The organism is Hoylesella buccalis ATCC 35310, assembly GCF_000177075.1.
Classification (GTDB): Bacteria; Bacteroidota; Bacteroidia; order Bacteroidales; family Bacteroidaceae; genus Prevotella; species Prevotella buccalis.
In genome coordinates, this window is the sequence record NZ_ADEG01000012.1 from 1 (window position 1) to 57,671 (window position 57,671).

The window sequence follows — 57,671 nt, forward strand, 5'->3', positions numbered from 1 at the left end:
ACACATTCACATTCTTATCGACAAGCAAACAAACCAATGAAGAAAAAACAAATCATCATGGTGACAATAATGGGTATCGTTCTGGCCGCAGCCGTGGCTTTGGGCTGGCAAGCCACGAAAGGAGCCTCGTCAGACATGGGCAACGAGGGTGAAACGTCTTTGGCACAGCAGCCGGTGGGACCAGCATTCAACGCCGACTCGGCTTACGCTTACATCCAAGCGCAATGCGACTTTGGCCCGCGTACCATGAACAGCGAGGCGCACGAGCAATGTGCCAATTGGATTATCCGTAAATTCCAACAGTTTGGATGCGATGTGACCACACAAAAAACGGATGTGAAAGGCTATGACGGCACCACGCTGCATGCCACCAACATCATGGCCAAATACAAACCAGAGGCCACCAAACGCATCTTGCTCTGCGCCCACTGGGACAGTCGTCCGTGGGCCGACAACGACCCAGACAGCACCAATTGGCGCAAACCTGTGATGGCTGCCAACGATGGTGCCAGTGGAATTGCCGTGATGTTGGAGCTGGCTCGGCTGCTTCAAAACGACACCACCCTGACCTATGGCATCGACTTCGTATGCTTTGATGCCGAAGATTGGGGCACGCCACAATGGGAAAAACAGTCAGGTGGCGAAGACTCTTGGGCCTTGGGCGCACAATATTGGGCGAAAAACGCATCGCACGACAATCGCCCTGAATATGGCATATTGTTGGACATGGTAGGCGGACAAGGGGCTAAATTCTACCAAGAGTTGGCCTCTAAGCAATATGCACCCAACATTGTGGAGAAAGTTTGGGCGGCAGCCGAAGCGGCAGGCTACGGCAGTTACTTCCCCAGACAGGACGGAGGCTACATCACCGACGACCACATTCCCGTGAACGAGCACGCCAAAATACCAACCATCGACATTATTCCCTTCTACCCCGACTGCCCACAAAGCAGCTTCGGCCCCACCTGGCACACCATTCACGACACGATGGAGCATATCGACAAAAACACACTCAAGGCCGTTGGACAGACCGTAGTGCAGGTGCTGTTCAGCGAAGAATAGCGGTTGACAAACTCAATGACATACTTGCGCTTGATTCAAAGAATTGACATCACTCGCCAACAGCATTGACTTTGCCTACCAAAAGCATTGAGTTTGATAAGGAAAAGCATTGACTTTGGGGATCAAACTCAATGACTTTGGAAACGAAGTGGTAAAGTATTGGATTTCAGCTATTTACTCACAAGCGTCAGAGTTGTCCGGCTTCTACCTGTAACACCACGCGTTCGGTGAGCCGGTCAACACCCTCGGCATCATATTTTTTCATCAAACTGGCACCGAAGGCCCAAGCGAAAGCCTGCCAAAAGCCAGCTCGTATAGGCCCCATGAAGGCCTGTATGAGCTGATAGGAGGACGAATCGCACTCGCGATACACCAGTTTGATGAGCAACTTTCCTTGCTGGTAGTTCAGCTTTTTCATACGAGGCGTGTACTCATCGCGTATGCCTTTCTCCACCAATTTCATGTGTTCGTCACGCGCTTGCTTGTTGGGCAGCGTCTGTAAGTAGTCGCCAGTCTCGATGATAATGCGGTTCACCTCTTTGGCTATGGGCAACACCAGTTTCACGTTGCGCACCAATCGGTTGTAAACCGCGCGCTGACGGGCACTCTTGAAGACCGGTTCTGGGTAAACGTAGACGTTACCAAACTCCATGTAAGGGATGGAATCTTTGCCATGCAGCACCTTACCCACCTTCACCATCGGTTCGAAAGTGGGACTGTCCATGTCAACCTGTCGCTCTTCCGGCGGGGTTGGCTGGGTGCGATTGTTGTTCTGCGCATACGCTTGCAAATCCGCAAACAGCATGAAGGGCAGAACAATATAGACCAATTTTCTCATCATCTTTTGGACAAAAGTAGCGATAATTTCGCAGGGTGGAAAGAAACTCTTGCAATTATTTTGTTGTATCGATAATATTTATCACCTTTGCATACTGACTAATCTAAACAAAATAAAATGGAATCAGAAGGTTTACGGGTTAAAGAACTCGAACATGTAGTCATTCGGTTTTCCGGTGATTCGGGAGACGGAATGCAGCTTGCAGGGAACATCTTCTCTACTATTTCAGCCACGGTAGGTAATGACATATCTACCTTTCCTGATTATCCGGCAGACATTCGTGCTCCGCAAGGTTCACTGACAGGCGTCAGTGGTTATCAAGTACACATTGGTGAATCGCGCGTTTACACACCTGGTGACCAGTGTGACGTGCTGGTTGCCATGAATGCAGCAGCCTTGAAAACGCAGTTAAAATTTGCCAAGCCTACGGCGACCATCATCGTCGACACTGACAATTGCAAGGCAGCCGATTTGCAGAAGGCCGAAATTACCAGCGAGGATTACTTGGGTGAGCTGGGTATTGATCCCGACCGTGTGGTGGAATGCCCTATAACGACACTGGTCAAGGAGTGTCTGAAGGACTCGGGCATGGACAACAAGTCTATCTTGAAGTGTCGCAACATGTTTGCATTGGGCATGGTTTGCTGGCTGTTCAATCGTGACTTGTCGTTGGTAGACAAGTTCTTGGAAAAGAAGTTCAGTAAGAAACCCGAGATATATCAAGCCAATAAGAAAGTTGTTGAGGCGGGTTACAATTATGGAGAGAACACCCACTCCAGCGTACCATCGACTTATCGCATCGAAACACGTCATAAAGTACCTGGTAGATACATGGATATCACGGGCAACAAGGCAACGGCCTACGGACTGATGGCTGCTGCTGAGAAGGCTGGCGTGACGCTGTTCCTTGGCTCATACCCCATCACACCGGCTTCAGACATCTTGCATGAACTGGCCAAACACAAATCAATGGGTGTGATTACCATGCAGTGTGAAGACGAAATATCGGGTTGCGCCACAGCCATTGGTGCTGCTTTCGCAGGCGCACTGGGCGTAACATCCACTTCAGGACCTGGCGTTTGCTTAAAGTCTGAGGGCATGAATTTGGCCGTGATGGACGAATTACCCTTGGTAATGATTGATGTTCAGCGTGGCGGTCCATCGACTGGACTTCCCACAAAGACTGAGCAGGGCGATCTCTTGCAGGTGCTTTACGGCCGTAACGGCGAGTCACCCATGCCCGTGATTGCACCAACCAGTCCTGTAAACTGCTTCGACGCAGCCTACATGGCTTGCAAAATCGCCATGGAACACATGACGCCTGTCGTGGTCTTGAGCGATGCTTACATTGCTAATGGGTCGGGAGCATGGCCCATACCGGAAGTAAAAGATCTGCCAAGCATCACACCGCACCGTGTTACGGAAGAGATGAAAGATAAATACACGCCATATATGCGCGATGAAAAGACGATGGCTCGCTATTGGGCTGTACCGGGTCAAGAGGGTTATGCCCACATCATAGGCGGACTGGAGAAAGACTCGGCCACTGGACAAATATCCAATGATCCCGAAAACCACCATCAGATGGTGCGCAATAGAGCTGAGAAAGTGGCTCGTATTCCTGTTCCCGACCTGCATGTTTCGGGCGATGTGGATGGTGCCGAGTTGCTGATTGTGGGCTTCGGTGGTACCTATGGACACCTGTATACGGCGATGGAAGAACTCTTGGAGCAAGGTAAGAAAGTGGCTTTGGCTCACTTTGAGTTCATCAATCCGCTGCCGGCCAACGCCATTGAGGTGCTGAAACGCTATCCTAAAGTGGTGGTAGCCGAACAAAACATGGGACAGTTTGCCACCTATCTCCGCTCGAAAGTCGACGGATTTGTTCCATATCAGTATAACGAAGTAAAGGGACAGCCATTCGTAGTGGCTAAGTTGGTAGATGCATTTACAAAAATATTGGAGGATAGAAAATGACACAAGTCACAGCAAATCAATATAAAAAAGGCCTGGCACGCTGGTGTCCGGGTTGTGGAGATCATTTCTTCTTGGCCAATTTGCACAAGGCGATGGCCGAAATGGGCGTTCCGCCACATGAAATAGCAGTGATTTCGGGTATCGGATGCTCGAGTCGACTGCCTTATTACATGAGTACGTATGCCATGCAGACCATCCATGGACGAGCTGCTGCCATCGCTTCTGGAGCCAAAATCGTGAATCCAAACCTCACGGTGTGGCAGATTAGTGGCGATGGAGATGGACTGGCTATCGGCGGTAACCATTTCATTCACGCCATCAGGCGCAATGTTAACCTGAACATGGTTTTGCTCAACAACCGCATTTATGGCTTGACAAAGGGACAATATTCACCTACCTCACCCCGAGGATTCGTGTCTAAATCGTCGCCCTACGGTACGGTGGAAGATCCATTCCAGCCAGCAGAGCTTTGCTTTGGTGCCCGCGGAAGGTTCTTTGCGCGTGCGGTTGCCAACGATACGCCGCATACTATTGAGATTCTTCAAGCTGCTTACAAGCACAAAGGTGCATCGCTATGCGAGATTTTGCAAAACTGCGTGATCTTCAATAACGGTGCTTACGAGCCAATATACACCAAAGACGGGCGGAAACAGCATGCCATCTATGTAGAGCATGGCAAACCATTGTTGTTTGGAGAGAATAATGAATATGGCCTCGTGCAAGATGGTTTCGGTCTGAAAGTGGTGAAGTTGGGCGAGAATGGCGTGACGGAGAAAGACATTTTGGTACACGATGCGCATGCACAAGACGACACTTTACACCTCAAACTGGCCATGATGGACAACGAACATGGTTTTCCTGTGGCTCTGGGTGTCATCCGTGACGTGGAAGCACCAACGTATGATGAGATGGTGAACAAGCAGATTGAGGAAGTAACAGCAAAGAAACACTATCATAACTTTGCCGAATTATTGGAGACAAATGATATCTGGGAAGTGAAATAACCTTTCTGCTTTCCATATAACGGAATATCAAACTAAGCCCGAAGCCAATTGTATGCTACAAAGGATGCGATTGACTTTGGGCTTTATTGTTCACTCAAACCGGGCATTGCCACCTATTATGATATGTTATTATATGCACATCATGGCAGGCAGTTTAATGTTTTGGCAAATCAAAGACATGATTGATTGGTGCCATGTCGAGAAGGAAGCCTGGTGAAACTCCACCAACGAACCAACAGTAAGCGCCTCTGCCCACCCGAAATACGCTGTCTTCATGGCAAGTGCCATGCGTACGATGCGGTTATCACTTACCCATGAGGCATCACTCATCACAAACTAACAATCTGTTCATCTTAGTATTTTCCCGAAATAATGAAGAAAATTCATATCACTATCCTGGCACTGGCTTGTGCTGCTGGCAGCATACAGGCCCAAGTAACCTATCCCTTTCAAGATGCTCGCCTATCGTTTGAACAGCGAGCCGACGACCTTTGTAAACGCCTCACGCTGGAGGAAAAAGCGGGATTGATGCAAAACAACTCGAAACCTGTGCCGCGTTTGGGCATCAAGCAATTCCAATGGTGGGGCGAAGCACTGCACGGTTCGGCTCGAACAGGGTTGGCAACAGTCTTTCCTCAGACCATTGGTATGGCGGCATCGTTCGACGATGAACTGCTTTTACAAGTGTTCAACATCGCCAGTACCGAAGCACGTGCCAAATACAATGTAGCTGCCAAGAAGGGATATTTTGACACTTCTTGGAGCGTTTCGTTGTGGACACCCAATGTAAATATCTTCCGTGACCCTCGATGGGGACGAGGTCAGGAAACTTATGGAGAAGATCCTTACCTGACATCGCGCATGGGCTGTGCCGTGGTTGAAGGCTTGCAAGGTGGCAAGGGGCCACACAAATATTACAAGGCTTTTGCCTGTGCCAAGCATTTTGCCGTGCATAGTGGCCCTGAATGGAACCGCCACTCAATCAGCATTGACGATGTTTCGCCTCGTGACTTTCATGAAACTTACCTTCCTGCCTTTAAACATTTGGTGCAAGTGGGCGGTGTGAAAGAAGTGATGTGTGCCTACAACAGCATTGATGGCGAGCCCTGTTGCAGCGACCAGCGGCTTCTGGAACAACTCTTGAGAGACGAATGGGGATTCAAAGGTATTGTGGTAAGCGACTGTGGTGCTATCGATGACATTTGGCGTAAGGGCTTTCATGAAGTAGAACCCGATGCTGCACATGCTTCAGCGCGTGCAGTCAAAGGTGGTACCGACATGAGCTGCGGTCAAACTTACGGTTCGTTGCCAGAGGCGGTGAGGCTGGGAAAGGTGACGGAAGAGCGCATCGACAAAAGCTTGAAGCGCCTGATTGTAGGACGAATGCAGCTGGGTGAGTTTGATCCCGATTCAATTACACGCTGGAATGCCATCTCAATGAAGGACGTCAGTACACCGGCAAGCCGAGAGGTGGCATTGAAAATGGCACGCGAAACCATGACGCTATTACACAATCCCATGCATGCATTGCCCTTGTCCAAGCAGCTGAAGCAAGTGGTAGTCATGGGTCCAAACGCCAATGATTCGGTCATGATGTGGGGAAACTACAATGGGACGCCGCACCACACCGTAACGATACTCGACGGAATACGTCGCAAGATAGGTGCACAGCGTGTGAAATTTATTGAAGGTTGTGGCCTGGTTGAACCGCATCGAAGAGGTAATCAGGCGCTGACCACGCAGCAGTTGGTCGAAGAAGTGGGAGACAACAAGACGGTAATCTTCGTCGGAGGTATCTCTCCTCAGTTGGAAGGCGAGCAGCTGGAGGTCGAGGCAAAAGGCTTCAAAGGCGGCGATAGGGTGACCATTGAATTGCCCCAAGTGCAGCGAGAGATGATTGCAGCCCTGCATGCCGCAGGCAAACAGGTCATCATGGTCAACTGTAGTGGCAGCGCCATTGGGCTGGTTCCGGAGGTAACACATACCGATGCTATCTTACAAGCATGGTATCCGGGTGAACGTGGCGGTGAGGCTGTGGCCGATGTGCTGTTCGGTGATTACAATCCGGCAGGAAAATTGCCCGTTACGTTCTATCGGGATGACTCTCAACTACCCGACTATCTGGATTACAACATGCGTAACAGAACCTATCGATACTTCAAAGGAAAACCTCTTTTCCCGTTCGGACATGGTCTGAGTTATACGTCCTTCAAAATAGGAAAGGCGAAGATGAGGAACGGAAAACTCACGGTAAGCGTGAAAAACACGGGCAAACGTGATGGCGAGGAGGTGGTGCAATTGTACATTAGTTGCCTTGATGACCCCAATGGCCCCATTAAATCGTTGAGGGGTTTCAAACGCATGGCACTGCAAGCCGGTGAGCAACGCACGGTAACCTTGAATCTTCCACGCAAATCTTTCGAGCGTTTTGACGAACAAACCAACACCATCCGTGTGGTTCCAGGCAAATACAGAGTGTATTATGGCACCAGTTCTGACGAGGCAGACTTACAATCTTTCATTTATCATTTGCAGTAAGAGGAAATAAATTTATTTTTATTTGCTTTTTCAAGGATTTCACATTATTTTTGTGAATCCACACTTGTTGACTACCTGATGCGGTTGATGCTAGGAAAACACCACCACATCTATTCTTAACAATACATGAAAAAGACCTTCATATGCATGTTTCTTCTGCTGTTTGGCGGCTTCACCCTGGCGCAGGACAAGCTGTCCTGGGAGACCTATTATGAGCAGTTGACCGACATTGACGGCATAGAATCGGGTTCCTGGGAGACCGCTTATGAGGTGTTGAGCGAGCTGGCTGAGCACCCTTTGAACCTGAATGAGGCCAAAAGGGAGGACCTGGAACAGCTTCCTTTCTTGACACCACAGCAGATAGAAGAGCTGGTGGAGTATCTGGATCGCTATGCGCCGATACGCAGTTGGGGCGAGTTGGCGATGATTGAGTCGCTCGACGCAACGCGTAGGAAACTGCTATCCTTCTTCGTCACCCTTGGAACGGAGCGGCCGAAGGCATTCCCTTCCGCGGGCGATGTCATGAAGTATGGTCGTCATGAACTTTTATTCACGGGAAAAGTGCCGTTTTACAAACGTCAAGGTGACGAGAAAGGCTACCTGGGTTATCCCTACAAACATTGGTGGCGATACAACTTTAAGTACGGACAGTACGTCAATGCGGGTCTCGTGGGGTCGCAAGATGCGGGCGAACCGTGGTTTGCGGGTCGCAACAAGTGGGGTTACGACTATTATTCCTACTATCTCCAGCTGAAAAACTGGGGACGGCTGAAATCGATGGTGATTGGTCGTTATCGACTGAAGTTCGGTCTGGGTGTCAGCATGAACCGTGACTTTGGATTCGGAAAGTTAGCAACATTGTCTGCTTTGGGCAACAACACCAACACTATTCGGGCGCAGTCGTCACGCTCGGAAGCCAACTACATGCAGGGAGTTGCAGCCACAGTGAACGTCGTGCGCGGCTTGGATTTGACAGGATTCGCATCATATCGCAAGATAGACGGCACGTTGAGAAACGACGACAGCACGGCCATTGCTACGATTGTGAAAACGGGTTACCATCGCACGGAGCACGAAATGGCTCGCAAACACAACACAGCCGAGCTGGTGGTCGGTGGCCATGCGCAATATTTCAAAAATGGTTTTCATGTGGGAATGACAGCCTTTCACACGACACTCGACCGCCCATTGCGCCCGAAAACGGAACAGTTGTATCGCCTATACAACGCTTCGGGCAAGTCGTTTTGGAATGCCAGCGTGGATTATGGTTACGTCAGCCGTAAATTATCCATACAAGGTGAGACCGCCACAGGCGATTGTAGAACCTTGGCCACGGTACACTACTTGAGCTATCAGTGCACGTCAACGTGGTCGGTGATGGCCGTTCAGCGTTTCTACTCCTACAAATATCACTCGCTGTTCAGTCAAAGTTTCAGCGAAGGAGGGAAAGCACAGAATGAAAGCGGCATCTATCTGGGAACCAACTGGCACGCCTCTCGCCATCTATCGTTGATGGCTTACGTTGACTATGCCTACTTTCCATGGGCCAGATATCAAGTGAGCAAGGCCAGTTCAGCATGGGACTGTCTGCTGATGGGCAACTACCAGCGACGCAAGTGGCAGCTGCAAGGGCGCTACCGACTGCGGCTTAGGGAGAAAGATAATGCGGAGAAATCAGCCTTGTTGCCCGAACGCATCCACCTAGGGCGACTATCCGTGACGTTTGACGACGAACATTGGCTGTTCAAGACGCAAGGCTACCTGTCCTATCATGACTTGTCAACCAAGAGTTTTGGCTACATGATTGCCGAAACCATGGGCTATCGGCAGGGACGTTTGCGTGCGTTTGCCAATATAGGGTATTTCAATACCGACGATTTTAGCAGTCGCATTTACTGTTACGAGCGTGGTTTGCTTTACACGTTCGCCTTCCCCGTGTTCTCTGGAGAGGGCATGCGTTATGCCATCAACGTGCGTTGGGATGCCAACAGCAAACTTATGTTCATGGCAAAGCTGGGAACCACGCACTACTTTGACCGTGACAAGATTGGCAGTTCGTACCAACAAATCAACCAAAGTTCACAAACCGACCTTGAGATGCAATTGAGATGGCGATTCTGACGTGAAATTATTTTTGTACTTTTGCCACAACAAACCAAAAGCAACATAGGGTTGATATTATTAAGATTCAGTAGGTATTGCTTATCAGCATAGGCGCAACAAACATAACTTATTATTGCTGAAAAGTAACACATATAATGGTTTTATATGTTATTACTAAAAAAAATATACCTTTGCAAATAGATACATCATATTCTCATCATGCAGGCAGCAAATCAATTCATACAACCACAAGACACAAGAAGAAGTAAAAGAATATGGAATGGGATTGTAAATTTCATACAACAACATTTTCGCTTCATCATGTTAATGTTGTTTATCAATATTCCATACCTATTTAAGATGTCATCGTTTGGTCGTGGAGTACATCATTTTTTATATATGTGCTTTTCCATTGTTTGCTTAACTCTCATAATATCACTTATTCCATATAAAAGAGTTATGCGTATAACCAAAAGCATCATTGAACTATTATCGGTTTTGTTGCTATTTCTCTCTTTGTATTTCCTATATTTTTATCGCAGCCTACCAGATAGTGCGATTTTCGAAATCCTTTTAGCTACCAATCATAATGAGGCGATTGAATATCTGCAAGCCAACGTATTAAACTTACGGGTGTATGGAAGCATTTGTGCAGTCATTTTTGTTTTATCGGCATATAGCCTGTTAATACTAAAATTAGAATATAAGCGTTCAGCTATTTTATTCGCATCAGCATGGCTTACTTTTGCATCATTTTTTACAGTAGTCAACCTTGTGAAAGATGTTATAAAACAGAAAACAACTACACAAGATAGGTTATTACGTCAATGCTGTTCTGTCGTTTCTACCGTTTATCTTACACATGACGCTATAAACGACATGCAACAGTTAAAGCAAATGAGACAGAAGGGGAATACGCGCCCTAAGCTGTTAAAGAACAATAGTACTATACCGTATGTTGTCTATATATTAGGTGAATCTACTACAAGGAATCATATGGGAATATATGGATATCATCTCCAGACAACACCTTATTTAAGTAACCTTGAAAAAACTGGCGATTTAGTCAAATTTACCGATGTTATCAGTCCAAATGGACACACAATGGAGGTATTAGAAAAATTATTCACATTTTACAGACAAGGCGCAAAAGGGAAGTGGTATGAATATACCGACCTATTCAGTATTTTAAATCAAGCAGGCTATTATACCACTTGGTTATCAAATCAAGAATCTTCAGGCATATACGGTAATAACGGAAGGTTCTATGCAGAGCGATGCAAGTCAAATTCTTTTGTGTGCGTTAGAGATTCAAAAAGTAACTTTACAGAGCCTTATGATGAGCATTTGCTACCTTTATTAGACCAAACCTTAAGACAAACAAAACCCAAAAGATTTATTGTACTACACCTTATGGGTACACACGGGGAATACAAAAACCGCTATCCTAAAACATTTAAGGCTTTTAGTACAAACGTAGAACAAGGTGAAAATAACAAAATAAAAGAGACAAAAGCAACTTACGATACCGCTGTGCGCTACAATGACAGTATCGTCAACGCCATTATCAACCGTTTTAAAGACAAAGACGCATTGATTATCTACACCTCTGACCACGGTGAAGACGTGATGGAAATCAACAAAAGGATTGCTGGACACGGTGACATTGACATCAATAATCAGAAAGTAGAAATCCCCATGTTGGTGTATATGTCTAAGACTTTCCAGAAAAACTATCCAGATATCACAAATAGAATTCGCCTGTCTGCCCACCGTCCATTCATGACAGACGACATGATACACAGCATTCTTGATCTTATGGAGATACAAACCAAAGAATATCGTCCATCACTAAGCATTTTTAACAAACAATTTAACTATAAGAGAAAACGTATTTGCGCTGAAAAACCTTACCCGATAAAATAGATTAATGATTCGCAGTAATTTGGAAAAGAATATTTCTATTGCCATCAACGCCTATGATGCCGAGAAACATTTGCCGCAAGAAGATGACTCAGTGAAGCACTTTGACGAGATTATTGTGTGCGACATGGAGACATCTACCATGTCATACACCGTGCAGCTTTGACCGTGACAAAATTGGCAGTTCGTACCAACAAATCAACCAAAGTTCGCAAACCGACCTGGAGATGCAGTTGAGATGGCGATTCTGAAAAAAACAGATGAGAATACACTTCATTACAAATGATTGTATTATCTTTGCCGCACAAATAGATTATCCTACTGAATCGCATTTAATCTACATTACGTCAGCTCACCTGAAACATCGCAGGTAAAATGGATTTTGCAGCAAGAACAGACCGCAAGAGCCACAAGATGAGTAGCTGAAAGAGTAAAAAACAAGAATGCAACATGCTTAAAGTATCAATTTTGGTGCCTGTCTATGGCGTTGGTCCGTATATCGAACAGTGTACCGAAAGCCTTTTCTTACAAACTTATCCCACCGTAGAATTTATCTTTGTAAACGACTGTACGCAGGACGACAGCATTGAAAAGCTGAAAGCCTGCATGGCCCGATTCCCGCAACAGGCAGCAAAAGTAAAAATCATTCATCATCACAAGAATCATGGTTTGGGCGCTTCTCGGCAGACAGCTTTAGAAGCTGCCACGGGTGATGCGGTGACAATCGTGGACAGTGACGACTTTTTGGAACCCAATGCCATCGCTCTACTGGTGGAAAAGATGGTCACCTCGGGTGCTGACATCGTGGAAGGAGCTTACTATAGAATGGGGTGTAAACACGAAAAGATAGTATTACCAGCACATACTTCAAAGAAAAGGCGCATCAAAACCCTGCTTTGGCACAAAGGAAATGGGTTTATTTGGGGAAAACTTTATCGCAGAGATTTGTTCACCCAACATGACATTAACTTTACAGAGGGGGTAGATTACGGCGAAGATTATTCGGTTTTACCCCGTCTTCTGCTGGTAGGAAGACGCACGTGGATAGATGATGTGGTGTACACTTACCGAACCAACCGTCTTGATTCATACTCCACGACACAATCTTTGAAGTCGATGATTTCATTGGCAAAGGCCATTAAAATCGTTGAGGCATTCTTCTTGCGGAAAGATTCACAAGGAATATACCGTCAAGCCCTTCATCTTGGCACGCTGAGCATGTATGCACATTCCATCAAATTTCACATTGATCGGGAAGATTTATCGCAGATAGACCAAATTATCAATTATCAACCCAACGGCATGCTCAGCAGTTTTCTCTATTGGTTGTTTCATGTTACCTATCCATCTAAAGTGACCAGAAGGTTCTTTTGCGCCGTTCGCCGCTACTATTTGTACGTTCATTGTTGGTAAATACCAACGCTCTCAGCCTTGGGATTGGACGGGGTTGGTGAAGTCAAAATATTTCTTCAGCACCAACAGTGATATCAATCGTTCGCGTCGTTGATTCCTAAACTGGTCGACATACGCATGAGCATGCGCGATAATTGCTTCTGCTTGCTCCGGATGCGCTATGTAATAAGTCAGACGTTCCTCCAGGTCAGAGAAATCAGGCTTAATCTCTATGTAGTGATAGTTGGGCTTCAAGCATCCCTCCATGAACCAAGTTTCGCAGGTGGGACGTGGCATCACGGCGACCGAGTTGGATGACATCACCCATTTAAGGTTGCTGGCGACATCATTTCCCTCTAATGCCATGATGAATTTATAGTCAAGATGTTCCTCTATGGTGAGCTTTTCGGTTCGCCATTGAGGGTATTGTGGGTCAATGACCCCGATGTTACAGAGCGGATGGCCATAGTAACGTTTCACGAAATCGTATCGGTTTTGCTTCAAATCAGCACCGCCATCCTGCCCAATCAGACCACGAAAAATAACCAAGTTCTGCTTCTCTCTAAACGGTTTGCGGTCGTTTACAAAGAGAAAATGGCGCACCTTGTCGAGTTTCATCAACACCGAATTGGCATTATTTTCCGTCAACGGACGACTTTTGGTAATGGATGGCACTGCCGGAACGTGAACGATATCGCCGGGAAGCAACACCCATCGCAGCGACAAGGGGAAATATCGGGCGTAACGATACGCATCAAGATAATACACTTTTTGACCAGTCATGGGTTGATCTTGAACGCACACCGACTCTTGAAGGAACGCCTTGCGATCAATAGGTGTAGCTGGCGAGAGCCGATTATAATAGTTCACACGCTGCATGACATACGCCTGATCATCCCGACTCCGCAATGCTTTCATTTCCCTTTGGCAGATCTTTCTCAGCCAAGCGTGTGGCAGATGGATGGCTATGTATGAAGTGAGGTAATACCATAGCTTCGAATTCTTGCCACTATGCAAGGTATAATAGAGTTTACGAGGGAACAATGAGCGTATTTTCATGTTGTTTGATAGTTTCGACGGTTAACCGTTGAGCGCCGGAATAAATTGTTTCCAGAAGGACACGCGCACGGGTTTATTGAATCCATGACAAGCCATGGGCAACCGATTGCCGTTAAGTTGATAGCACAACTCGGGCTTAAGATCGAACGAGAAGGTCAAAGCTTCCTTGACAGAAGGTACTTTCAAGGGTGGAACTAACGCCCAAAACAAATCCTCATTGTGCAAAGCGTCGGGCTGACTGTTGTAATATTCTATCTCATCGGCATACTGCACGCAAGCCTCCTGAAACGTCTTTACCTTGCGAAGACACAATCCGCCGTTACCAATGCGTCCAAACATCTGACTGTGTATAATCTTATTCTTCGGTTTCAGCAACAACTTTAACTTCAAATACTGTTTCAACGGGAACCGCGTATACCGTGGACGAGTAGGCCAAGGCGCTGCCACAAGGTCAAAATCTCTATCACACCACGATACCAACTCATTCTTAAACAGCCAAGCATCGACATGACAAATGAAGATATAAGTATAATCTTGAAAGAGCTTGTAAAACGATTCGGACATCATCATGCGGTTATAACCCTGAATGCCATTAGCCGTGCCCAACCAATCGCCACTCACCTCAATCACACCCACATTGGGATACTGCGCATTGAGCTGCGACATATCCACGTTATTAGGTTGCAGAAAGACCACCGAAAAGCCCTCAAGCAAGGACAAATTATGATCAAGTGCCGCTTTCTCATACGCTTTCAGCATCGGATGATAAACGGGTATGACCACGAGTAACTTATTTTTTTCCATTTTATTGCGCTCCATATAACAAGTTGCAGCTTCAAACAGGACAGGATTTTCCTTCGTTATAAAAGGTTAAACTCAGCGCTTTCCCAACCGTTCATTGATACCATCGTAATACGCCCGATGCAACATCATCAGGTCTTTGGGCCGCCATGCCTTGCTGAAAGGCATCGACAACAGAGCTGGGATGACATATCCCATGCCACTGATCCAACTTCTTAGGTATCGCACGCCCCAGTTCTTGCCATAATGATGGTTTAGGTAAGCCGAATTACGCACCTGGTAATAACGTTTCCACTTCTTCTTCTGGTTGCGCACCGCCCATGAGTCTTCCGAGAAGAACGCATGCTTGTCCATCACGGCCGACGGCACATAGAGCAGACGAAAGCCAGCCAAATGCGCTCTGAGGCAATATTCCGTATCATCATAGAAGATGAACAACTCCCGGTTGGGCAACCCAATCTTCTCGACAACAGACCGACTAATGAACGGTCCTTCAAAGTCACAGCCCACGATCTCGGTAGGCGTTGTCTCCTCACCACTAAGCTTTTCTGCGTGCAAACTGCCCAGTGGATTGGTTAGGTTGTATCGCCGAAACTCGTGCGTGAACGTTTTTCCGTTCATCACTCGCCGTGGAGCCAGGATGCCCAGTGGTTTCTTGCGGTCCAATTGGGTTTCTTCATGCGCCACAAGGCTTAGCAGTTCATCCAGACACCCATCCTTTGGAAACACGTCATCATCCATACACCATATCCAATCGGCACCTTCATCATAAGCAACCTGGATGCCTGTATGGAATCCTCCACTGCCCCCAACATTTTCTTGATGAATCACATGCAAATCATGTTGCCCATCCAGCCACTCTTTTGTGCCGTCATTGCTGCCATTATTCACCACAACAATCTGGTCAAGGTTCTGCTGACGGCGCAACGCTCCGATGCTTTTTTTCAGCAGTTCCAGCCGGTTGTAAGTCACAACGATTGCAAATATCTTCATGATTTTCAGTGCTTAGTCGTTCTTTTTTCTCAATACTTTTCCGTCAACCACTTCCCAGTCGCGTTCAAACTCCTCGCGGGTACGCTTCCATCGGTTATGACTCCAGAGGTAACATGCGGGTTGTTGGCGTATTGTTTCTTCCAACATACGGAAGTACATGTCCGTCAGTTCCCATTTTTTACATTGCTTTGGGTTAAACGCCATGAGCTTCATTTCGCACTCGTAATAACCTCTTTTCACACGTTTCATGTCACCATAGAAACAAACTTGTCCCGTGTGCTTGATGATGCGTTCGGCCCCAGTAAGCACGGGCGTATCATGATGCAGGAAATCCAACCAGTGGTGAATGTTCCACCACAGCGGTACTTGGTCGGCAATGTAACCCACAGCAATCGCCTGGTTGTTGCGTTTAAACTCCAATATCTTGCGAAGCGAGTTGTGCATGGGTATACATAAGGCTTTATGGCGTTCTCGCACCCTCTTAAACAACCGGTCAAAGCGCTTATTCTCCAATGGATGATACAGCTGACAACACTGCACCTGACATGGCAACCAATTGGGCAAGGAGGTAATCCACTCCCAATTGCCATAATGACCGAGATAGATAGCGCACGACTGACCACTGCTCAGCGCTTTATTAAACTGCTCCAATCCTGTGAACTTCATGCGTCTTTGCATTTCAGAAGCACTGATGGTCATCAGTTTGATTGTCTCCACAAGGTAGTCGCAGAACCAATGATAGAAGTCTTTCTCTATCTTCACCAGTTCCTCGTGGCTCTTTTCAGGGAAGCTGCTGGACAGGTTTTTCCAAATCACACGATGCCTGTATCTCAAGATGTAAGCCATGATGAGATACAATAGGTCAGACAATATGTAGAGCAAACGCATGGGCAGCAATGACAACAGATACCAGATGCCGTAAACCAAAACATATCCTACCTCATTCAGTACTTTCTTCATTCGAAAAGCGTTCTATTCATAGAATGCCACAAAGTTATAAAAAATCTTCGTATTGTCATCCCTGCACCGATGGCATTTTACCACACCGCAAGACTTTAAGCACGTTAACCGGCAACGATTCGCCGTCAAATGAACCATAACCCCCTTGCCATTACTCCTGAAATAATCTGAAAATCAAAGATACATTTGCACAAAACATTGACAAATCGTATCTTTGCATACAACGATTGGGAACAAAATTGCGTTCCCTTAACAACAACATTTAGATGAAAACAAGAAAACTCCTCTTAACTCTTAGTTTATTCATTGCAGCGACTTATGCGAACGCTCAGCAGGTATTCGACGTGAATTTATGGAATGGCCGAGCCCCACATCCCACCGGTGTTACTACCGACACGGCGAAGGTGCGCGTGTTTCTGCCCGCTGTCAAACGCGCCACAGGACGGGCTGTGGTTATCTGTCCGGGCGGCGGATATGCTCATTTGGCTTGGGAAAACGAAGGAACCAACTGGGCATCGTTCTTCAATGACATGGGCATTGCTGCCATCGTACTGAAATATCGCATGCCCCATGGCGTGAAAGAAGCTCCGCTGAGCGATGCCGAACAGGCGATGCGGCTGGTTCGAAAGAACGCACAGGCATGGCACATCAACCGTAATGACATCGGTATCATGGGGTTCTCAGCCGGTGGGCACCTTGCCTCAACCGTGGCAACCAAAAGCAAAGGCGACGCAAAGGCCAATTTCCAAATACTATTTTATCCCGTGATTACCATGATGCCGGGCTATACACACAAGGGTTCGCACGACAACTTGCTGGGCAAGAATCCAAGTAAGAGCACAGAACGCGAGTATAGTACCGACCTGCAGGTGAGCCGTGTGTCGCCCAGAGCCTTCATCCTCTTGTCTGATGACGATACCGTGGTGCTGCCTGCCAATGGCGTTAACTATTACTTGGAGTTGTATCGGCACGACGTACCGGCATCGTTACACGTCTATCCTTCGGGCGATCATGGTTTTGGATACAACAGTTCGTTCCGCTATCACGTGGAGATGCGGCTCGAATTGCAAGCATGGTTGCGCAGTTTCTAACACAGAAACCGTCCCGCTACGCACCGGTTTGGCGGTTTACACCAGCAACATCTTCACGAAAAGAGGGTGATGGAATTCATTAATCCGTCACCCTCTTTTCGTCTTTTAGAGCCAAGACCGTATCTCAGCATCTAAATCTTTGATTTGCACATCTCGCTTCTGCAAAGTGTTGTTCTTGTCAATGATGAAATAAGTGGGAATATTCTGCACGTTATAGTTCACGAGAATGGCATTCTGCTCATCAGCGTTGGCATGGACATTAATCCAAGGCAACGCCTCTGTCTTTGTCTTCCAAAAGTGCTCATCGGGGTCCAACGACACTTGATAAATCTCAAATCCACGGTCGTGATACTTGTTGTACAGTTCGCGAAGGGCCATGATTCGCTCTGTTGACTGCTTGGAAGCGAAGATATGAAAGTCGAGCATCACCACCTTTCCCTTCAGGTCGGTCAGCTTGCGAAGCACCCCACGGTGATCCGTCAGCGCGATATCAATGAGTCCGGACGTTGCCACCTCACTGGCTGCCAACATCTTACGCTGGTTGTTCTGGATGATTCTCACATCCTTCATACCCTCGATGGCAATGTTGTGCAAGTTAGCTCCGCGCTCAGCCTTTGGGTAGTAAGTGTCCCAACTGGTAGCCACAGCGGCGTAAACCTTCACGTCTTCAGCACTCGCACGTGGATTGAAAATCAGCAAACTTCCGTTCCCAACGTTGATGGTCTGGAAAAGAGCGAAATAAGAAGATGCCTTCATCGGCTCCTTGTAGATGTAGTTCATCTTCACTTTGTCCTTATAGGCCTCAACCACCTTCTGCAAACTGTCGTTGATGGTCTGCGAATTTAAGTTCAAATTCTGAGCAATATCCTGAATTTGCTGTTGCAATGCCATCTGCATCAGCGTGAGTTCCTTAATTTTCGAGCAGTTCTCCGACCCCGTCACCTCGTATTGTGAAGCCATATTAGGGTATTGAGCCTTGACGTTGACCGTCTCGGTAGAGTCGATCGACACGTTGATGATTTGCCCTGCCATGCGCAGGCGGTAGAACTCCGGCGCATCGGTTGCTTTCTCACTGAATGCGAACGAGCCGTCTTCACCCAACCGAACAGAGTCGAGCACCTCCGGTCCGTTCAGTCCCATGTTCTCGAAATACAAGGTGGAATCCTTGGCATTCGCAATAGTACCGTTAACATTGAATTTCTTCTGCGTACACGAAACAGCACACAAAGCACCGCAGGTGATGGCTGTCATGAAAAGAATATGATGGAAAGTCTTTTTCATATTTTTCAAAATAATGGTCTTTCAATGCTGCAAAGATATAGCAAATAATTGAGATTGTCAGCCTACCCAGACGGTTTTTTGCTAGAGCATGCGTTGGCTGGCCATCAATCATGACCACCCATGTGAGTGAATTTTCTTGACAAGAGGCCCAATCATGCTTGCCGTATTTACAAACCATCACCTGCCTGCATGCAAATACGCCAAGGATGAACGTTATTTCTCAACTTGCTGTTACACAGTATATTGCGCATTCATCTCGCCATTTTAACTCCACCTTTTACGCCTTCACTCGGCAAAAGCATTGCTTTTGCATGTCAATAAGCATGCTTTTGCGGTACAACACCATGCTTATTAGGCACCAAAGTGATGCTTATTTTCGATGAATCTCATTGCTTTTATAGCGAAAAAGGCTTGTCATCCTACCAAAATGAGCCGTGTTTTCATCCTATAAGCCTATTGATTCTTTCTAGAATCAAAGTTTTAATGGGTCGTTTTTGGGGCCTTTTTTGGTAAAAATAACCAACATTATACAGTGCCGAACATAATGGTTCAAAACCCTAAGGGTGCTAATTTCGCTCGCTTAAATTTCACAAAATCATCTTAAAAACTTAAAAAACAAAGTAAAATTGCCTATATATAAAAGGTATAAAGAAACTTTTGTTTACTTTTGCCGCAAATTATAAGATTCACAAAGAAACAATGCAGAAAAATTTAGTTATCGTAGAGAGCCCCGCAAAGGCGAAGACTATCGAGAAATTTCTAGGCGAAGACTATAAGGTCATGTCATCATACGGACACATCAGAGACCTGAAGAAAAAAGAGTTGAGCATTGATCCAGATACACTTGAACCCAATTACGAGATTCCGGAAGAGAAGAAAAAGCTTGTCAACGAATTGAAGAAGCAGGCCAAAGAGGCCAAGAAGGTGTGGCTGGCTTCCGATGAGGACCGCGAGGGAGAGGCCATATCATGGCATCTGTGTGAGGTGCTTGGTTTGGACGAAGAGAAGACCAACCGCATTGTCTTTCATGAGATTACCAAGCCAGCCATTCTCGAAGCCATCAAGAATCCACGTCATTTGAACATGGATTTGGTCAACGCACAACAGGCACGCCGTGTGCTCGACCGCCTGGTGGGTTTCCGCTTGTCGCCCGTGTTGTGGCGAAAGGTGAAACCAGCCCTGTCTGCCGGACGTGTACAGAGCGTGGCCGTACGCCTCATCGTAGAGCGCGAACGCGAGATACAAGTCTTCGAAAGCGAGCCTTACTATCGCATCAACGCCATCTTCGTCATCACCAACGAAGACGGATCGGCATCGGAAGTGAAGGCCGAACTGGACAAACGGTTCAACAAACACGAAGAGGCCCTGGCCTTTCTGGAGCAATGTAAGGATGCCAAGTTCACCGTGGACAGCATCACGCGCAAGCCCCTGAAACGCACGCCAGCACCACCTTTCACCACTTCAACCCTGCAACAGGAAGCAGCCCGCAAGTTGGGATTTACGGTTGGACAGACCATGATGGTGGCTCAGCACCTGTATGAGAACGGACAAATCACCTACATGCGTACCGACAGCGTGAACCTCTCACAACTGGCAGTGAACACCTGTAAGGATGAAATCGTGAAGGCATACGGTGCAGAATACAGCAAACCACGCAAGTACCACACGCACTCGAAAGGCGCACAAGAGGCTCACGAGGCCATTCGCCCAACGTACATGAGCAAGCATGAGATAGAGGGCACGTCGCAAGAACGCCGGTTGTACGACCTGATTTGGAAACGCACGCTAGCCAGTCAGATGGCTGACGCACAGTTGGAGAAGACAACCGTGACCATTGACGTAAGCGGTGTGAAAGAACAGTTTACAGCCAATGTCGAAATCATCACGTTTGAAGGTTTCATCAAGGCTTATCACGAGTCGAACGACGAGGATGAGAATAACCAAGATGACTACACCCACTCGCTGCCAGCCCTGAAGGAAGGCGACCTATTGGAACGTCGTGAAATCACCTCAACCGAACGCTATTCGCAAAGTCCGATACGCTACACGGAAGCCAGTCTGGTGAAGAAACTGGAAGAATTGGGCATCGGTCGACCCTCTACCTACGCGCCCACCATCAGCACCATACAGCAAAGAGAATATGTGCAGAAGGGCGATAAGAAGGGTACTGATAGGGCATACACCATCGATTCGCTGAAGGGCGGCAAGATAACGTCCAAGACTAAGAAAGAAGTGGTGGGCAACGAAAAAGGAAAACTGTTGCCTACGGACATCGGAATGGTGGTGAACGACTTCCTGATGGAGAACTTCCCCAGTATCATGGACTACAACTTCACCGCAAATGTGGAAGAGAAATTCGACAGCATTGCTGAGGGAAACACCGAGTGGAACAAGATGATGAAGAGCTTTGACAAGAGCTTCAAGCCCACTGTAGAAAAGGTGATGAACGCACGAAGCGAGCACAAGGCTGGCGAACGTGAGCTGGGTATCGACCCCAAGAGTGGCAAACCGGTGTTCGTGAAGATTGGCAGATACGGACCAGTGGTACAAATCGGTACGGCCGATGATGACGAGAAGCCCCGATTCTCACAACTCCCAGCGGACAAAAGCATGGAGGAGATGACCTTGGAAGATGCGCTCGAATTGTTCAAACTTCCTCGCACCGTGGGTCAGTTTGAAGGCACTGACGTGGTGATTGGGGCTGGACGCTTCGGACCCTACGTGCTTCATCAGAAAAAATATGTGTCACTGCCCAAAGAAGAAAACCCGCTAAAGGTGACTTTGGAAACTGCCATCCAACTGATAGAACAGAAACGGAAGCAGGAGAAAGAGAGGCACATCAAGTCGTTTGAACAAGACGCAAAATTGGAAGTGCTGAATGGTCGTTACGGCCCTTACATCGCTTATGACGGCAAGAATTATCGCTTGCCCAAGGCCATGCATAGCAAGGCAGCCGACTTAACCTATGAGGAGTGCATGGACATCGTGCATGCGGCACCTGCAAAGAAGACGGCCAGGAGCAAGAAATAATTAACTCACCCCAAGCATGGACCGCATCATCATTATGGGATACATGGGCTCGGGCAAGACAACGCTTGGAAAAGCTTTGTCTAAAGACCTTGACATGCCGTTTTATGATCTTGACTGGTACATCGAAAGCAGGATGAGAAAAACCATCAAACAGCTCTTTGAGGAGCGAGGCGAAGAGGGGTTCAGGCAGATAGAGTACCGCATGCTGCACGAAGTGGCTGAGTTTGAACACGTCATCCTGAGTTGCGGAGGTGGCACGCCGTGCTTCTTTGACAACATCGACTACATGAACCGGCAGGGCGAAACCGTTTTTCTGAAAGCCTCGCCCGAGGTGCTTTACGGCCATTTGAAGATGGGCAGGACGGTCAGACCCCTGTTGCTGGGCAAGACACCAGAGGAAGTGAAAACCTTCATCGGCACGCAACTGAAAGAGCGCGAGCCCTTTTATACGCAGGCAAAGCATACGCTGGACGTCAGTTTGATGGACTCTTACGGCAAGATACAGGCAACCGTAGACCAATTAAAAGTATTATTAAATCTATAAAAAACAGTTTCGTAAAACAACAATGAAGAAGTGGACGATTGAAGATTCAAAAGAGTTGTACAACATCAATGGATGGGGTGTTTCTTATTTTGGCATCAACGAAAAGGGCAATGCCTATGTGATGCCGTGCAAGGACAATACCGAAATAGACCTGCGAGACGTGATGGACGAGCTGGCTTTGCGCGACGTGAGTTCGCCTGTACTATTGCGTTTCCCCGACATTCTTGACAACCGCATCGAGAAAACGGCCAGCTGCTTTGCGCAAGCTGCAAAAGAATACGATTACAAAGCCGAGAACTTCATCATCTACCCTATCAAGGTGAACCAAATGCAGCCCGTGGTGGAAGAGATTATCTCTCACGGACAGAAGTTCAACCTGGGTTTGGAGGCGGGCAGCAAGCCAGAACTTCATGCCGTGATTGCCGTGCAATGCCAGAGCGATTCGCTCATCATTTGCAACGGATACAAAGACCAGAGTTACATAGAGTTGGCACTTTTGGCGCAAAAGATGGGCAAACGCATCTTCATTGTCATTGAGAAACTGAACGAACTGGACATCATCGCCAAGGCTGCGAAGAAGATTGGCGTACGGCCGAACATTGGTATTCGAATCAAGTTGGCATCATCCGGTTCGGGTAAATGGGCAGACAGCGGCGGAGATGCCTCGAAGTTTGGACTGAATTCCTCTGAACTTCTGCTGGCCTTGAAGATGCTGGAGGAGAAAGGACTCAAAGACTGTCTGCATCTCATCCACTTCCACATCGGTTCTCAAATCACCAAAATTCGCCGCATCCAGACGGCTCTTCGCGAGGCCGCGCAATACTACATCAACCTACATAAGATGGGGTACAACGTTGATTTCGTGGACTGTGGGGGCGGACTGGGCGTAGATTATGACGGAACGCGCTCGTCGAGCAGCGAAAGTTCGGTGAATTACTCCATCCAAGAGTATGTCAACGACTGTATTTACACCTTCATTGATGCGGCCAACAAGAATGGCGTGCCACACCCAAACCTCATCACAGAGAGCGGTCGGTCATTGACAGCGCACCACTCGGTGTTGGTCATTGACGTGTTGGAAACAGCCAGTCTACCGTCCATGCCTGATGAATTTGAGCCAACCGAAGAAGAACACCAGCTGGTAAAAGACCTGTATGAGATATGGGATAACCTCAATCCACGCTCGATGTTGGAAGATTGGCACGATGCAGAGCAAATACGCGAAGAGTCACTCGACTTGTTCGCACTGGGCATTGTCGACCTACAAACGCGCGCAGAGATAGAAAGCATGTACTGGAGTGTGTGTCGGGAAATCAACATGTTGTCCAAGTCAATGAAGCATGTCCCTGATGAGTTGAGGAATCTTGACAAGCTATTGGCCGATAAATACTTCTGTAATTTCTCTCTATTCCAGTCGCTTCCCGATAGTTGGGCTATCGATCAGCTCTTCCCTATCTTACCGATTCAGCGGCTGGACGAACGTCCCACACGCAATGCCACACTGCAAGACATCACCTGCGACAGCGATGGAAAGATAGCAAACTTCGTGACCAACCGCAATATTTCACACGTGTTGCCTCTGCACCCATTGAAGAAAGGCGAGCCTTACTACCTCGGCGTGTTCCTTGTTGGGGCCTACCAGGAAATCTTAGGCGACCTGCACAATCTCTTTGGCGACACCAATGCCGTGCACATCTCCGTGAAAAACGGCAAATACAGCATCGACCAAGTGATTGATGGAGAGACGGTAGACGAGGTACTCGACTATGTTCAATACAGTCCGAAGAAACTGGTTAGACAACTGGAAACGTGGGTAACGAAGAGTGTTAAGCTGGGAAAAATATCCTTGGAAGAAGGTAAAGAGTTTTTAAACAACTACCGTTCGGGTCTTTACGGATATACTTACCTGGAATAATCCGTGGTGGCGACACACTTTTTTATACCTGCTGCACACGATTCCACCAACGTCTACCTCTTGTAAAGAAGGCTTCACCAATAACAAAAAAGACAAGATTCATCCTACTGATTAACCTAAAAAAATAGTTAAATCTGCAGGTGCATGTAACTTATCCCTATCTCAATCGTCATTTAATTAGAGGCAAAGATGAAGAATATCAGTTTTCGTAACGATGTCTTACCACTCAAAGATGCGCTCTACAGGTTAGCTTTGCGCATCACCCTCAGTCATGAGGAGGCCCAAGACATCGTACAAGACACACTGATAAAGGTTTGGGACAAGCGTGAAAGCTGGAATGAAATAGAATCGATAGAAGCCTTCAGCATCACTATCTGCCGCAACTTAGCGCTCGACAGAATCAAGAAGCACGACAATCTCAATGATTCGCTCGAAGAAAGACAGACAGAAAGCCCAGACACCTCCTCGACACCATTCGAGGATACCCTACAACAAGACAGGATAGAGCTTGTGAGAAACCTCGTGAATGCGCTTCCAGAAAAACAAAGAAGCTGCATGCAACTCAGAGATTTCGAGGGAAAGCCTTACAAAGAAATTGCCAAAATACTGGGCATCAGTGAAGAACAAGTGAAAGTAAACATCTTCAGAGCCCGGCAAACGGTAAAAGAAAGATTTCAAAAATACGACAATTATGGATTATAAATATATCGAACAACTATTGGAACGCTATTGGGCATGCGAGACAACGCTTCAAGAAGAAGAGATTCTCCGCACGTTCTTCAGTCAGGAAGACGTTCCAGCGGACTTGCAAAAGTACCGCGCATTGTTCGTATACGCTCAACAAGAAGCAACCCAAAAGGTACTGGGAGACGACTTTGATGAGAAGATTCTGTCCATGATCGATGAGCCAACACCGGTCAAAGCGCGCACCATCAAGATGAGACAACGGCTGATGCCGCTCTTCAAGGCAGCCGCCGTGGTAGCCATCATCCTGACATTGAGCAACGCATTGCAGGTTCCGTTCATGCAGAACAACGACAACATAGGTGCATCCTATGATGGAACAGAACAACTACAACAAGGTACTTCAGTGGCCATTGGCGACTCTGCGACAATAGACAGCATGCAACAAAGCAACATAACACCCGCAGATGTGCAGCCGGCTACCATCATCAAATAAGATAATTTCTATGCTTTCTCAATTATAAAACATGTTTAGTAAAACAAAAACGAAGCTGTGAAGCTTCACTTTTCTCTCAAATTTTTCATAACATACTAACGTACTTAAGAAACGCCACCAAAGGGGTGGCGTTTCGCTATTTTAGTCATTTCATTTTCATGTCTACCCACCAACAACCCAACAGCTATTCTACAGGTTCGGCTTTCTTCAATCTTCGGGACAATTGGAACAAGGCTGGAAGCATGATGCACAGAGAGAAAAGCAAACTCATCCACACGGCTTGCTGACTACCTCCAAAGATGTCAACAAGATTGCCATTAGCTGAGCTGGGAATGAGATTATACACCATGAATATTGTAGAGTTGTTTACCCAATGCAAAACAATGCCAGGTACTATACTATTGGTGCGCACATACATCCATCCCAACAACAAACCCATGAGAAAAGCGTGCGGCAATTGAGCCATATTGAAATGTGCAAGACCAAAAATCAACGCCGAAAGGATGATGGACAGCCAAGCTGTACGGCCACGGAAGAGTTGAAGTAAGGTGCGAAGAACGGCGCCTCTGAAAACAGTTTCTTCGGCAATTGGCACCAAAATGCCAACGGAAAGATATCCCCAACGATTGCCCATCAGGGCATTGAGCATTCGTTCTAAGCCAGAAGGCACCTCCACTTCCATCTGCTCAAGCAGCCATGCCGAGGGGATGATGGTGCCCAATGATAGTAAAACCACCCAAAACAACGCCGCCCAAGGCTTACTGCGCACATACGAACGTGCCACAGGTGTCCATTTAAGCGACATGAATAAGACGATTGTCAGCACACTGGAAACGGCAGAAGTGGCGATGACCGTCGTCGAACTGAACACGCGGTGCGACTGAAGATAGTGCAATGCGGTCCCGAAGTCCATGCCATTGTGCAGCAAAGACAAGATGCTGACCAAATAAGTGGCCAACACTTGAAGCATGATAAACACCACTAAATACCATGCAATATCTAATATTCCTTTGATTGATTTGCGCATCATTTCTCTATTTTGTTAAAATAAGAATCTACTTCCCGTGCATCTTCCGCTATTTTAGCATGTAACAACGCCAAGCTGTCAAACCGCTTTTCATCGCGAAGGCGTTTGAAAAAGGCCACGGAGAGTTGCTTATCATAGATATTTTCATGAAATCCTTCGAGGATATGAGTTTCAATTGTCAGGCTTGTTCCATTGTAGGTGGGGCGCATACCGATGCTGGTCATCGCCCGATACCATGGCCCTGTCCCCTCTACCTGCGCTTTCACGGCATAAACACCCATGGCAGGAAGCAGCTGTGTGATTTCGCTTAAATTGAGATTGGCTGTAGGAAAACCAAGTTTCCGACCCTCTTTACATCCATCAACGACATGAGCCGTGAGCACATAGGGTCGCCCTAAACAGCGATTGGCCTGCTCCATTGAACCTTCATGGATGTATTTTCGAATGGCAGAAGAACTCACATGCACGGCATCTTTGATTAAAGAAAACTCCTCACTGCGTATCACCTCGATGCCTAATGCCCGTCCATAGCACACATAATCGTCAAATCCTTCTTCCCGATTGTGTCCAAACCGATTATCATAACCAATCACCAACTTGCGTACCTGTAACCGACGATGGAGCACATTGCCCATGAATTGTTGGGCTGTCATGTTCGCCATCTCTTGCGTAAAGGGCAATACCACGACCTGATCAACAGCTGTTGCAGAGAGTAGTTGCAGCTTTTGTTCGGTCGTGGTCAACAGTTCGGGGACATAATGACTGTGTAACACTTGGCGAGGATGCTTGTCAAACGTGATGACCATGGATGACAATCCTGCGTCACGAGCTGTCTTCACGACCTGGCGTATCAAGAATTGATGCCCCAAATGCACCCCATCGAAGAACCCAATGGTTGCCACACAGGGACTCGTTAGAACCGTTTTTTCATCCAATATCATGGTTTTCATATCCTTACCACGCATTTATCCAATCGTTACCTGTGGTTTCGTGCATCACCTGGATGCCCAGTTGTGCAGCCGATTCACAGTTTTCTTTTACGTCATCAATAAAGAGTGTCTCTGCTGCTTGCAGCTGTGAGCGCCTCAATACGGTCTCAAAAATCTTGCGGTCGGGCTTGGTAAGCTGCAACTTGTACGACAGATAAACGTCTTCGAAATAATCATTTACCCCCAAATTGTGATAGGGAAAGAAATCTGTCACGCATTTCTGCCAGTGCATGTCATTAGTGTTGCTCAACAGAAAAAGCCGATAATCTTTCTTCAAGTCAACCAAGCGTTGTTTCTTCTCATCAGGAATACCTACCAAAAGTTGGTTCCATGCCCAGACAATTTCCTTATTCTCGGCCTTGCATCTGCTCATGCTGCGAACCTCATCACAAAACTCTTCCGTCGTCATTTGGCCCGTTTCAATGCCAAAAAACAAATCAGCCGTGCGATGATCCCGAACATAAGAGGCAACGTCTCCAGCCCCTATCTGCTCAAAAGCACGCACGCAGCGCTGTTTATCAAGCCCTACAAGCACGCAACCCAGGTCAAATATGATGTTTTTGACGTTCTGTTTCATGATTTTCTTGCCCTTAATCGTTTCGTCCATCGCCACAGTTCACCCACCCAAAGCACAACAGAAGTAAAGCCAATGATGCCCAACCAATCGCTGAGCGACAACGGTACGGTGCGGAACATCTTACCTCCGAAGGTCACTATGAGCCACTGTCCCAAGATAACCAACAGCAACACGAGCAGCAGTCCCTTGTCTTTCCAAAGATAACGGAATGCCGAATGATTGGAACCAAGCGTCTTTGCATTGAACAGGTTCCACAGCTGAATCATCACAAAGGTTGTGAAGAAGATGGTCAACTCACGCATACTGATGCCTTGCGACACATTACGTTCGCAATAAATGAGCATGGCAAACAGGAAAATAAAGAAGGTCACGCCGCAGAAAAGAATGCCTTGGCGCATCTCTTTATTAAGGATGAACTCGTTTTCCTTACGCGGTTTGTCTTTCATCACCTCGCGTGAAGGAGGCAAAGAGGCCAATGCCATGGCCGCAAAGGTATCCATCAGGAGGTTCACCCACAATATCTGTGTCACCGTGAGCGGCATCTCCACACCGATGAAAGCCCCTCCAAGGACAAGAAGTAGCGCTGTGATGTTGACAATAAGTTGGAAAAAGAGGAAACGTTGGATATTCTTATACAACGAACGACCCCACATCACGGCATGCGCGATAGAGCCAAACGAGTCGTCGAGCAACGTCATATCGCTGGCTTCCTTAGCCACACTGGTTCCCGACCCTAATGACAAACCCACATGAGCATAATGCAATGCAGGCGCGTCATTGGTTCCATCGCCCGTCACAGCCACCACTTCTTTGCGCTTTTGCAGCATTTCCACAAGTCGTTGTTTATCCGATGGACGCGCTCGCGACATCACTTTGATGGTATGAGCACGCTCGTATGCCTCTTCATCCGACAGCGCATTCCACTCTGGACCAGTCAGTGCAGCCTCCTTGGGCGTATCATCATTCCAGACACCTATCTGCCTTGCTATCTCAATAGCGGTGGCTTGCGTATCTCCCGTCACTACCTTCACCTCGATACCCGCTTGCTGACACTGGTTAACAGCACTTGGAACATCCGCGCGAACAGGGTCACTAATCGCAGCAACGCACTGCAAAGAGAGATTTTGTAAGTGATTCTTTATTTGGATATTGGATAGCACATCCGCTTCAAGTTGCTTGCAAGCAAACGCCAAAGTGCGCATGGCCTTGTGCTGATAACCCAACAAAGTAGACTGATAGGATTGTTTTTCAGCCTCAGACAAGGTGCAGAAGTTCATCACAATCTCTGGTGCTCCCTTAACAAAGAGATACTTTCTGCCACCCATCTCTGCAACGGTTGCCATGTACTTGTTTTCTGTTGAGAATGGCAACTGTGCTATCGTGGTGGCTTGGTTACGGATGGTTTGATAGTCAACGCCATGCTTTTGCAACCATGTCAGCAGGGCTATCTCCGTTGGATTACCGATTCCAGCACCATCTTCTCCCAACTCTGCTGTTGTATTCAGGGCGATAGCTTGAGCCAGCACATCGTGTTCAGAAACCTCCGTAACGACTGAAGAGCCAGCCATCTCCATGACCGTCATCTTGTTTTCTGTCAACGTTCCCGTTTTATCGGTGCAGATAACTGTCACCGCCCCCATCGTTTCACACGCATGCAGCTTCCTAACCAGGTTGTTGCTCTTCAACATCCGGCGCATATTCAGCGCCAAACTCAAGGTTACGGCCATAGGAAGTCCTTCGGGTACGGCCATCACTATCAGCGTGACAGCCATCATGAAATACTGCAACACCACCTCGGCCATCTTGAAATAATCTGTGCCTTGCCATACGGCGTCGTTCACAAGGATGTCGTGTATGAGGAAGATGACGAAAGCAGCTACAGCCACTACCGACCCAACCACCGAGATGAGTTTAGCCAATTTGGCCAATTGGGTATCCAAAGGCGTTTGGGTATGCGTTATTTCGCTCGAGTTGCGGGCCACCTTACCAATCTCCGTAGCATCGCCAATGGCTGTGACAATGGCTGCACCACGGCCATTCATGACCATCGTACTGCGCAAGACCATGTCATGAGGGTAGGTTTTTTCATGTGCTTCTTCCTCCTCGTCATCATCCACATCAATACCCTTTGAGCAGATAGGTTCGCCCGTTAACGACGATTCGTCTATCAACAAATCAACGGCCTTGACGAGTTTTCCGTCGGCAGGTATCTCGTCACCCACCTCAATGATCATCAAATCGCCTACTACCACATCCTTTCGAGGAATCTCAACGACATACCCATTGCGTCGAACCTTCACCAACGACTCTTCATTTAGCGCATTAAGAATGTTGAATTTCTTGGCTGCATCCCGCTCAAAGTAAAAGCCGACGCTGGTTGCAAAGAAGATGGCAACAAAGATACCAATGGTTTCAATAAAGTTCTGCTCAACGAAAGCTAACACCAATGAGACAGCGGCAGCAATCAAAAGCACTTGAATGATGGGGTCGCGATACTTGTCCAAATACAATTTCCACAACGAGGTTGTAGGGGGTGGCGTCAGTATGTTTTTACCAAATTTTATCCTGTTAGCCGCCACTTGTTCGTCTGTCAAGCCTGTATGATGGTTCCTTGCGTTTTTAATGTCTTGCGTACTCATAATCTGTGCAAAGTTACTTGAATTCAAGAGCATAGCAAAATAAATGGAACGATTCCTCTTTACTCATTTTGCTAATAATTGTAAAAAGATGCTACAACTTCTTCTTTCTACCAATTATTCGGATTAAAATATGTAACTTTGAAACATCATTATTTATTCTTAACATTGTTTTAACTAGAAAAATGAAAAAACTAAACGTACTTTTACTCGCCTTATTTGTCTATACAGCCGCCATGGCACAATGGAAACCTGTTGGCGACAAAATTAAAACCGACTGGGCCAACAAGGTAAACCCCAGCAACGTGCTGCCCGAGTACCCCCGTCCTATTATGGAAAGAAGTCAGTGGCAAAACCTTAATGGATTGTGGAACTATGCCATTCGCAACCGTGGAGCAGCCGGAACGAATATCAACGACGGAAAAATTTTGGTGCCTTTCGCCATCGAGTCGAGCCTTTCAGGAGTACAGAAGACCGTGGGCAAGGACAAAGAATTGTGGTACGAGCGTACCTTCAGTGTGCCTGCTGCCTGGTCGGGCAAGAACATTCTGCTGCATTTTGGTGCGGTTGATTGGAAAGCCGACGTGTTCCTCAACGACATCAAGATAGGCTCTCACAAGGGTGGTTTTTCCGCTTTCAGCTTTGACATCACACCTTATTTGACAAATGGACAGCAAAAGTTGGTCGTGAGGGTATGGGATCCAACGACTGACGGACACCAACCCGTAGGAAAACAACGTACCAAACCAGAAGGAATCTGGTACACACCCGTTACCGGCATCTGGCAAACGGTATGGTTGGAGCCTGTTAACAAAAAGCACATTGCAGCCGTTTACAACACCCCCAACATTGATGAAAGCAAGTTGACGGTATGCACAAAGACAGACGGAACCCAGCAGGGCGACGTGATTAGTGTTGTGATGAAAGACGGCAACAAGATTGTTGCTAGGGGAAAAGCCATCGCCGGGCAGGAAGTGGAGCTGTTTGTACAGAACCAAAAGCTATGGACACCAGATTCTCCGTTCTTGTATGACCTGGAAATCTCCCTCCTCTCGGGTGGTAAAACCGTCGATGTTGTGAAGAGCTACAGTGCCATGCGCAAGATTTCATCGGTGCGTGATGGGGCTGGTGTGTGGCGTATGCAGCTCAACAACAAGAACCTTTTCCAATATGGCCCACTCGACCAAGGTTACTGGCCTGACGGTCTTTTCACGGCTCCCACAGAAGAAGCCATGATCTACGACATCAAAAAGACCAAGGACATGGGCTTCAACATGATTCGCAAGCACATGAAGGTGGAGCCAGCTCGTTGGTATACAGCCTGTGACAAGCTGGGTATTCTGGTATGGCAAGACATGCCTATGGGCGACATTCAGCACGGACCCGACTGGCAGAACCACGAGTACTATCAGGAAACAGGACGCTTAGCCAATCGTTCAGCCGAGTCGGAAGAAAACTTCAAGCGTGAGTGGAAAGCCATTATCGGCCAATTCTACTCCTATCCTTCCATCGTTGTGTGGACGCCTTTCAATGAGGCTTGGGGACAATTTAAAACTGAAGAGATTACTGCATTTACGAAAGCGCTCGATTCTACCCGTCTCATTAACTCGGCCAGTGGTGGCAACCACTTCAAGACGGGCGACATTCTGGACCTTCACAATTATCCTGGACCGATGATGTACCTCTACGACTTCAACCGCACGACAGTGCTCGGCGAGTTTGGTGGACTGGGATTGCCGCTGAAAGGACACCTCTGGCAGGCTGACCGCAATTGGGGTTACGTACAATTCAAAAACAGCAAAGAGGTTACAGACCGCTACGTTGAGTTGCTGGAAGAACTCAAACCCATGATTCGCCAGGGCTTCTCAGCAGCAGTATATACCCAAACAACCGACGTTGAAGGTGAGGTGAACGGACTGATGACCTACGACAGAAAGGTGATTAAGCTGGACGAAAATCGAGTGAGAAAGGCCAATCTAGAGCTGTACAAACTCTATAAATAACTAAGAATCCTATGAGAAAAAGTATTAAAATCTCATTAATTACTGTCACCATCGTTGTGCTACTGGCAATCGTTGGTGGCAGTATTTACATGATAGAATACTCGTTGAGACGCCCTTACCCCATCAACGTGTCCTACAAAGACCGTTTTGCGCACGTCATCAATGACAACCCAGAGATTAAACCCTGGATAGACAGCCTGACCCAAGGCAACCTCATCCATGACACCCTGGTAACGATGCAAGACGATGAGCAGCATCATGCCGTTTTCGTCTATGCGCCACAACCCACCCGCAAGACGGCTGTTGTGCTGCATGGTTACCACGACTCTCATACGGGCATGATGCAGATAGCCCACATCTATGCCCGCATGGGTTACAATGTGCTGCTACCCGACCACCATGCGCATGGCTGGAGCGAAGGCGAGATGGTACAAATGGGATGGAAAGAGCGCCACGACGTGCTGCGCTGGATGGCCATTGCCGACTCGCTTTTCAGCGATTCAACCGGCCATTCCGAGCAAGTGGTCCACGGTATCTCCATGGGAGCCGCACTCACCATGTGCGTTTCGGGTGAAGACACCCCCGACTATGTCAAGTGCTTTGTGGAAGATTGTGGTTACACCAGCGTGTGGGACGAGTTCAAAAACGAACTGAAAACGCAGTTTGGGCTACCTCCCTTCCCCCTACTCTACACGGCCAGCGCACTAAACAAGCTGCTGTACGGATGGTCGTTCGGGGAGGCTTCACCCTTGAAGCAGGTGGCCAAATGCCAAAAGCCCATGCTCTTTATCCATGGAGACCGCGATACTTACGTGCGAACCGATATGGTTTATCCGCTTTACAAGGCCAAATCTCAACCGAAACAGTTGTGGATAGCCAAGGGTTCTAAACACGCTGAGAGCTACAAGGACCATCGACAAGAATATACGGAAGTTGTGAAGAAATTTGTCAGCCGATACATTCCTTAACAACCCTCATTTACTCCTGCCGGTCCTCCAGCTGTAACATTCTGCACAGACGATTGGCCTGGAGTAACTTCTCACATGAGAAAACGCCGATGAAACCTTCATTTTTGAAGTCTAACAACGCGGTCATCGGCATCAAAACGGATATGTTCACTTTCGATGAAATGGTGCAAAGTACCGTCTTCAATGAGCTGTTTCGTCGTCCCGGTGTGTAGCTTTTGTTGATTATCCAGCAGCCATATCTCGTCTGTTATCTGTAAAGCCAGTTCGATATCATGGATGGATAAGAACACGGTCTTATCCAACTCATGTGCCAATTGGGACAACAGACGCAGCGTGTCCACCTTACTTTGGAAATCAAGAAAGGCCGTTGGTTCGTCTAAGATGATGATGGGCGTTTGCTGTGCCAGGGCTTTTGCTATCATTACCTTTTGCCGTTCACCATCACTTAGGCTCGAAATATTCCTTTCAGCCAACTGCTCGATGCCCACCAGTTGCATGGCTTTCGAGATAATTTTGTGGTCTTCGTCCGACAAAACGCCCCAAAATCCCGTGTAGGGCGTGCGCCCCAACCCCACCAATTCGGTTGCGGTAAGATTCCGAATGTCCATTCTTTCCGTCAGAACCACACTGATTTTTTCGGCCAATTCTAGGTGAGATAGCCGTTCCAAGGGTGTTCCTTGAATATATATTTTGCCCGCTATGGGTGGTATAAAGCCCGCCAGAGTGCGTAAAAGAGTAGATTTACCCACACCATTTCGCCCCAGCAAACAGGTCAACCGACCGCTGTTCAGGGTAGAATTGATATCCGATACGACCGCATGTTTGCCGTATCCGATGGACAAATTGTATAATTGAATGGTCTGCATGTCTGTTGCAAAGATAGCGAATTACGCAAAATATAACGTTCGTAGCTCGTCAATTCTTGCTAAAAAGCGTATCTTTGTCCGTACTTATGTCATCACAATCGGCTATTTCAGAACTCAAACGTCAGAAGTTGTTACTCCAATTGGAGTATGCAACAGAGAAGGATGCTTTCCGTAAGCAGACGGAGATGATGGGTATAGCCAGAAAGGTAAAGCGCGGTGATGCATGGTTTCCCGTCCGTGTGGGCAAGAGTTTTTACAACTCGCTCAATCAGTTGGCGGTCGAAGTGTTTCGTACTGCCGATGAAGAGATTAGTCACAATTTTGAATACGGACGCCCGGTTGCCTTCTTTCAGATGGTTCAGAAGGCAGGAAGACACGATGAAATGGGCAAAAACAATGCATCCACAGCTTCTAAATCACTTTCTTATTTCCCCGTAACGGGCATAGTGAGCTATGCCGATAACGACCGAATGGTGGTGACGTTGCCTGACAATGGCATGGTTACCTCCATCCAAACGGCCGAACAGGTGGGCGTACAACTATTCTTTGACGAGACTTCTTATCGGTTGATGTTCGATGCCTTAGACCGCGTGATGAATGCCAAAGACAACCGATTGGCCTATCTTCGCAACCTTTTTTATTCGACTTCGCAGACTGCCGAGTGCTTTTCTTTTGATGACATTCGGTTTCCTTGGCTCAATGACCTGCAAGCAGAAGCCGTGAACAAGGTGTTGAAAGCCAAGGATGTGATGGTGGTTCATGGTCCTCCGGGTACCGGCAAGACCACCACACTCGTGGAGGCAATCTACGAAACCCTCAAGCGTGAGAGTCAAGTTTTGGTCTGTGCGCAGAGCAATATGGCGGTCGATTGGATTAGTGAACGACTTGTTGACCGAGGTGTGAACGTGCTTCGCATCGGCAATCCCACGCGAGTGAACGATAAAATGCTCTCGTTTACCTACGAACGAAGGTTCGAATCACATCCCGATTATCCGCAATTATGGGCCATACGCAAAGCCCTTCGTCAACTCAAACAGCATCGTAAGACGGCTGGTTCTGGCTTCCATCAGAAGGTGGAACGCCTCCAAGAACGGGCAACCGAATTGGAGATACGCATCAAAGGACAGCTTTTTGGAGAAGCAAGGGTCATCGCTTCCACCTTAACAGGTACCGCCAACCGCCTTCTGATGGGTCAAAAGTATCAAACATTGTTCATTGATGAGGCCGCACAGGCATTAGAAGCTGCCTGCTGGATAGCCATTCGGAAGGTTCACCGCGTGGTGTTGGCTGGCGACCACTGTCAGTTGCCACCGACAATCAAAAGCATTGCTGCCTTAAAGGGTGGATTGGACAAGACGCTGATGCAACGCATTGTAGAGAATAAACCAGAAGTAGTGACGATGCTTGGCATGCAATATCGCATGAATGATCAGATTATGCGCTTCTCGAGCGACTGGTTTTATCACGGAAAAGTTCAGAGTGCGCCAGCTATTAAGTATCGGGGAATCTTGGATTATGATGTTCCCATCCAGTGGATAGATACCGCCGAACAGGCAGAAAACGCCCATTTCATCGAAGAATCTGCATCGGACGCACCGACATTTCAGGAACATTTTGTGGGTGAAAGCTTTGGCAGAATCAATGAAGATGAAGCTGAATTAACCCTCAGCGCCCTGGAACAGTATTTCAATAAGATTGGTAAACAGCGTTTATTGGACGAAGCTGTCGACGTAGGCATCATCTCTCCGTATCGCGCACAAGTGCAGTATTTGCGCCGACTCATTAAAAAACGTCCCTTTTTCAAGCCCTTTCGTCATCTCATAAGCGTGAACACGGTTGATGGTTTTCAAGGACAGGAACGAGATGTAATCCTCATTTCGCTGGTCAGGGCAAACGAAGATGGACAGATAGGCTTTCTTCGTGACCTGCGGCGGATGAACGTTGCCATGACCCGAGCCCGCATGAAACTCATCATCTTAGGACATGTTCCCACGCTGGTGCGCCATCCTTTCTATAAAAAACTGTATGACTATACGCAGAGTTTACAACAAGATGCTGTTTGGTAAACATGCTCTAAATCCCTAAACACCATATATTATGTTAGAACGCGACTACATTATGCGGCTTATCCGCGAGTTTCTGGCAGCCCTGGCCCGACTGTTAGAGAAAAAAGAAGTGACCGACAGGCACGAGGAACTCAAAAAACTGTACGACCAATATATTGGTCCTTACACCTTCTACCATCTGGCCCCGGTGGAAAAAGTCATTGAGACCCTTGGCCAAGAGGATGAGGAAAAGCGATTTTACAAGATGGAAATGCTGGCCGAACTCTATCTGGCAGAGGCTGACATGGTGTCGAAACCCGAAGGCGACCTGCTGCTTAAGAAGTCTTTTGCGCTGTTCGATTTCCTTGATCATTACAGCAAGATCTACTCTATAGATCGCCTCAAGAAGATGGATGCCATCCAACAGAGATTATCAAACAACAACAAAAACGAAACCAAAACAACCTAGAATGACAAGTAAAGTATTTTTTTTCAAGAAAAGTATCGTACTGGCCGTGGCTGCATTGGCACTCGCCACAAGCGGCATGGCACAGAAAAAGAAAATGAGCGGCAACCCCATCTTCCCGGGATGGTATGCCGATCCAGAGGCTGTAGTGTACAATGGTGAGTATTGGGTGTTCCCCACTTACTCGGCACCTTTCGACGAACAAACCTTTCTGGATGCGTTCTCATCGCCCGATTTGGTGAACTGGACGAAGCATCCACGGGTGCTTGACAACTCAAATGTGAAATGGGTGCGGCGCGCTATGTGGGCTCCGGCGGTGATACATGCCAACAATAAGTATTACCTCTTCTTCGGTGGAAACGACGTACACCAAGGAGAAGTGGGCGGTATTGGCGTTGCTGTGGCCGATAGGCCAGAAGGTCCGTACAAAGATGCGCTGGGCAAACCGCTCATCAACGAAATTGTTAATGGGGCACAACCTATTGATCAGTTTGTCTTTAAGGACGATGATGGACAGTATTACATGTACTATGGCGGCTGGGGACACTGCAATATGGTGAAATTGGCTCCCGACCTGTTGAGCCTTGTACCTTTTCCCGACGGAGTAACGTTTAAGGAAGTAACTCCTAAGAACTATGTGGAAGGCCCGTTCATGCTGAAAAAAGACGGAAAATACTACTTCATGTGGTCTGAAGGAGGATGGACCGGCCCAGATTATTGCGTGGCCTATGCCATCTCTGACTCGCCTTTCGGTCCCTTCGAGCGCGTAGGAAAGATTCTCGAACAGGATGACAAAATCGCACGGGGAGCAGGCCATCACTCCGTCATTAAGGGCAATGGCAAAGACGAGTGGTACATTGTGTACCACAGACGCCCATTGACAGAAACCGATGGAAACCATCGTGAGACCTGCATTGACCGCATGTATTTCGATAAAAACGGCTTCATCAAACCCGTTAAGATGACCGTAGAGGGCGTAAAGAAGGTGAAGAAACGTAAGTAAGAAAGTTGAACAGCAAAGCAAGTGCTTGCTAATAGTAATTTAATTGCATTGACTTTGGGCTTCAAAGTCAATGCAATTGGCATGCAAACTCATTGAGATAGGCGCCCAATCTCAATGAGTTTGTTTTTGCATCTATAATCCTTTGCTTTTCAATGAGTTGCCATATCGTTTTCAAACACATTGAACAGACTTTGACAACCATGAGGGGCAGATGCCCAAGGCTTCCCCTCGACCGAACGTATCTACCACGTTACCATCGTACACCTCACGTTGAAGCAGAATCAGTCCAGCTGGTAAAACGGGCGCTTTCGTACCCCCCGAGACCAACAAACGACTAGTCTCCACGCGTATTTCGTCCCACAAACCCGCATCGATGAAGCTCTGCAACGTCTTGGCTCCACCCTCTACCATCAACGACTGTACATGTTGTTGATGCAAATCTGCCATCAATTGAGGCAGCGTGATGCCGTCGCGCAGCACCAAGCGCAAGGGATCGGGGCCCGACCACTCACGCACCGTGAGGCGTGGATGCTCGCGTTCGTCCGTCACGCGACCAACAAGAATGGCGTCGTACTGCGCCCGCAACCGATGCACCAGCATCTGAGTGAATGGCGTGGATAATGCCAAAGGCTCTCCGTCGGCATCTAAAAAGCCATTGATGGTTTGGGCCCATTTCAGTAGGATATACGGTCGTTCAAGCATATTGTACACGTTGAACTGCCGATTCAGCGCACGGCACTCCTCGTCCAACACGCCAACCGTCACGTCAATGCCCGCGTCACGAAGTTTCTGCACACCGCGTCCGTGCACTTGGGCAAATGGGTCAATGCAGCCACATACCACACGTTTCACATGCTTTCTGATGATCAAATCGGCGCAGGGAGGGGTCTTGCCTGTGTGACAACAAGGCTCCAAACTAACGTAGAGCGTGCTTTGCGGCAGCAAAGGCTCGTCTGCGGGACGGACGGATGCGAAGGCATTGACCTCAGCGTGGGCCTGTCCACACCGCACATGATAACCTTCGCCCAATATTCTACCTTGATAAACAATCACTGCACCCACCATGGGATTGGGCTTAGCCAAAGCCCTACCCTGCTTGGCCAGCTGAAGGCAGCGCCGCATGTACATTTTATCAAGCTCTTCTTGGTTCATGTTCTTATTTTTTTAGTATATTTGTTGCCATGAAAAATTATCGGGAACTCTGGGAACAACTCACCCCCCTATACGATGAAACCGAAGCAAAAGCAGTGGTCAGAACGGTATTGGAGGTGCGTTTTGGATTGACTCTCACCGACATTCTGTGTGGCAAAGTTAACGATTTATCGGCAGAAGAAGGTCGTTCTTTGGAGAAAATCATGCAGCGGTTGCGGCAAGCAGAACCAGTACAATATGTATTAGGTGAAGCTGAGTTTGCCGGTCGCAGGTTCAAAGTGGTACCGGGTGTGCTGATTCCACGCCCCGAAACGGAGGAACTTTGCGCCTGGATTGTCAGCGAACAAAAACCGACTGACGGGAATCCCACCACGATTTTGGACATCGGAACAGGCTCGGGATGCCTCGCAGTGACGCTTAGTTTGGACATTCCAGGTGCGGCAGTGTCGGCTTGGGACATCTCTCAGGATGCGTTGCTCATAGCGAACGAAAACGCAAAGGCATGGAAGGTACCTGTTAGTTTTGCGCTTCAGGATGCCTTAGCGGCACCAAAAGACTCGATGAAATGGGACATTATTGCATCAAACCCACCCTACATCTGTCCTTCTGAAGCAGCAGAAATGGCGCAAAACGTGCTGAAATTCGAGCCGTCCACGGCTCTGTTTGTTCCACAAAGCGACCCGCTGCTGTTCTACAAAGCCATCGCCAACTATGCCATTGAAGCACTCATACCCGACGGAAAACTGTATGTTGAAATCAATCCACTATACAGAAACCAACTGGAAGAAATGCTCAAAAACGTAGGTTTCATCGATATTGAAATCCGAAAAGACGCTTTTGGCAAGGACAGAATGGCCAGAGCGACCCGCCCTTGTCAAACCGAAAAGTCATGAAAACATTGTTGATGATGAACGAAAAGAAAGAAATAACCGAAAAAGAGGCATGGAACAAGCTATCTGCCCTTTGTGCCAAAGCGGAACACTGCAGCGGAGAGATGGTTCGGAAGATGAGCCTTTGGGGCTTGGACAGTACGGTTCAAGAGCGCATCATGGATCGACTGATTGCCGGGAAATACGTTGATGACGAACGCTACACGCGTGCGTTTGTCAACGACAAGATGACTTACAACCAGTGGGGACGCCTCAAGATTGAGCAAGCCTTGTATCAGAAAGGGGTATCGAAGGATGTGTCAAACAGGGTTCTCGATGAGATTCCAGACGAAGACTACATCGCCATTCTGCGGCCACTCATCCAGCGTAAGTGGAAAACTGTAACGGGTCGTAATGACTATGAGCGCAGCATGAAGCTCATCCGCTTTGCCATGGGTAGGGGATTTGACATTGAACAGATTAAACAATGTATCGACCAAGCTGACGACTGGATGAATGATTAGTTTTATCAGCAGAATCCTTGACCTGATATCTCCCCGCACTTGTGTGGAATGCAGGCGGAGATTGACCGAAGGCGAACAGGTGTTGTGCGCCTCGTGCAACCTACATTTGCCTCGTACTCACTACGAAGACGATGCCTACGACAACGAGATGGCCCAACTGTTCTGGGTCCGCATTCCCATTGAACGTGCGGCAGCATTGTTCTTCTATCAAGCTCGGTCGGAGGCAAGTCGCATGATTTACGCCCTGAAATATGGCGATCACCCTGAGATTGGCGAACAATTAGGATGCCTAACCGCTGAGGAGTTTCAGGCTAAAGGATTCTTCAAAGGCATCGATTGCATCGTGCCCGTTCCGCTGACGAAAGGCCGTGAGCGTCAAAGAGGATACAACCAAAGTCTTGAAATCGCCAAGGGGGTAAGCCAGGTGTGCGGTGTACCCATCATGAAGCATGCACTAAAACGTGTGAAGTTTAAGGACAGCCAGACACATAAGAATCGGTTGGCTCGCACGGAGAATGTGGAAGACGCCTTTCAACTGGCCGAAAACGCGGGGTTGATGGGCAAACATGTGCTGATCATCGATGACATCGTGACCACTGGGGCCACCATCTGCGCCTGCGGAAAGGCGCTGCAGCGGGACGGAAGGGTACACGTCAGCGTGCTTTCTTTGGGTTGGGCAAAAGGATAGAACAGCACGAATGCCGCCAAAAAAGCCACTCATCCCTTTGGAATATAGGAGATTTCAACTATCTTTGCAATATATACTCAACAACTTACGATATGGAAAATAACACATTAAAAAGAGATTTTGCATCCAAATTATTACGCATCAAAGCCATCAAGCTACAGCCCAACGAGCCTTTCACATGGGCTTCAGGCTGGAAATCGCCTTTTTATTGCGACAACAGGAAAACGCTTTCTTACCCCGACATACGCACTTTCGTGAAGGTAGGGATGGTGCATGCCATCTTGAAACACTTCCCCGAGGCTGACGTCATCGCAGGTGTGGCGACGGCAGGCATCCCACAAGCCGCCCTCATTGCTGATGTCTTGAACATGCCTTTGATATATGTGAGAAGCAAACCAAAGGACCACGGACTGGAAAACCTAATCGAAGGTGAGATGAAAGAGGGTGCCAAGGTAGTGGTTATCGAAGACCTTATCTCTACTGGAGGCAGCTCTTTGAAGGCGGTAGAGGCCATCAGAAAAGCCGGAGGAGACGTTGTTGGCATGGTTGCCTCTTACACTTACGGGTTCCCTGTCGCTGCACAAGCGTTCAAAGACACCAACGTCAAGCTGGTTACCCTGACCGACTATGACCATGTAGTGGCTGAGGCACTGGCCACGGGATATATCCAGGAAAGTGATATCGAGTTGCTCAACGAATGGCGAAAAGACCCATCTGGCTGGCGAAAGTAATTCCCCATTTAGTAAAAATCATACATGCTACAAAATTATGTCAAGCAAATTTGAAAGTTCCGTACGCGAGATTCCCTACTCACAGCAGTCTGTTTACAACATGCTGAGTGACCTAACAAACATCGAGAAGGTACGCGACAAAATACCAGAAGATAAGATTAAGGATCTAACCTTCGACGCTGATTCCATCTCTATCCATTCTCCAATGGGCGATGTACAACTAAACATCATCGAAAGAGACGAACCAAAGTGTATCAAGTTCGAGACGAAAAAGAGTCCAATCCCTGTCAATCTGTGGATACAGATATTGCCTGTAACCGACCATTCGAGCAAGATGAAGCTCACGATGAAGGCCGAAGTGAACCCTTTCATCAAGGCTATGGTGAAAAAACCGTTGCAAGAAGGTATCGAAAAGGTGGCTGATGCCTTGCAAATGATACAATATGAATAAGGTTAAAAGCAGGAAAAGAGATGGGATGAGGTGTCTGAAACGCATCCATAAAATGAAAAGAAAAGGAATATTCCTATTTCTTTTCCTGCCCTTATTGTTGTTGTCGTGCGGAGAAAATCAGAACCAATACAGTTCTGTTCGGTGCTTCGTGGCGATTAACAATCAAGAACACAACGATGCAACGCTAGCCAGTGCGATGAACGCAACGTCGCCTGGTGTGTTTTGTTTGGTACAACAAACCATGAAGGGCGGTGCAACTTATTTCTCTTTCAAAAACAACCGAGGCAGCCAAAGCATGTCCATTTTCAACTCAAGAGACCAAAGAACGGCTCTCACCTTTGGTTATAACAATGGCGTGATCGTTGGCTTTGGCAACTTAGACTATCCTCCTATCTTCTATGCTTACGACAATCAATGCCCCAATTGCTTCGACTGGCTCACGATACCACGCAGAAATTATCCTCTAACCCTGTCATCCAGCGGTATTGCAACGTGTAACAATTGTCACCGTGAATACAACATGAACACGGGAGGGAATATCATTAAGGGCTCTCGAGCTGAGAAAAATTACCTCACTCGCTATGCTGCTTCCACGTCTGGTCCATTCGGTTTGTTGACCATACACTAAGCGGAAGAACCTCATCTAGCCCTTCTTTCAGACCAAATTACTTTCTTTTCTATCATCAACGCAATCAGGAAGGTGCGAAAACACACATAACTTCCTGTGAAAAAGCGAGACGATAACACGATTTTAGCTATGCTGACCGTTCCAAACCCCGCTTCCGATACATCCAGATTTCAACGCTATTGATAATATTTTGCCATAGGATATAACAACCAGGGCCAACGGATGAGATGGGATTGAGGTAGGAGTAGGCTATCCAGATGGCAAAAGCTGTATTCTTTTGGCCCAGTGCTTGACCGGCATTGACGGTAGCATTGAAATAGTGACCGATGAAACGTCCCACGGAAAACTGTATCACACAGAGCAGCAACCCCAGCAAAGCGATGAGCAAGAGAAAGTGAACGGACGTTTCTGCATGCACAATATTCTTCATCGTGGTGCCCGTCACAATCATCAAGGAGCATCCCCAAAGATAATAAGAAAGGTCTTTTACACCCACAACCCACCGATGAAACCGATGAAAATAGTGCTTGACCACATAAGCTAACCCCATCGGAACGACCAAGACAAGACACACTTGATTGAGTATTTTCAAGAATGCACCCATAAAAGTAATGTCACTTGTTTTCTCAATTAACGGGAAACAAATGGGAATGAGCAAAGCGGTGATAAAGTTAGACAAGAAGGTATAGGTGGTCATCTCCTCGAGATTGCCACCCAATTTCTGCGTAACCACTGCGGCAGCTGATGCACATGGGCCGATAATGCACGTGAGTAGTGCTTCCATCAGTATGAGACTGTTGCCCTTGAGGCGAAAAGACAGGATGATGGCAATGATGACAAAGACGAATAACACTTGAAAAAAACTCACCCAAAGATGCCACTTGACCGGTATTAAACGCCTGAAATTAACCTTACAAAAGGTCACAAACAAGATTAAAAACATGAACAAAGGCAGAATGGTGTCAAAGAAAGGCGCAAACAAGCATGCGGCCTTATCCAAAGAAGGGATGAAAGCAAACACAGAATAGGCTGTCACTCCAATCACCATCGATATGGGCAAAGTCCAGTTTTTGATAAATCTAATAATACTCATAAGATGTTTCAATTAACCAACACCATCATCTATTGTAAAGCAACCCCCATTAAAAGTCGGTAGATAGAAACCACATGAACGAAGAACACCTGTGCCAGGAGCTGTCTGTCCTTGCGTTTAAAACCATCAAACGGGATTGCACCTATCTTAACGCGTCTTTGTTTAGTAACCGCCGTCAACGTCCAAGCGGATTCTCTCATGTGCATGGTTCATCCGTCAGCCATCGTGTTATTTCAATTTTTCGGTACACTCCGGACACAAACCTTTCAGCACATAATTGATGCTATGCATAGTGAATCCCTCCGGAAGTGGAACCACCGGAACGGCAATGTGCTTGAGACAGAACGTGCGATGGCAGTTTTCGCAATAAAAATGCGTATGCTCTTCATCAATCGAACAGTCGCAATCGTCGTCACAAACGGCGTACTTCAATGCGCCCGAGCCATCATCAATGGCATGAATCAGGCGATGAAGGAGAAACAACGACAAGGTGCGCGATATAGTTGACTTGTCGACAGTGGGCAGATAGCGTTCCAAATCGGGCAACGATACGGCCTCATCGCCTCGCATCATCTCGCGAAGAATGAGCAGTCGAGAGGCCGTTGGCTTGATTTCCCGATGGGTTAACTTTTGTACGTAATAAGCTTCGTGTACCATTTTCATGCAAAAATACACACAATTCTCGTATCTTCAAAATTTTAGTAGATACTTTATTGCCCCGAAAGCACATTGGTTGCCACTGGGGCTGGCGGTTGGTTTTCCTGCCAAACTTTCAACCGTAATGTTAGAAAAAATGACAATAAAACGAGCAATTAAAAATGATAAAATAGGAAAAAACGCATCATCAGAAATCCATTTGCAATGTGAAAAAGGTTAATGAAATATCACTTTAGTCGCCAATAACATAGCTTTTACCATCCCACCTCCACCCAATTCAACGAAAAATGCATCACTTAACCGTGCTATCTACATGAGATTGGCACGCAAAAGCATGGCTATTGGCGGCCAAAAGCAATGCTATTGACCGCAAAGAGCATAGCAAAAGACAGGGAATTTGTGCACATTACACGGAAAATATTGACTACCAGCAAGTTGTAAAAGCGTCTCATATTTGCCGTATTTGCGACCAAGGACATGGTTGGTTGCAAATAAGCGAATCCTGAAGGGGTTGTTGTCAAGAAAAATGTCACCTACACTTCTCCCGTAGGGTCATAACTGAGCAGTTTCAACCGCTGACCATGGGGCAAATTAAGCCTGATACACCTTGCGCACAAAGGCAAGAAAAACAGGGAGCGCAAGCGTCAATAAAAGCAAAAAACAAAGTACAATATTTTGATTTTCAGCCGATTTAAAGTATCTTTGTCATCATTTAAGAACAAGCGAAATGAAAATAGCATTGATAGGATATGGCAAGATGGGAAAGATGATCGAACAGATTGCCAAGGACAGAGGTCATGAAATCGTGAGTATCATCGACGTGCAAAATCAGGAAGATTTTGACAGTGAAGCGTTTGCAAGTGCCGACGTGGCCATCGAATTCACCTCGCCAACGGCCGCTTACGGCAACTATCTGCGCGCATTCGCACACAACGTGAAGGTGGTGAGCGGGTCTACGGGATGGATGAAAGAGCATGGCGAAGACGTAAAGCGACTGTGCAGCGAAGGCGGACAGACGCTCTTTTGGGCATCAAACTTTAGCTTAGGCGTGGCCATCTTCTCGGCCGTAAACCGTTATCTGGCTAAAATTATGAACGATTTCCCACAATATGAGGTGAAAATAGAGGAAACCCATCATATCCATAAGCTGGATGCACCCTCCGGAACAGCCATCACGCTAGCCGAAGAAATCATCGATGAAATGGACAGAAAACGCAGTTGGGTGAAAGGAGTACAGCAGGCAGCTGACGGAAGTACGTCGGGTACGGACGACGTGGCGGCTGACCAGCTGGCCATAGACAGCGTACGACGTGGAGAAGTGCCAGGCATTCATACCGTGACCTACGACTGTGAGGCCGACAAAATCACCATTTCGCACGATGCACACAATCGCACGGGCTTTGCCTTGGGGGCAGTGTTGGCAGCCGAGTACACCGCAACACACACAGGATTGCTCACCACGAGCGACTTGTTCAGGTTCTAAGCAATCTAATTTTTGAACATTTAAACATACATCTTGTTATCACTATGATTGATAAACAGAAAGCAAAACTAAATATGAAGGTACAATGGACCAAGTTTATCGTGGTTCTCGCCTTGTATCTTTTGTTTCTATATTGGGTAAAAAGTTGGTGGGGACTGCTGGTGGTTCCTTTCATCTACGACGTGTACATCACCAAGAAGATACGCTGGCAGTGGTGGAAAGACGCCGAGGCACCCGTGCGTTTCGTGATGAGTTGGGTAGACGCGCTGGTGTTCGCACTGGTGGCTGTGTACTTCATCAACCTGTTTGTGTTTCAGAATTACGTCATTCCATCGTCCTCTTTAGAGAAATCACTGCTCACTGGAGATTATCTTTTCGTGAGCAAGGTGAGCTACGGACCGCGCATTCCACAAACGCCATTGACCATGCCGCTTACCCAACACACGCTCCCCATCATCAACACGAAGAGCTATATCGAGTTTCCACACTGGGACTATCGTCGAGTGAAAGGATTGGGTAACGTGAAACTCAACGACATCGTGGTGTTTAATTATCCGGCGGGGGATACCATTTGCACCGAATTGCCGTATCAAACCGAATACTACAGCATGGTGTATGGCTTCGGACAACAGATTTTCGAGCAGAACAACGGGGCGCCTATCGACCTCAACACGCTGAACAAGCAGCAACAACACGACTACTTTGAGCAGGTGTATGCACTTGGAAGACAATACGTAGCCAGCAATCCGGTGGAGTTTGGATCTATCGACAGCCGCCCTACCGACCGCCGCGAGAACTATGTGAAACGATGTGTTGGACTGCCGGGGCAGACGCTTCAAATCAAAAACCGTATCGTTTACTTGGACGGCAAGCCCAACAAGGAGCCTGACAACGTACAATATACCTATTACATCAAGCTGAAACAGCATATCCCAGACGACCTCATGAAAGAGCTGGGCATATCCATGGAAGACCTTGGCAGCCTGAACCAACGTGGTTGCATGCCGCTGACCAAGGCTACGGCAAAGGCTCTTGCGGCTCACAAGGACATTGTTGAGAGCATCCGCATCAACACCGATGCCACCGTGGGCGACCTTTATCCGCTGAATGCCGTGACGAATTGGACACGCGACAACTACGGGCCGATATGGATTCCGGCCAAAGGGAAAAGCATCAACCTGGACATGAACAACATCGCTGTGTACGAACGTCCCATCCGCGTGTACGAGAATAACGAGCTGAAGATTAAGAACAACCAGATATACATCAACGGACGACTGGCCAAGAGCTACACCTTCAAAATGGATTACTATTGGATGATGGGCGACAACCGTCACAATTCGGCAGACAGCCGCTACTGGGGATTTGTGCCAGAGGACCATATCGTGGGCAAACCCATCTTCATTTGGTGGTCTTCCGACCCTGACCGTAAGGGACTGGGTGGCATCCGTTGGAACCGATTGTTCAACATGGTTGACAACATTAAATAGCAGTATGAACGCCGTCTGACCGCAACAGGTCAGCCGATGATGAGAAACAAAGCATCTCTTTTGCGAAACCTCTTACAATGGATGTTATCCATCGCTGTTTGCACCATAGTCATGTTGGCTATCCGTGCATACGCCTTTACCATCTTTACCGTACCCGACGAGGGACTCAAGCCAGTGCTTCGAAAGGGTGACAGAGTGTTGGTAAACAGGCTGGCACGCTCTGACTTCAAGCGCGGTGAGGTGGTATTGTTCGGACAACAACAGCAGGCGTTGGGGCAAGTGATGGCGCTTCCCGGCGACACCATTACCGTCAAGGGCGAAAAATATCTCATACCAAACCACTGCAACGCACACTGTCGCTGCGGGACTTGCCAGTATCTGTTGCTGGGAATAGGCCGCAGACGGACGCTGGTACAGCACGGTGACATCGCCGGAAAGGCTTATTCGCTGTTCAGATGGAAACGTTGGCCACATCTTGAAAAGCACCATGAATAGCGTTCTTCTTTCTTCCACCTACTTTGGGCCCGTGCAGTGGTACCAGAAACTCAATCGTTACGACGTTTGTTACCTAGAAAGTCACGACAACTACGTCAAGCAAACGTACCGCAACCGTTGCAACATCGCCATGACAAATGGCGTTCAGGTGCTGAGCATTCCGGTGGAAAAGTATGACTCCCTCAAATGTCCAATGCGCGACATTCGCATCAGCGACCATGCCAACTGGCGCCATCTGCACTGGAATGCACTACAGTCGGCCTACGGTGAAAGCCCTTTCTTTGAGTATTATGCGGATGACTTACACCCTTTTTTCACGAAGAAATGGACTTTTCTGTACGATTTCAATCTTGAAATCACGATGAAGATGTGCCAGTTGTTGGCCATTGAACCGAACATACAAGAAACCACAACCTATGTGAACACCGACGACTTGCCACTGCAGATGCCCCAAATAACAGATCTCAGGGATGCCATTCGCCCCAAACATCCGCTCCCAGACGACGCTTTCACGCCCCGGCCGTACTATCAGGTCTATGCCCGAAAGCATGGATTCATCCCCAACCTTAGCATCCTGGACCTGCTCATGAACATGGGGAACGAGGCCGTTCTCTATCTTTAACCTTTTTCGGAAAGGCATTTTTATCCTTATAAATGAGGATATTTTCTTGTTTCTTGACACCAATTCCCAAAAATTATCCCTATATTTACCACAATATTCACTGAAAGGCCTATGAACCTTCGCAAATTGTCAAACTGGAAAAACGCGCTAACCTACCGACAGAAAGTTGCCGGGCTCATGGCTCTGGGGGTCATCGTGGGGCTTGCCGGCCTGTTTGCCTACCTGCTCCGAATGCACACCTATATTATAGGAGACGACCCAGCCGCGTGCGTCAATTGCCACATCATGACACCCTATTACGCCACCTGGTCACACTCGTCGCACGGGCGCGACGCCACTTGCAACGACTGCCATGTGCCGCACCAGAACCTTTTCATGAAGTATTACTTCAAGGGAAAAGACGGCATGAAGCACGTCTACTACTTCGTGACCAACGGCGAGGCCCAAACCATCAAGGCAGAAGACGCGTCGGCACGGGTCATTATGGATAACTGCATACGCTGCCACACACAGCTGAACCAGGAACTCGTAAAGACGGGGCGCATGGACTACATGATGGCCAAGCGCGGCGAGGGCCTTGCCTGCTGGGAATGCCACAAAGACGTACCACACGGGGGCATGAACAGCCTGTCGGGCACGCCCCACGCCGAGACGCAAGTGCCACTGCCCGAATCGCCAGTGCCCTCGTGGCTACAAGGCTTATTAGACAAGGAAAAGTAAGAATCATAAAATTCAACAGATATGGCTAAACAACTAAAACGCTGGCAAGGATGGCTACTGTTTGGCGGTGCAATGGTCGTCGTCTTCGTACTGGGACTCATCACATCGTCCCTAATGGAACGGAGAGCCGAGGTGGCGAGTATCTTCAACAACCGCCGTACGCCCATGACCGACTCGATAGTGGCCCAAAACGAAAAGTTCAAGGCCGACTTCCCGCGCGAATACGAGAGCTGGGCAATGACGGCCGACACGTCATTCACAAGTGAGTTCAATGGCTCGAAAGCCACCGACGAACTGGCCGACCGCCCCGAAATGGTCATCCTATGGGCCGGATACGCCTTCTCGCAAGAATACAACACACCACGCGGCCACCGTCATGCCATCGAGGACCTACGCAACATCCTGCGGACAGGGCACCCAGGCATTGACGGCGACGGCGACATGCAGCCGGGTACGTGCTGGACATGCAAAGGACCCGACGTGCCAAGGATGATGCGGGAAATGGGCACTGCCAACTTCTACAAGGCAACCTGGAGCGAGCTGGGCAACCAGATGATGAACAGCATAGGCTGCTCCGACTGCCATGACGCTCGCACCATGGACCTCAAGCCTGCCCGACCCGCCCTGTACGAGGCATGGAGCCGCAGAGGGGAAGACGTCAAGAAGGCAACACACCAGGAAATGCGGTCGCTGGTCTGCGCACAATGCCATACCGAATACTATTTCGACAAGCAAACCAATTACCTGTCGTTCCCACAAGACAGCGGTCTTACGGTAGAGGCTGCCGAGGCCTACTACGACAAGACGGGCTTTTACGACTATATCCATCCGCTGAGCAAGACACCCATCTTGAAGGCCCAACATCCCGGGTACGAAATTTTCAAGCAAGGCATCCATGCACAACGAGGGGTCTCGTGCGCCGACTGCCACATGCCCTACAAGAGCGAGGGAGGCGTGAAATACACCGACCACCACATCACCAGCCCGCTGGCCAACATAGACCGCACCTGCCAGGTGTGCCACCGCCAGAGCGAGGAAGAACTGAGACGGAACGTCTACGACAGGCAACGCATGGCCAGCGAGAAACGTACAAGACTGGAAAAAGAACTGGCTGCCGCTCACATCGAGGCCAAGTTTGCCTGGGACAAGGGTGCTACCGAAAAGGAAATGAAACCCGTGCTGGCACTCATTCGCAAGAGTCAGTGGCGGTGGGACTACGGCTTTGCCAGCCACGGGGGCAGCTTCCACGCCCCGCAAGAGGTGATGCGCATCTTCAGCGACGGCCTCATCGCCGCACAAGAGGCACGTCTGCAGATTGCAAAGGTGCTGGCACGCCACGGGTTCACGGGCAACGTACCCATGCCTGACCTGTCGACCAAGGCCAAGGCACAAGCATACATAGGACTTGACATGAAGAAGCTGAGAGAGCAAAAACAACGGTTCGTCAACAACATAGTACCCAAGTGGATAGACGACGCCCGCAAGAACCACCGATTCGTGACGAAACCCATGTAGGCAACGTAGAGCAAACCCACTTCATGGGGACAACAGAAAGAGTCACTGCACGCATGCTCCATGCAGTGGCTTTCTTATGCTACCCCTGTGCAGAAACATCCTGACACGACAACAGTATGTGGAACAAACCCTGGAAATACAAAGAAGGAATAGCCATTGGCGCAGGACTTGTCATCACCGGCCAACTGCTCCAGCTGACAGCAGGCCCCATAGACTGGAGCGTTTTTGCCTTCCCGGCTAACGCCATCGCACTGGCATGCACCGTACTGGTCCTGGCAACAATCTATGCCCTGCGCCCACACGTCTACCTTTTCCGCTATCTCACCACAACCTATTCGGCCACCACTGCCCTTGGCTTTGCCGCATTGATGACGGTTATCATGGGACTCACCCGGCAGGTTCCAGCCTCCATGCCGGCGACAGACGCCATCGGCCTTACCCGTATGTTGTCGTACTGGCCATTTGTATGGATATACCTTTGGGTCACCATCACGGTGGGGGAGACGGCCATACATCAGCTGTTGTCAATGAAACGGCGCAACATTCCCTCGCTGCTGTGCCACGCTGGCCTGCTGCTTGTGCTGGTCACCGCAACACTGGGCAGTGCCGACATGAGGCGCCTGAAGATGATTTGCTACAAGGGACAGCCCGAATGGCGGGCCACAGACGGCCAAATGCGAATGCACGAGCTGCCCATTGCCATCCAGTTGGACAGCTTTACCATCGACCAATACCCGCCCAGGCTGCTGATGGCTGACGCACGGGGCAACGCATTGCCCGAAGGAACCCCCCAGAGCCTGCTGCTCGAGCCATCCCTGAGACAAGGAAAGCTACTGGGATGGGGCATCAAAATAGAGCAGAACATCAGCGAGGCTGCTCCCAAAATTATGGACGCATCGATGCAATACGTGCCGTGGATGTCATCCGGCGCAGTGAGTGCGGTACTCGTTGAAGCCACCTCGCCCGACGGGAAAACCCGCAAGAAAGACTGGATCAGCGACGGAAGCTACCTGTTCCCCAGCCAAACGCTGACCCTAACGGACAGCCTCCGCCTCTTTATGCCACAACGCGAGCCACTACGCTACGCCTCGACCGTGCAAATATTCACAAAGACCGGCAAGTGCGAGACAGCCGAAATAGAAGTTAACAAGCCATTCGCTGTCGATGGATGGAAGATCTACCTGCTGGACTACAACAAACGAATGGGACGCTGGAGCGACAAAAGCACATTCGAACTGGTTGCCGACCCCTGGCTGCCCGCCGTCTACACAGGCATCTGCCTGCTGCTGGCAGGAGCCGTCATGGTTTTTATCACCGCACAAAGAAGAAAGGAGGAACATCCATGACCTGGCACTATTTCCTGGCTTTCGCCATCCTCTCGGCACTGCTATGGGCAGGGGGCGCCTGGGCATCATGGAAGAACAAATCCCGCAGGGCATACACCCTGACGGGTCTTGGCCTGGCCGTTTTCTTCATGTACATCCTCTGGATGTGGATAACCCTTGACCGCCCACCGCTCCGAACCATGGGAGAAACCCGTCTGTGGTACTCGCTCTTCCTTCCACTGGCTGGCCTCATCGTCTACAGCCGATGGAGATACAAGTGGATACTTCCCCTCTCCACCCTGCTCTCACTCGTCTTCATCTGCATCAACATCCTCAAACCTGAGATACACAGCAAGACGCTGATGCCTGCCCTGCAAAGCCCATGGTTTGCCCCACATGTCATCGTATACATGTTTGCATACGCCCTGCTGGGCGCCGCGTTCGTCATGTCGGCCTACCTGCTGATCATCAAGCGACAGAAGGCCAGCCTGGATGAAATGGACATCTGCGACAATCTGACCTACGCTGGCTGGGCCTTCCTGACAACCGGCATGCTCTTCGGCGCTCTGTGGGCAAAAGAAGCCTGGGGACACTACTGGGCATGGGATCCCAAGGAAACGTGGGCCGCTGCCACATGGCTGGCCTATCTGGCCTACATCCACCTGCGACTGGGCGGCAAAGGAAGTTCAAGGACCGCGCTGTGGATACTCGTCATCAACTTCGCGCTGCTGCAGATGTGCTGGTGGGGCATCAATTTCCTGCCGTCGGCACAGGGAGTCAGCATACATACCTATAATATAAATTAAATTTTAGGTTAAAAAACATCATCCCCATGGCTGGCCTATAATTAATGTGTATCTTTGGAACACTGATTACACACCAAAACACTTTGAATGATGAAAAAGAAAAATCTTAGGGTTTCCACCCTTCTGTTGGCAGCAACCTTGCTGACAACATCTTGCATCGGAAGCTTCGGTCTGTTCAACAAGCTGTTGAGTTGGAACAAAACAGCCACGGACAGTAAGTTCCTGAACGAAATCATCTTCCTGATTCTCTCGCCGGCCTACGCCATCTGTGGCACTGCCGATGTCGTGGTACTCAACACCATTGAGTTCTGGACAGGTGACAACCCAATGGCCAATAACGGCAAGACAAAGCAAGTGATGGGACAAGATGGCAAGTACTATGCTGTGAAAACTCTGAAAGACGGCTATGAGATTACGGCACCAACTGGTGAGGTAACGAAGTTCTTGTATGACAAGTCTACCGACTCTTGGTCACAAGTAGCCAACGGAAAGCAAACAGAGTTGTTCCGTTTCAACGAGGATGGAACCATCAAGGCCACCCTGCCAAACGGCAAAAAGATGGATGTTGCTTTGACTGAAGCTGGCGTTTATCAGGTACACATGGCCGTGAATGACGGCACATACTGGGCGATGAAATAAGCTAACACACGGTAAAACGAATATAATACGGGCTGTTTTTGCAGGTAACAAGATGATGTTACTTACAAAAGCAGCCTGTTTTATTTATCCCATCCGCTTATCTTTAGAGGGCTTGTCACTGAAAAATCAACGTGGTAAGCTTGTCCGCTGCCATGATGTCTTGTGCCACTTGTTGGATTTCTTGTGAGGTAACAGCATCAATTTGCTCATACAGCCAATTGACATCTTTCTCGTATGCGTAGTGTAGGAAGGTCTTCCCGAAGTCCAAAGCGAAGCTTTCACGATTGTCACAAGCCACACCAATCTGCCCTTTTATTTGTTTTTTAGCCGCCTTGAGTTGGTAATCAGTCAGCGGTTGTTCAATCATTCTATCCAACTCTTTACGCACCAGTCGCTGGCATTTCGGCACATCGTGTAGGTCACAGCCAAAGTATAGGCACCACAATCCCGTGTCCGTGTAGCTCACCATCGAGCTTTCAACGGTATAAACCAACCCATGATGCTCGCGGAGAGACAGGTTGAGGCGGGCATTCATGCCAGGACCACCCAGGATATTGTTCAGCAAATACAGCGGAATCCGCTCGCGATGATGAATGTCATACGCACGATTGCCCATCATAACATGCGCCTGATGCGTGTCTTTCTTACGCACAATGACGATAGGGTCATTGCTGTTTGCCCACTGATGCGGATGAGTTGCGGACATCACAGGCGTTTTTTTCGGCATGTCTGCGGTGGCTTTGGAGAGCAATTTGACGATTTTGTCGAACGAAACATCCCCGTCAATGAAGAAAATGGCATTCTCCGGCCGATAAAACTTGTGAGTAAAGCGCTGCGTGTCGGCCGTCATGAAGGAACGAACCGTATCGGTTGTGCCCAAAATATTGTGTCCAAGAGGATGTCCTTGGAAGATGGTATTCTCGAAATCATCGTATATCAAATCGGCGGGAGAGTCGTTATAACTCTCGATTTCATCACAAATCACCTCCTTTTCTCTTGTCAGTTCTGCCTGTGGATAGGTGCTGTGAAACACAATATCCGTCAGGATGTCGATAGCTCGGGCGACATGCTCTTTCAAAATGGCCACATGATAAACCGTATCTTCCTTGTTGGTGAAGGCGTTGATGTCGCCTCCCACGCTCTCCAGACTGTTGATGATGTGCCATGAACGGCGCCGTTGCGTCCCTTTGAACGTGGCATGTTCGCAGAAATGCGCCATGCCCTCTTCACCAGGTTCCTCATCCCTTGAACCCACATTGAGTTGATATCCACAATAAACTACCGACGATTGCGAAGGACGATGAATGATTCGCAGACCGTTATCGAGCACAAAAGTATGATAATTCAGCATGATTTAATTCTTACACAGCTCAGCGTCAAACCTGCATTCTACGAATGCAAGCCTAACCAAGTTAGTGGTTTGCAAAGATAATCAATTTAGACAGATTTAAAATTTAATACTTCTTTTTATTTTGAGTTACTACCTATTTACTGTATATTTGCATGAGCAAAATCAAGTATGTTATGCGTAAGGTAATAGGTATCGGCGAGACTGTGCTCGATATTATTTTCAAAAACGACCAGCCCATCGGGGCTTATCCCGGTGGTTCGACATTCAATGGCCTTATTTCATTGGGGCGATCGGGGGTTCACACCACCTTCATCAGCGAGACAGGCAACGACCGTGTAGGGAACATGATTCACCGTTTCCTGGAACAGAACGGCGTCGATGCCAGTCATGTAAACACCTTTCCCGACAGCAAATCGCCCATTTCCCTGGCTTTTCTCAACGAGAAGAACGACGCGGAGTACCTTTTTTACAAAGATCACCCTCACGACCAACTCGATTTTGCCTTCCCCGATATCCAACCAGACGATATCGTTATCTTCGGTTCTTACTATGCTGTCAACCCCGTGATCAGACCTCAAGTGATCGGATTACTCGACTATGCCCGCAATCATGGCGCCATCATTTACTACGATGTCAATTTCAGACCGGCTCATCAGCATGACGTGATGCGCATCACCCCTAATCTATTGGAGAATTTGGAGTATGCCGACATCGTCAGAGGCAGCAGAGAAGACTTTCAAACGCTGTACAAACTTGACGACGCAGCCAAAGTATATCAGGCCGAAATATCATTCTACTGCAAACGATTTATTTACACACAAGGAGCCGAAGCCTTGCAATTGTTCGCAGAAAACAATTTCCACAAGGCCTACCCCGTGCCTGATGAAGCCCCGGTGAGCACCATCGGAGCCGGCGACAACTTCAATGCAGGCGTGTTGTTCGGGCTGCTCAAACATGGCATTACGCGCCAGATGCTGGAACAAGGCCTGTCGGAGAAGCAATGGGATCAAATCATCAGCTACGGTTTACGTTTCGCCTCGGAGAGCTGTAAGAGCATACACAACTATGTTGACACCAGCTTTGCCAACCAGATGAAAGCCGAATTGGCAAAAGGATAAGCAGATATTACCTCATTAATCACATAATAAATTCAAATATGATAGAACTCAAGAATAAAGTCTATTATGTAGGTGTGAACGACCGCAACAAGTCTTTGTTCGAGGGCTTGTGGCCTCTGCCAGCGGGCGTATCATACAATTCGTACCTGATAGACGACGAAAAAGTGTGCCTCATCGATGCTGTTCAAGTGGATTTCTTCACGCAATTCATCGAAAACCTGCATGAGGTGCTGGGCGACCGACCCATCGATTACCTCGTAGTGAACCACATGGAACCCGACCACAGCGGCTCTTTGGGACTGTTGAAGAAGTACTATCCCGACATCAAAGTCATCGGTAACAAGAAAACCTTCGACCTGATGGCCGGCTTCTACGGCATCAAAGACCAAACGATTGAAGTGAAACATGGCGAAGTGATAGACCTTGGTCATCACAAGTTGAAATTCTTCATGACGCCCATGGTGCACTGGCCCGAAACGATGATGACGCTTGACGAGACTGACCACATGTTGTTCTCGGGCGATGGCTTTGGATGTTTCGGCGCATTGAATGGTGGTATCCTGGACGAAGAGATAGACACCAGCTGGGCTTGGTTGGAGATGGTGCGCTATTACAGCAACATCGTAGGAAAATATGGCGTACCCGTGCAGAACGCCTTGAAGAAGTTGGCCGATCAACAGATTGATTACATTTGCCCTACCCATGGCCCTGTTTGGCACGAGAAGGCAGCGAAAGTAGTAGACCTCTATGACCAAATGTCCAAATACGAAACCGATGAGGGCATCGTCATCTGCTACGGAACCATGTATGGCAACACCGAACGCATGGCGGAAACCATCGCAAGAGCAGCCAGTCAGGCCGGCATCAAGAACATTTGCATGTACAACATCTCGAAGACGCACCACTCTTACATCCTCCGTGACATCTTCCGTTACCGCGGATTGATTGTGGGAGCGCCAACCTACAACAACGGTTTGTACCACGAGATGTCCGAACTGCTGTCTGAAATAGCCAACCACGACATCAAGAATCATTACATCGGA

General features: G+C 48.1%; 52 protein-coding genes (1 of these 52 running past the window's edge). 37 read left to right on the top strand and 15 right to left on the bottom strand.

Annotation, left to right across the window (positions count from 1 at the left end; genetic code table 11):
* Nucleotides 1–36: 36 nt before the first annotated feature.
* Nucleotides 37–1,062, top strand: coding sequence for a M28 family peptidase (locus HMPREF0650_RS00820; RefSeq protein WP_004347557.1), 1,026 nt, complete (start codon nucleotides 37–39; stop codon nucleotides 1,060–1,062).
* A 187-nt stretch (nucleotides 1,063–1,249) separates the two neighbouring features.
* Here HMPREF0650_RS00820 and HMPREF0650_RS00825 read toward each other — a convergent pair whose 3' ends face one another.
* Entirely contained in the window at nucleotides 1,250–1,903 is a 654-nt protein-coding gene (locus HMPREF0650_RS00825) for a DUF4294 domain-containing protein (protein ID WP_004347559.1), read from the bottom strand.
* Nucleotides 1,904–2,017: 114 nt separating this feature from the next.
* Here HMPREF0650_RS00825 and HMPREF0650_RS00830 point away from each other — a divergent pair, with 114 nt between their 5' ends.
* The 7 genes from HMPREF0650_RS00830 to HMPREF0650_RS00860 all read left to right on the top strand — a co-directional run bounded on the left by HMPREF0650_RS00830 (nucleotide 2,018) and on the right by HMPREF0650_RS00860 (nucleotide 12,858).
* Nucleotides 2,018–3,877: a 2-oxoacid:acceptor oxidoreductase subunit alpha gene (locus HMPREF0650_RS00830; protein ID WP_004347560.1), complete on the top strand. Its 1,860-nt coding sequence runs from the start codon at nucleotides 2,018–2,020 to the stop codon at nucleotides 3,875–3,877.
* Nucleotides 3,874–4,881, top strand: a complete 1,008-nt coding sequence (locus HMPREF0650_RS00835) for a 2-oxoacid:ferredoxin oxidoreductase subunit beta (protein ID WP_004347561.1) — start codon at nucleotides 3,874–3,876, stop codon at nucleotides 4,879–4,881. The genes HMPREF0650_RS00830 and HMPREF0650_RS00835 overlap by 4 nt, the downstream gene beginning before the upstream one ends.
* Nucleotides 4,882–5,253: 372 nt before the next feature.
* The gene (locus HMPREF0650_RS00845) at nucleotides 5,254–7,419 is read left to right on the top strand and encodes a glycoside hydrolase family 3 C-terminal domain-containing protein (protein WP_004347562.1); all 2,166 of its coding nucleotides are present in this window, start codon (nucleotides 5,254–5,256) and stop codon (nucleotides 7,417–7,419) included.
* 126 nt (nucleotides 7,420–7,545) lie between these two features.
* Entirely contained in the window at nucleotides 7,546–9,540 is a 1,995-nt protein-coding gene (locus HMPREF0650_RS00850) for a ComEA family DNA-binding protein (RefSeq protein ID WP_004347563.1), read from the top strand.
* Between the two features lie 441 nt (nucleotides 9,541–9,981).
* Nucleotides 9,982–11,448 carry a phosphoethanolamine transferase gene (locus HMPREF0650_RS00855; protein ID WP_245543433.1) on the top strand — a complete coding sequence of 489 codons (1,467 nt, stop codon included), beginning with the start codon at nucleotides 9,982–9,984 and terminating at the stop codon, nucleotides 11,446–11,448.
* A gap of 4 nt (nucleotides 11,449–11,452) precedes the next feature.
* Nucleotides 11,453–11,611 carry a hypothetical protein gene (locus HMPREF0650_RS12955; RefSeq protein ID WP_211205566.1) on the top strand — a complete coding sequence of 53 codons (159 nt, stop codon included), beginning with the start codon at nucleotides 11,453–11,455 and terminating at the stop codon, nucleotides 11,609–11,611.
* Between the two features lie 284 nt (nucleotides 11,612–11,895).
* Nucleotides 11,896–12,858: a glycosyltransferase family 2 protein gene (locus tag HMPREF0650_RS00860; protein WP_004347565.1), complete on the top strand. Its 963-nt coding sequence runs from the start codon at nucleotides 11,896–11,898 to the stop codon at nucleotides 12,856–12,858.
* Between the two features lie 12 nt (nucleotides 12,859–12,870).
* Here the strand turns inward: HMPREF0650_RS00860 and HMPREF0650_RS00865 are convergent, their stop codons facing one another.
* The 4 genes from HMPREF0650_RS00865 to HMPREF0650_RS00880 all read right to left on the bottom strand — a co-directional run bounded on the left by HMPREF0650_RS00865 (nucleotide 12,871) and on the right by HMPREF0650_RS00880 (nucleotide 16,650).
* Nucleotides 12,871–13,896, bottom strand: coding sequence for a glycosyl transferase family 90 (locus HMPREF0650_RS00865; protein WP_004347566.1), 1,026 nt, complete (start codon nucleotides 13,894–13,896; stop codon nucleotides 12,871–12,873).
* A gap of 21 nt (nucleotides 13,897–13,917) precedes the next feature.
* On the bottom strand, nucleotides 13,918–14,700 hold the full coding sequence (locus HMPREF0650_RS00870) for a DUF5672 family protein (RefSeq protein WP_040561980.1): 783 nt from the start codon (nucleotides 14,698–14,700) through the stop codon (nucleotides 13,918–13,920).
* A 72-nt stretch (nucleotides 14,701–14,772) separates the two neighbouring features.
* Complete coding sequence (locus HMPREF0650_RS00875) at nucleotides 14,773–15,690, bottom strand: glycosyltransferase family 2 protein (RefSeq protein WP_004347568.1); 918 nt, start codon at nucleotides 15,688–15,690, stop codon at nucleotides 14,773–14,775.
* A 12-nt stretch (nucleotides 15,691–15,702) separates the two neighbouring features.
* Nucleotides 15,703–16,650, bottom strand: a complete 948-nt coding sequence (locus HMPREF0650_RS00880; RefSeq protein ID WP_004347569.1) for a lysophospholipid acyltransferase family protein — start codon at nucleotides 16,648–16,650, stop codon at nucleotides 15,703–15,705.
* A 266-nt stretch (nucleotides 16,651–16,916) separates the two neighbouring features.
* Here HMPREF0650_RS00880 and HMPREF0650_RS00885 point away from each other — a divergent pair, with 266 nt between their 5' ends.
* Nucleotides 16,917–17,741 (top strand): alpha/beta hydrolase, encoded by an 825-nt coding sequence (locus HMPREF0650_RS00885; protein WP_004347571.1) that lies wholly within the window; start codon nucleotides 16,917–16,919, stop codon nucleotides 17,739–17,741.
* A 105-nt stretch (nucleotides 17,742–17,846) separates the two neighbouring features.
* Here the strand turns inward: HMPREF0650_RS00885 and HMPREF0650_RS00890 are convergent, their stop codons facing one another.
* Nucleotides 17,847–19,022, bottom strand: a complete 1,176-nt coding sequence (locus HMPREF0650_RS00890) for a redoxin domain-containing protein (protein ID WP_081454825.1) — start codon at nucleotides 19,020–19,022, stop codon at nucleotides 17,847–17,849.
* A gap of 699 nt (nucleotides 19,023–19,721) precedes the next feature.
* On the opposite strand from HMPREF0650_RS00890, the gene topA reads away from it, so the two are divergent.
* The 5 genes from topA (at nucleotide 19,722) to HMPREF0650_RS00915 (ending at nucleotide 25,691) form a co-directional block, all read left to right on the top strand.
* Nucleotides 19,722–22,052, top strand: a complete 2,331-nt coding sequence (topA, locus tag HMPREF0650_RS00895) for a type I DNA topoisomerase (protein WP_040561971.1) — start codon at nucleotides 19,722–19,724, stop codon at nucleotides 22,050–22,052.
* Between the two features lie 16 nt (nucleotides 22,053–22,068).
* A complete protein-coding gene (locus tag HMPREF0650_RS00900) occupies nucleotides 22,069–22,596 on the top strand; it encodes a shikimate kinase (protein ID WP_004347575.1) in 528 nt (175 codons plus the stop codon).
* A gap of 22 nt (nucleotides 22,597–22,618) precedes the next feature.
* Nucleotides 22,619–24,511: a biosynthetic arginine decarboxylase gene (gene speA, locus HMPREF0650_RS00905; protein ID WP_004347576.1), complete on the top strand. Its 1,893-nt coding sequence runs from the start codon at nucleotides 22,619–22,621 to the stop codon at nucleotides 24,509–24,511.
* A 189-nt stretch (nucleotides 24,512–24,700) separates the two neighbouring features.
* On the top strand, nucleotides 24,701–25,213 hold the full coding sequence (locus HMPREF0650_RS00910) for a GFO_1088 family ECF-type sigma factor (RefSeq protein WP_004347578.1): 513 nt from the start codon (nucleotides 24,701–24,703) through the stop codon (nucleotides 25,211–25,213).
* Nucleotides 25,203–25,691, top strand: coding sequence for a PG0215 family putative anti-sigma factor (locus tag HMPREF0650_RS00915; RefSeq protein WP_004347580.1), 489 nt, complete (start codon nucleotides 25,203–25,205; stop codon nucleotides 25,689–25,691). The genes HMPREF0650_RS00910 and HMPREF0650_RS00915 overlap by 11 nt, the downstream gene beginning before the upstream one ends.
* A gap of 184 nt (nucleotides 25,692–25,875) precedes the next feature.
* On the opposite strand, the gene HMPREF0650_RS00920 is transcribed toward HMPREF0650_RS00915, so the two are convergent.
* The 4 genes from HMPREF0650_RS00920 to HMPREF0650_RS00935 are packed head-to-tail and all read right to left on the bottom strand — an operon-like array spanning nucleotide 25,876 to nucleotide 30,923.
* Nucleotides 25,876–26,721: a CPBP family intramembrane glutamic endopeptidase gene (locus HMPREF0650_RS00920; RefSeq protein ID WP_004347581.1), complete on the bottom strand. Its 846-nt coding sequence runs from the start codon at nucleotides 26,719–26,721 to the stop codon at nucleotides 25,876–25,878.
* On the bottom strand, nucleotides 26,718–27,668 hold the full coding sequence (locus tag HMPREF0650_RS00925; protein WP_040561986.1) for a bifunctional riboflavin kinase/FAD synthetase: 951 nt from the start codon (nucleotides 27,666–27,668) through the stop codon (nucleotides 26,718–26,720). The genes HMPREF0650_RS00920 and HMPREF0650_RS00925 overlap by 4 nt, the downstream gene beginning before the upstream one ends.
* Before the next feature lie 4 nt (nucleotides 27,669–27,672).
* Nucleotides 27,673–28,284, bottom strand: a complete 612-nt coding sequence (locus HMPREF0650_RS00930; RefSeq protein WP_040561988.1) for an HAD family hydrolase — start codon at nucleotides 28,282–28,284, stop codon at nucleotides 27,673–27,675.
* The gene (locus HMPREF0650_RS00935; RefSeq protein ID WP_004347584.1) at nucleotides 28,281–30,923 is read right to left on the bottom strand and encodes a calcium-translocating P-type ATPase, PMCA-type; all 2,643 of its coding nucleotides are present in this window, start codon (nucleotides 30,921–30,923) and stop codon (nucleotides 28,281–28,283) included. The genes HMPREF0650_RS00930 and HMPREF0650_RS00935 overlap by 4 nt, the downstream gene beginning before the upstream one ends.
* Before the next feature lie 182 nt (nucleotides 30,924–31,105).
* Between HMPREF0650_RS00935 and HMPREF0650_RS00940 the strand changes: the two genes are divergently transcribed.
* Together HMPREF0650_RS00940 and HMPREF0650_RS00945 are read left to right on the top strand one after the other, a co-directional pair.
* Nucleotides 31,106–32,923: a glycoside hydrolase family 2 protein gene (locus HMPREF0650_RS00940; protein ID WP_040561972.1), complete on the top strand. Its 1,818-nt coding sequence runs from the start codon at nucleotides 31,106–31,108 to the stop codon at nucleotides 32,921–32,923.
* A gap of 11 nt (nucleotides 32,924–32,934) precedes the next feature.
* Nucleotides 32,935–33,891 carry an alpha/beta hydrolase gene (locus HMPREF0650_RS00945; RefSeq protein ID WP_004347586.1) on the top strand — a complete coding sequence of 319 codons (957 nt, stop codon included), beginning with the start codon at nucleotides 32,935–32,937 and terminating at the stop codon, nucleotides 33,889–33,891.
* Nucleotides 33,892–33,989: 98 nt separating this feature from the next.
* On the opposite strand, the gene HMPREF0650_RS00950 is transcribed toward HMPREF0650_RS00945, so the two are convergent.
* A complete protein-coding gene (locus tag HMPREF0650_RS00950; RefSeq protein ID WP_004347589.1) occupies nucleotides 33,990–34,757 on the bottom strand; it encodes an ABC transporter ATP-binding protein in 768 nt (255 codons plus the stop codon).
* 86 nt (nucleotides 34,758–34,843) lie between these two features.
* Here HMPREF0650_RS00950 and HMPREF0650_RS00955 point away from each other — a divergent pair, with 86 nt between their 5' ends.
* The 3 genes from HMPREF0650_RS00955 to HMPREF0650_RS00965 all read left to right on the top strand — a co-directional run bounded on the left by HMPREF0650_RS00955 (nucleotide 34,844) and on the right by HMPREF0650_RS00965 (nucleotide 38,271).
* Nucleotides 34,844–36,823: an AAA domain-containing protein gene (locus HMPREF0650_RS00955; RefSeq protein WP_004347591.1), complete on the top strand. Its 1,980-nt coding sequence runs from the start codon at nucleotides 34,844–34,846 to the stop codon at nucleotides 36,821–36,823.
* Nucleotides 36,824–36,854: 31 nt separating this feature from the next.
* A complete protein-coding gene (locus HMPREF0650_RS00960) occupies nucleotides 36,855–37,271 on the top strand; it encodes a hypothetical protein (protein ID WP_040561973.1) in 417 nt (138 codons plus the stop codon).
* Between the two features lie 76 nt (nucleotides 37,272–37,347).
* The gene (locus tag HMPREF0650_RS00965) at nucleotides 37,348–38,271 is read left to right on the top strand and encodes a glycoside hydrolase family 43 protein (RefSeq protein ID WP_245543434.1); all 924 of its coding nucleotides are present in this window, start codon (nucleotides 37,348–37,350) and stop codon (nucleotides 38,269–38,271) included.
* A gap of 171 nt (nucleotides 38,272–38,442) precedes the next feature.
* Here the strand turns inward: HMPREF0650_RS00965 and ribD are convergent, their stop codons facing one another.
* The gene (gene ribD, locus HMPREF0650_RS00970; protein ID WP_004347594.1) at nucleotides 38,443–39,423 is read right to left on the bottom strand and encodes a bifunctional diaminohydroxyphosphoribosylaminopyrimidine deaminase/5-amino-6-(5-phosphoribosylamino)uracil reductase RibD; all 981 of its coding nucleotides are present in this window, start codon (nucleotides 39,421–39,423) and stop codon (nucleotides 38,443–38,445) included.
* Nucleotides 39,424–39,452: 29 nt separating this feature from the next.
* Between ribD and prmC the strand changes: the two genes are divergently transcribed.
* From prmC to HMPREF0650_RS01000, 6 genes are all read left to right on the top strand, one after another.
* Complete coding sequence (prmC, locus tag HMPREF0650_RS00975; RefSeq protein ID WP_004347595.1) at nucleotides 39,453–40,316, top strand: peptide chain release factor N(5)-glutamine methyltransferase; 864 nt, start codon at nucleotides 39,453–39,455, stop codon at nucleotides 40,314–40,316.
* On the top strand, nucleotides 40,313–40,816 hold the full coding sequence (locus HMPREF0650_RS00980) for a regulatory protein RecX (RefSeq protein ID WP_004347596.1): 504 nt from the start codon (nucleotides 40,313–40,315) through the stop codon (nucleotides 40,814–40,816). Before prmC ends, HMPREF0650_RS00980 begins: the two co-directional genes overlap by 4 nt.
* Nucleotides 40,809–41,504: a ComF family protein gene (locus HMPREF0650_RS00985; protein WP_004347597.1), complete on the top strand. Its 696-nt coding sequence runs from the start codon at nucleotides 40,809–40,811 to the stop codon at nucleotides 41,502–41,504. Before HMPREF0650_RS00980 ends, HMPREF0650_RS00985 begins: the two co-directional genes overlap by 8 nt.
* A 92-nt stretch (nucleotides 41,505–41,596) precedes the next feature.
* Complete coding sequence (pyrE, locus tag HMPREF0650_RS00990) at nucleotides 41,597–42,235, top strand: orotate phosphoribosyltransferase (RefSeq protein WP_004347598.1); 639 nt, start codon at nucleotides 41,597–41,599, stop codon at nucleotides 42,233–42,235.
* Between the two features lie 37 nt (nucleotides 42,236–42,272).
* On the top strand, nucleotides 42,273–42,686 hold the full coding sequence (locus HMPREF0650_RS00995; RefSeq protein ID WP_004347599.1) for a hypothetical protein: 414 nt from the start codon (nucleotides 42,273–42,275) through the stop codon (nucleotides 42,684–42,686).
* Nucleotides 42,687–42,738: 52 nt separating this feature from the next.
* Nucleotides 42,739–43,314 carry a hypothetical protein gene (locus HMPREF0650_RS01000; protein WP_040561991.1) on the top strand — a complete coding sequence of 192 codons (576 nt, stop codon included), beginning with the start codon at nucleotides 42,739–42,741 and terminating at the stop codon, nucleotides 43,312–43,314.
* A 127-nt stretch (nucleotides 43,315–43,441) separates the two neighbouring features.
* On the opposite strand, the gene HMPREF0650_RS01005 is transcribed toward HMPREF0650_RS01000, so the two are convergent.
* Entirely contained in the window at nucleotides 43,442–44,407 is a 966-nt protein-coding gene (locus HMPREF0650_RS01005) for a bile acid:sodium symporter family protein (protein WP_004347601.1), read from the bottom strand.
* Between the two features lie 228 nt (nucleotides 44,408–44,635).
* Nucleotides 44,636–45,064, bottom strand: a complete 429-nt coding sequence (locus HMPREF0650_RS01010) for a Fur family transcriptional regulator (RefSeq protein WP_040561992.1) — start codon at nucleotides 45,062–45,064, stop codon at nucleotides 44,636–44,638.
* Nucleotides 45,065–45,068: 4 nt separating this feature from the next.
* On the opposite strand from HMPREF0650_RS01010, the gene HMPREF0650_RS01015 reads away from it, so the two are divergent.
* The 10 genes from HMPREF0650_RS01015 to HMPREF0650_RS01060 all read left to right on the top strand — a co-directional run bounded on the left by HMPREF0650_RS01015 (nucleotide 45,069) and on the right by HMPREF0650_RS01060 (nucleotide 54,159).
* A complete protein-coding gene (locus HMPREF0650_RS01015) occupies nucleotides 45,069–45,284 on the top strand; it encodes a hypothetical protein (RefSeq protein WP_040561974.1) in 216 nt (71 codons plus the stop codon).
* Between the two features lie 507 nt (nucleotides 45,285–45,791).
* Entirely contained in the window at nucleotides 45,792–46,547 is a 756-nt protein-coding gene (gene dapB, locus HMPREF0650_RS01020) for a 4-hydroxy-tetrahydrodipicolinate reductase (RefSeq protein WP_004347604.1), read from the top strand.
* A 44-nt stretch (nucleotides 46,548–46,591) separates the two neighbouring features.
* Entirely contained in the window at nucleotides 46,592–48,037 is a 1,446-nt protein-coding gene (gene lepB / locus HMPREF0650_RS01025) for a signal peptidase I (RefSeq protein WP_040561975.1), read from the top strand.
* A 36-nt stretch (nucleotides 48,038–48,073) separates the two neighbouring features.
* Nucleotides 48,074–48,532, top strand: a complete 459-nt coding sequence (gene lepB / locus HMPREF0650_RS01030) for a signal peptidase I (protein ID WP_004347609.1) — start codon at nucleotides 48,074–48,076, stop codon at nucleotides 48,530–48,532.
* Nucleotides 48,525–49,154, top strand: coding sequence for a WbqC family protein (locus HMPREF0650_RS01035; RefSeq protein WP_004347610.1), 630 nt, complete (start codon nucleotides 48,525–48,527; stop codon nucleotides 49,152–49,154). The genes lepB (HMPREF0650_RS01030) and HMPREF0650_RS01035 overlap by 8 nt, the downstream gene beginning before the upstream one ends.
* Before the next feature lie 111 nt (nucleotides 49,155–49,265).
* Nucleotides 49,266–49,874 carry a cytochrome c nitrite reductase small subunit gene (gene nrfH, locus HMPREF0650_RS01040; RefSeq protein WP_004347611.1) on the top strand — a complete coding sequence of 203 codons (609 nt, stop codon included), beginning with the start codon at nucleotides 49,266–49,268 and terminating at the stop codon, nucleotides 49,872–49,874.
* A gap of 21 nt (nucleotides 49,875–49,895) precedes the next feature.
* The gene (gene nrfA, locus HMPREF0650_RS01045; protein WP_004347612.1) at nucleotides 49,896–51,389 is read left to right on the top strand and encodes an ammonia-forming cytochrome c nitrite reductase; all 1,494 of its coding nucleotides are present in this window, start codon (nucleotides 49,896–49,898) and stop codon (nucleotides 51,387–51,389) included.
* 116 nt (nucleotides 51,390–51,505) lie between these two features.
* On the top strand, nucleotides 51,506–52,735 hold the full coding sequence (locus HMPREF0650_RS01050) for a cytochrome c biogenesis ResB family protein (RefSeq protein ID WP_004347613.1): 1,230 nt from the start codon (nucleotides 51,506–51,508) through the stop codon (nucleotides 52,733–52,735).
* A complete protein-coding gene (ccsA, locus tag HMPREF0650_RS01055; protein WP_004347614.1) occupies nucleotides 52,732–53,520 on the top strand; it encodes a cytochrome c biogenesis protein CcsA in 789 nt (262 codons plus the stop codon). The genes HMPREF0650_RS01050 and ccsA overlap by 4 nt, the downstream gene beginning before the upstream one ends.
* Nucleotides 53,521–53,607: 87 nt before the next feature.
* Nucleotides 53,608–54,159 (top strand): DUF3332 domain-containing protein, encoded by a 552-nt coding sequence (locus tag HMPREF0650_RS01060; RefSeq protein WP_004347615.1) that lies wholly within the window; start codon nucleotides 53,608–53,610, stop codon nucleotides 54,157–54,159.
* A 115-nt stretch (nucleotides 54,160–54,274) separates the two neighbouring features.
* Here the strand turns inward: HMPREF0650_RS01060 and HMPREF0650_RS01065 are convergent, their stop codons facing one another.
* Nucleotides 54,275–55,510, bottom strand: coding sequence for a M16 family metallopeptidase (locus tag HMPREF0650_RS01065; RefSeq protein WP_004347616.1), 1,236 nt, complete (start codon nucleotides 55,508–55,510; stop codon nucleotides 54,275–54,277).
* A gap of 173 nt (nucleotides 55,511–55,683) precedes the next feature.
* Here HMPREF0650_RS01065 and HMPREF0650_RS01070 point away from each other — a divergent pair, with 173 nt between their 5' ends.
* Both HMPREF0650_RS01070 and HMPREF0650_RS01075 read left to right on the top strand, forming a co-directional pair.
* Nucleotides 55,684–56,628 carry a carbohydrate kinase family protein gene (locus tag HMPREF0650_RS01070; protein WP_004347617.1) on the top strand — a complete coding sequence of 315 codons (945 nt, stop codon included), beginning with the start codon at nucleotides 55,684–55,686 and terminating at the stop codon, nucleotides 56,626–56,628.
* Nucleotides 56,629–56,666: 38 nt separating this feature from the next.
* Nucleotides 56,667–57,671, top strand: the 5' portion of a protein-coding gene (locus HMPREF0650_RS01075; protein ID WP_004347619.1) for an FprA family A-type flavoprotein. It continues 189 nt past the right edge of the window; the window shows 1,005 of its 1,194 coding nt (coding positions 1–1,005); its start codon is at nucleotides 56,667–56,669; its stop codon lies beyond the right edge, outside the window.

Coding starts and splice junctions, on each gene's coding strand:
- HMPREF0650_RS01000 (WP_040561991.1), top strand. CDS start 42,739: ATGAAAAGAAAAGGAATATTCCTATTTCTTTTCCTGCCCTTATTGTTG.
- lepB (WP_040561975.1), top strand. CDS start 46,592: ATGATTGATAAACAGAAAGCAAAACTAAATATGAAGGTACAATGGACC.
- HMPREF0650_RS00955 (WP_004347591.1), top strand. CDS start 34,844: ATGTCATCACAATCGGCTATTTCAGAACTCAAACGTCAGAAGTTGTTA.
- HMPREF0650_RS00925 (WP_040561986.1), bottom strand. CDS start 27,668: ATGAAAACCATGATATTGGATGAAAAAACGGTTCTAACGAGTCCCTGT.
- HMPREF0650_RS00940 (WP_040561972.1), top strand. CDS start 31,106: ATGAAAAAACTAAACGTACTTTTACTCGCCTTATTTGTCTATACAGCC.
- HMPREF0650_RS01005 (WP_004347601.1), bottom strand. CDS start 44,407: ATGAGTATTATTAGATTTATCAAAAACTGGACTTTGCCCATATCGATG.
- nrfA (WP_004347612.1), top strand. CDS start 49,896: ATGGCTAAACAACTAAAACGCTGGCAAGGATGGCTACTGTTTGGCGGT.
- HMPREF0650_RS01060 (WP_004347615.1), top strand. CDS start 53,608: ATGATGAAAAAGAAAAATCTTAGGGTTTCCACCCTTCTGTTGGCAGCA.
- HMPREF0650_RS00890 (WP_081454825.1), bottom strand. CDS start 19,022: ATGAAAAAGACTTTCCATCATATTCTTTTCATGACAGCCATCACCTGC.
- HMPREF0650_RS00825 (WP_004347559.1), bottom strand. CDS start 1,903: ATGATGAGAAAATTGGTCTATATTGTTCTGCCCTTCATGCTGTTTGCG.
- HMPREF0650_RS00965 (WP_245543434.1), top strand. CDS start 37,348: ATGGCACAGAAAAAGAAAATGAGCGGCAACCCCATCTTCCCGGGATGG.
- HMPREF0650_RS00885 (WP_004347571.1), top strand. CDS start 16,917: ATGAAAACAAGAAAACTCCTCTTAACTCTTAGTTTATTCATTGCAGCG.
- HMPREF0650_RS00950 (WP_004347589.1), bottom strand. CDS start 34,757: ATGCAGACCATTCAATTATACAATTTGTCCATCGGATACGGCAAACAT.
- HMPREF0650_RS00945 (WP_004347586.1), top strand. CDS start 32,935: ATGAGAAAAAGTATTAAAATCTCATTAATTACTGTCACCATCGTTGTG.
- HMPREF0650_RS01035 (WP_004347610.1), top strand. CDS start 48,525: ATGAATAGCGTTCTTCTTTCTTCCACCTACTTTGGGCCCGTGCAGTGG.
- HMPREF0650_RS00865 (WP_004347566.1), bottom strand. CDS start 13,896: ATGAAAATACGCTCATTGTTCCCTCGTAAACTCTATTATACCTTGCAT.
- HMPREF0650_RS01065 (WP_004347616.1), bottom strand. CDS start 55,510: ATGCTGAATTATCATACTTTTGTGCTCGATAACGGTCTGCGAATCATT.
- HMPREF0650_RS00985 (WP_004347597.1), top strand. CDS start 40,809: ATGATTAGTTTTATCAGCAGAATCCTTGACCTGATATCTCCCCGCACT.
- HMPREF0650_RS00830 (WP_004347560.1), top strand. CDS start 2,018: ATGGAATCAGAAGGTTTACGGGTTAAAGAACTCGAACATGTAGTCATT.
- lepB (WP_004347609.1), top strand. CDS start 48,074: ATGATGAGAAACAAAGCATCTCTTTTGCGAAACCTCTTACAATGGATG.
- HMPREF0650_RS00845 (WP_004347562.1), top strand. CDS start 5,254: ATGAAGAAAATTCATATCACTATCCTGGCACTGGCTTGTGCTGCTGGC.
- speA (WP_004347576.1), top strand. CDS start 22,619: ATGAAGAAGTGGACGATTGAAGATTCAAAAGAGTTGTACAACATCAAT.
- HMPREF0650_RS00850 (WP_004347563.1), top strand. CDS start 7,546: ATGAAAAAGACCTTCATATGCATGTTTCTTCTGCTGTTTGGCGGCTTC.
- HMPREF0650_RS12955 (WP_211205566.1), top strand. CDS start 11,453: ATGATTCGCAGTAATTTGGAAAAGAATATTTCTATTGCCATCAACGCC.
- ribD (WP_004347594.1), bottom strand. CDS start 39,423: ATGAACCAAGAAGAGCTTGATAAAATGTACATGCGGCGCTGCCTTCAG.
- HMPREF0650_RS01010 (WP_040561992.1), bottom strand. CDS start 45,064: ATGGTACACGAAGCTTATTACGTACAAAAGTTAACCCATCGGGAAATC.
- HMPREF0650_RS00860 (WP_004347565.1), top strand. CDS start 11,896: ATGCTTAAAGTATCAATTTTGGTGCCTGTCTATGGCGTTGGTCCGTAT.
- topA (WP_040561971.1), top strand. CDS start 19,722: ATGCAGAAAAATTTAGTTATCGTAGAGAGCCCCGCAAAGGCGAAGACT.
- HMPREF0650_RS00855 (WP_245543433.1), top strand. CDS start 9,982: ATGCGTATAACCAAAAGCATCATTGAACTATTATCGGTTTTGTTGCTA.
- prmC (WP_004347595.1), top strand. CDS start 39,453: ATGAAAAATTATCGGGAACTCTGGGAACAACTCACCCCCCTATACGAT.
- dapB (WP_004347604.1), top strand. CDS start 45,792: ATGAAAATAGCATTGATAGGATATGGCAAGATGGGAAAGATGATCGAA.
- HMPREF0650_RS01070 (WP_004347617.1), top strand. CDS start 55,684: ATGCGTAAGGTAATAGGTATCGGCGAGACTGTGCTCGATATTATTTTC.
- HMPREF0650_RS00980 (WP_004347596.1), top strand. CDS start 40,313: ATGAAAACATTGTTGATGATGAACGAAAAGAAAGAAATAACCGAAAAA.
- HMPREF0650_RS00920 (WP_004347581.1), bottom strand. CDS start 26,721: ATGATGCGCAAATCAATCAAAGGAATATTAGATATTGCATGGTATTTA.
- HMPREF0650_RS01015 (WP_040561974.1), top strand. CDS start 45,069: ATGCAAAAATACACACAATTCTCGTATCTTCAAAATTTTAGTAGATAC.
- HMPREF0650_RS00995 (WP_004347599.1), top strand. CDS start 42,273: ATGTCAAGCAAATTTGAAAGTTCCGTACGCGAGATTCCCTACTCACAG.
- HMPREF0650_RS00900 (WP_004347575.1), top strand. CDS start 22,069: ATGGACCGCATCATCATTATGGGATACATGGGCTCGGGCAAGACAACG.
- HMPREF0650_RS00880 (WP_004347569.1), bottom strand. CDS start 16,650: ATGAAGAAAGTACTGAATGAGGTAGGATATGTTTTGGTTTACGGCATC.
- HMPREF0650_RS00930 (WP_040561988.1), bottom strand. CDS start 28,284: ATGAAACAGAACGTCAAAAACATCATATTTGACCTGGGTTGCGTGCTT.
- pyrE (WP_004347598.1), top strand. CDS start 41,597: ATGGAAAATAACACATTAAAAAGAGATTTTGCATCCAAATTATTACGC.
- HMPREF0650_RS00875 (WP_004347568.1), bottom strand. CDS start 15,690: ATGAAGATATTTGCAATCGTTGTGACTTACAACCGGCTGGAACTGCTG.
- HMPREF0650_RS00870 (WP_040561980.1), bottom strand. CDS start 14,700: ATGGAAAAAAATAAGTTACTCGTGGTCATACCCGTTTATCATCCGATG.
- HMPREF0650_RS00820 (WP_004347557.1), top strand. CDS start 37: ATGAAGAAAAAACAAATCATCATGGTGACAATAATGGGTATCGTTCTG.
- HMPREF0650_RS00835 (WP_004347561.1), top strand. CDS start 3,874: ATGACACAAGTCACAGCAAATCAATATAAAAAAGGCCTGGCACGCTGG.
- ccsA (WP_004347614.1), top strand. CDS start 52,732: ATGACCTGGCACTATTTCCTGGCTTTCGCCATCCTCTCGGCACTGCTA.
- HMPREF0650_RS00960 (WP_040561973.1), top strand. CDS start 36,855: ATGTTAGAACGCGACTACATTATGCGGCTTATCCGCGAGTTTCTGGCA.
- HMPREF0650_RS01050 (WP_004347613.1), top strand. CDS start 51,506: ATGTGGAACAAACCCTGGAAATACAAAGAAGGAATAGCCATTGGCGCA.
- HMPREF0650_RS00910 (WP_004347578.1), top strand. CDS start 24,701: ATGAAGAATATCAGTTTTCGTAACGATGTCTTACCACTCAAAGATGCG.
- nrfH (WP_004347611.1), top strand. CDS start 49,266: ATGAACCTTCGCAAATTGTCAAACTGGAAAAACGCGCTAACCTACCGA.
- HMPREF0650_RS00915 (WP_004347580.1), top strand. CDS start 25,203: ATGGATTATAAATATATCGAACAACTATTGGAACGCTATTGGGCATGC.
- HMPREF0650_RS00935 (WP_004347584.1), bottom strand. CDS start 30,923: ATGAGTACGCAAGACATTAAAAACGCAAGGAACCATCATACAGGCTTG.